We start from the raw sequence: 57,671 nt of genomic DNA, 5'->3' as shown, positions 1-57,671 counted from the left end.
AATGATAATTTCCTAGGACGTGTTGTTAATCCTATAGGTCAGCCTATCGACGGTAAGGGCGATATTGATCTTACTGATTCTTTGGAGATGCCGCTTGATCGTAAGGCTCCTGGAGTAATTTATCGTCAACCAGTAAAGGAACCTCTTCAGACGGGTCTTAAGGCGGTAGACTCTATGATTCCTATTGGCCGTGGCCAGCGTGAGTTGATAATTGGTGACCGACAGACTGGCAAAACGGCTGTCGCTGTTGATACGATTATCAATCAGAAAAGTAACTATGATGCAGGTAAACCAGTATATTGTATTTATGTAGCTATTGGACAGAAGGCTTCTACTGTAGCTAGTCTTGTTCAAACTTTACAGGATCATGGCGCAATGCCTTATACTATTGTTGTGAGTGCTACAGCTGCTGATCCTGCTGCTATGCAATATTATGCACCTTTTGCCGGTGCTGCTATCGGTGAATACTTCCGCGATCGTGGCTATCATGCGCTAGTTGTTTATGATGATTTGTCAAAACAAGCTGTGGCCTATCGTGAAGTTTCGTTGATTCTTCGCCGACCTTCTGGTCGTGAAGCATATCCGGGTGATGTGTTCTATCTGCATAGTCGTTTACTTGAGCGTGCTGCTCGTATCAACGATCAACAGGAAATTGCAGAGCAGATGAATGATCTTCCTGAGAGTTTGAAAGGACATGTTCGTGGTGGTGGTTCACTTACAGCTCTTCCTATCATTGAAACTCAGGCTGGTGATGTTTCTGCATACATTCCAACAAACGTAATCTCTATCACGGATGGACAAATTTATCTGGAGACTAACCTCTTTAACCAAGGATTCCGTCCTGCTATTAATGTAGGTATATCAGTTTCTCGTGTAGGTGGTTCTGCTCAGGTGAAGAGTATGAAGAAAGTTGCTGGTACCCTTAAAATTGATATGGCACAGTATCGTGAGCTTGAGAGTTTCTCTAAGTTTGCTAGCGATATGGATGCTGTTACGGCTATGACATTGGATCGTGGACGTAAGAATAATCAGTTGCTTATCCAGCCTCAATATAGTCCTATGCCTGTAGGTGAACAGATCGCAATTATATATTGCGGTGTTCATGGTTTGATGCACGATGTTCCTGTAGATGAGGTACGTAAGTGTCAGGATCAATTCCTTGATGCTATGCGGTCACAACATCAGGATGCTATAGATATATTAGCTAGTGGAAAACTGACTGAGGAAGTGGAAAATACCATCAAGGAAGTTATGGCTAATGTAGCCGGACAATTTAAAGCGTAATAGCCTATGCCGTCGTTGAAAGAGATAAAAACTCGTATTGCTTCTGTCAATAGTACTCGTAAGATAACGAGTGCCATGAAGATGGTGGCTTCATCGAAACTGCATCATGCACAGGTGGCTATACAAAATATGCTTCCTTACGAAAACCAATTGGAACATATCTTGAAGAGTTTCCTGCTTTCTACTCCGGATACTGACACACCTTTTGAGGGAAGTCATGCTGAGCTGAAGCGTGTGGCATTAGTTGTTTTCAGCTCCAATAGTTCGCTATGTGGTGGCTTTAATAATAATGTTATCAAGATGATGCTGGAAACGATTGACGAGTACAAGAGTCAAGGTGTCGACGATATTATTATTTATCCTATCGGGCGTAAGATTGAAGAAAAGGTTAAGAAATTAGGTCTCCCATGTGCAGGTAGTTTCATGGATTTAGTTGATAAACCAAAGTCTGCACCTTGTGCTGATATTGTACGCGAATTGGGTAATTTGTTCTTGAAAGGTGAGATAGATAAAGTAGAACTTATTTATCATCATTTCAAGAGTGCAGGTAGTCAGATCTTGACTCGTAAGACTTTATTGCCAATAGACCTTTCTACTGAGACTATTGGAGAGAATAATGATCGTGATCTTTCAAGTAATGTAGCTACTGCTAAAGCTCAGGAATATCTTAGAAAAAAACATGCTAAGGAGAGAAATGAGGAAAAGCAGGATGTTGCAATCAATGATGATTTTATTGTAGAACCTGATTTGCATACTGTTCTTAGTAGTTTGATTCCTAAGCAATTACATCTTATGATGTATACAGCCTTGTTGGATAGTATAGCCAGTGAGCATGCTGCTCGAATGGTTGCTATGCAGACTGCTACGGATAATGCAGATGAGTTGCTTCGTGACTTGAATTTACAATTTAATAAGAGTCGTCAGGCCGCTATTACGAATGAATTGTTAGACATTGTGGGGGGAAGTTCAAATAATTAAATACAACTTCTCTATAAGAATAAGCAAAGGGTGAGTCAAAAAATAAACTTTGACTCACCCTTTTTCTTTTGGTATATAAATATGAATAATAAACCTTTTTGTTGTTATCTCATGATGTGTACTTGTGCTTGCTATTACTTTCTTTCCGATTCTTTGATGTATCCGTGTCGGAAAGCATAAAGTAGTTCTTCGAGATCAGCAATTTGTTGACGGAGTTCTCTACCTTTGTCAGTATCAGCAACAAGCATCCTGCGATTACTCATCTCTACAATCTGAGTAGTTGATTTGATGTCTGTTCCTGTTCTGATAGCATCTTCAGTACTTGTAAAAGGCTCATGTTGTACCAATTGGAATCCTCTGGAATGATATACTAGGGTATAACCAGCAATACCCGTTTCATTATGGTAGGCTTTGCTGAATCCTCCATCGATAACCATCAGTTTTCCATTTGCTTTGACAGGATTTTCACCACTCGTTGCCCTTACTGGTACATGCCCATTGATGATATGTCGGTTCAGTCCTTCTACACCAAAGGAATCAAGGATTCTATCTATGACTTCCTCATTATCTCTTAGTTTGAAGTAATTGCCCTTTTCTTCATGCCATGTTTCCTTATCTTTGATGAAGTATCTTTCAAATGTAGCCATTTTGCTTTTATCAAACAGGGGACTATCTTTTCCGCACCATAAATAAAGAAAATAGTCGATGGCATATTGTCTTTCATCTGGGTCAGAATCATTTTGGAAAGCTGTTCTGATCAGCATATCGATGTTATGCAGTAATTTCCGACCTGCATATTTCCTTCCAGGAAATATCTCGACAGTTTTCAGGGAGCCGTCCTCATTCAATGGGATAGAAGCGTGGAACAATAAATTATTATTATAGATAGCATACATGCAACCATGTTGCAACATAGCACGCATGTGTTTATGCAATTTTTCGCTAACCATAAACGAGTGATGTAATTTACGCATGAGCAGTTTCTCTTCGTCAGTTAATGCGTTTGGATCTTTCTCATTAATGGTTGGAAAGTTACATGATGTCATTTCGTATTCCTTTCCATCTATATTAATAGTTCCATTCTTGTAGTCAATATGATTAAATAGACATCTTGATGTCATATCCCAATCAGGATGACTTTCGAAGATCTGGTTTTCCAGTTTAAACTGCAGAATAGATATTGCCTTGTGCATTTGGGCAGTCAGTCGACAAGTGCGTTCATCAAGATGGGAACCTTCTCCTGTTATTTTCGGGATGAATTCCTCGCAAGGATCATTCTTGTATGTTTCCATTGCAAAGGTAGCTAATGGTACAAGGTTGATACCATATCCCTCTTCAAGGGTTGCCAGATTGGCATACCTCAGCGATAAACGTATCACATTGCAGATACAAGCATTGTTTCCAGCAGCTGCTCCCATCCATAGAATGTCATGGTTTCCCCATTGAATATCCCAATTCTGACGATGGCGAAGATAATCCATGATGATGTGTGCTCCAGGTCCTCTATCATAGATGTCACCAAGGATATGTAGTTGATCGATAACGAGATGCTGGATGACATTTGCTATTGCAATGATAAAATCATCAGCCCTTCCCGTAGAAATTATAGTGTCGACGATGACATTTACATATGCAGTTTTATCCCTATCTTCTGTACGCTCATGAAGTAATTCCTGGATAATGTATGAAAAATCAGAAGGTAAGTTCTTTCTTACCTTTGAACGCGTATATTTGCTAGATACATCACGACAGACAGCTACGAGTTGATGTAGTGTAATGTGATACCAATCATCTATATCTTCCTCATTTTGTTTTACAAGTTCTAGCTTCTGTTCAGGATAATAAATTAGTGTGCATAGTTCCCGTTTCTCAGTTTCTCTTAGAGTATTACCGAAGAGATCGTTTACTTTGCGTTTGATATTACCCGATGCATTTTTCAGCACATGAATAAAAGCCTCATATTCTCCATGAATATCAGCAAGAAAATGTTCAGTACCTTTCGGAAGATTCAGAATAGCCTGAAGATTGATAATCTCGGTACTAGCATCTGCAATTGTTGGGAAAGATTGAGCTAATAGCTCAAGGTATCTCATATCTTTTTCTATCTCGTAATGCTTCATACGAATTAGTATTATATAATTACTATTCAGTAATTATCTTTTGTATTTGTTTTGATGTTTTGTCCTCGATAGCTTCTATAGGCATATATCCTTCAGTGAGTCCTGTAGTTTCTGCCATCACTTGAAAGACTCGTTGTGAGAACTTCCTGATCTTGAGTTGTTCGATTCTTTCTTCGAGGATATCATCGTTATATTCTGTGTCGTGAAGTAAAATTTGTAGTTTTTGGAGGTAGGAGAGAGGTATATTCTGATGTGGAATTCTACTCTCTATCTGTAGAAGCTGTTCTAGAATTGCGTCTTCGTTATCTTGTTCTTTATGTTCACCTAAAGATAAAGCTACTCTTTCTTTTATTTTTTCAGTTTTTCTTTGTTCATATTTTGCAATGACCTTATCATATAAGGATTTAAATTCTGCTTGCATCTCGGCTTCACTGATTTGGTGAGTCAATATGCAGTTACTTATTCTATAGATCTGAGAATTCCACTTCCGTTTTCTCAGATAGTCAAATTCTGCAACTGTTGTTGCCACAATAGCCTGAGCATCTTTAATTTCTTTCTTTTGGTATAGCATCCTCTGTATAGGCCGACGTGTCGTAGGTTTTTTCATATTCCAGAAAGAAATACCTCCTAATGGGCTAACGATATACGGGATTCCCATCTTTTTTGCCTTACGAGTAATCTTGTTCGCTTTAGAACTCCAAACACCAAGAATGTGGACGATATCAGCATCTTCCAGTCTATCAGTACGATTACAGTCCTGTAATATCCTCATGTAGTTTTGCCATACATAAGTTTTATTTGCTTTTGAAGTAATGTACAGATATATCTTCATATTTTAAAGTTTATGTGATGTGAAATCATTCTTGTCAGCTCGCAGATATTGCCATTTATGATATAAAATTCTCCATATAAAAGTTAGCTCATAAAATGGCATCTTAAATGTTGATATATTGCTATCAAATTGATGTACAGCTTTGTTGGCTGTTATCCAACGTATAGAAAACAAGAGAGCAATGCAGAAAATAGCTATTCCTAGTAATATAAAGTTCTCTTTTAATATACTGTAAATAACGGCGAAAATATTCAAACATAATGATGTATGTAACAAGACATTACATGTGTTTTTCCACAGTTTTGGTCGGATTGTACGGTCTAATACTGCTTTGCTTGCCAAATCATATAAATGAAGATATTTCCAAGTCTTTTTCGTAGGCTTATCTTCTAAGAGAATACATTCTGGTTCGCAGGCAATTAAAGTACCATTCCTTTTGGCATATTTATTGATGAGGAAGTTATATTCTCCTCGAATCAACTGAAGATTGCCACGAAATCCCTCTTGTGCCAAGAACTCGTCTTTCTTGAATCCTATTAAATGCATATTAGTACTAAAAGCAAGTTTGGTAGCTCTTTTCATGAAATCGCATGAACGCAAGATGTGCTCAAATCTTTTGTATTCAGATGTTGCCTCATCATACATAGTGACACCCATAACTAAATTGTTCTTATGTGTACAATATTGGCTAATTGCGTTCAGCCAACCTTCAGATTGTGGTCGGTTTGTTGGGTCGACAAGTAAAATCCAATTATAATGAGCAGCTTTTACACCAAGAGTAATTTGTAACTTCTTGCGGCTCATATATCTGCTGGATTCAGGAATAAGAGTATAGTATAATTTGTCACCCCATTCACCTTTCAAGCGTTTTAACACATCTATGGTATCATTATCGCCTCGTTCGGCAACAACAATAATTTGGAACTTTTTGTCAAAATTCTGATTAAGAAATAAAGGAAGATGATTTTCTAATTTTCTTGCCTGATCATGAGGGGTAAATATAATGCTAATTCCCTCATCTTCAAAAATTTCCCCCTTTGTTAAATTAGTCCTTACTCTTTTGAAGAATGGGTTAAATACGCATGCTGCTATTGTACAAAAAAGTACAATACAGCATGCTATAATTGTCAATGTATCTATTTCTAACATACTTGCAAAGATAAGTATTTTAATTAGAAAAAGATGATGGAATCCTAATTATTTTAGAAAACCGTAGATTTTACTTGAAGTCTTCTGTTATGTATCCAGTTGGAAGTTTCCTACAATTGTATTGACTTGCCATGATTTCGCCATATGCTCCAGCACTTCTTATCGCGATGAAATCACCTCTATGGCATTTGTTGATATCGATGGCTTTAGCAAAGACATCACTAGACTCGCAGATAGGTCCTACGACATCGTATGTCTCACAAGGCTCTTCGCTAGAGATATTCTCTATTTTGTGATAAGCCTGATATAAAGCAGGCCTGATAAGATCTGTCATACCAGCATCAACGATTGCAAATTGTTTTGCTGTACCTTGTTTAACATATAGAGTTTTGGTAATCAATGAACCCATCTGACCAACAACGGCCCTTCCAAGTTCAAAGTGTAGTTTTTGGCCAGGTCGCAAGTTTAGATGCTGGGCATAGGTATCGAAATAATCCTTAAAGTCAGGAATTGGCTTTCTGTTAGGATGATTATAATCAATTCCAAGTCCACCACCAACATTAATGTTTTCTACTTTAATATGGTGAAGTTCCAATTGGTTCTGTAAGTCATTGATACGATTGCAGAGTGCTATAAAGTCAGTCATATCAAGTATTTGACTTCCAATATGGAAATGAAGACCAACGAATTTGATATTTTTCATCTTACTGGCCTTTTCTATTACCTCTTCCATATCCTGCATAGCGATGCCGAATTTGTTTTCAGCTAATCCTGTTGTGATGTTTGCATGTGTATGTGCGCCTACATTCGGATTAATTCGAAAAGCAACTTGGGCAATTTTACCTTTCTTCTCTGCAAGTTCATTTATTACCTCAAGCTCAGGAATGCTTTCTACGTTGAAGCAAAAAATGTTGCAGTCGAGTCCAAGATTGATTTCCCAATCACTTTTGCCTACGCCTGCATATACAATTTTCTGACTTGGGAATCCAGCTTCGATACTTCTTTCTATTTCACCACCACTTACACAATCAGCTCCTAATCCTGCCTGACAGATGACATTAAGAACCTTTCTGTTAGCATTAGCTTTGATTGCATAGTGCACAACAAATCCTTCGTGTTTACTGGCTTCATTGTTGATGGCACGTAATGTTTCGCGGAGCAAATCTGTATCGTAGTAATAAAAAGGTGTACGAATTTGCTGGAATTTGTCTATAGGAAAATTTCCCTTCATGATTGTGTTGTGTTTGTCCTATTTTTAGTTTTTATTAAAGAGAACGTCGCTCAAACTTTGTAGTGCACGCTTCTTATCAGATTCCTTGATGAGGAAAGAGATGTTGTAATTGCTACCTCCATAACTAATCATTCTTACAGGAATATTCTTCATAGCTTCAGCAGCAATAGTTTCGAAGCCCAAATTACTCCAGTCAAGGTCGCCTACAACGCATACGATGCACATATCATTGTCGACAGTAACAGTTCCATATTTTTTCAATTCATCTACGATCTCATTGAGATGAGTATTATTGTCAATGCTCATGCTTACACCAACTTCCGATGTAGCAATCATATCAATAGGAGTCTGATAGCTTTCAAAGATCTCGAACACTTTACGAAGGAACCCCGTAGCTAAGAGCATACGAGAAGATTTTATTTTGATAGCTGTGATATTGTCTTTTGCTGCTACAGCCTTAATCTTACCACGTACAATGACATTGTCGATAATCGTTCCATCAGCTTTTGGATCCATGGTGTTCTTAAGTCTGACAGGTATACCGGCATACTTTGCAGGTTGAACACATGTAGGATGTAATATTTTGGCACCGAAATAAGCTAATTCGGCAGCTTCTTCAAAGTTGAGTTGTCGTACAGCTTCCGTTTTGTCTACAATACGAGGATCGTTATTGTGCATACCATCAATATCAGTCCATATTTGTATTTCTTCTGCAGGTAAGGCTGCACCGATGAGAGAAGCTGTATAGTCAGAACCACCACGTTGCAGATTATCTACCTCACCATAGGCATTTCGACAGATAAAGCCCTGTGTGATATAAATTTGATATCCCTCATTTTTCTTCATGATGTCATCAAGTTTCTCTTTAATGTATTGAGGGTCTGGTTCTGCGTTTTTGTCTGTGCGCATAAAGTCCAGAGCGTTGAGTAAGGTAGCCTTTACGCCAATTTCCTTTAGGTAGTTGACAACCATATTTGTACTCATGATCTCGCCCTGAGCAACGATACTTTTCTCTTCGAAACTAGTAAAAAGGTCTTTGGTGAAAGAACGCAGATAGTCAAATTCACCACATAGAAATTCTTGAGTAGCCTTTTTCATTTCATCAGTAGAGTAGAGATCTTCTACATGTTGCATGTATTTCTCCTCCAACTTATTGATAACTTCATTGGCACCTTCAGGATTTTTCTTATAGAGATAGTCGCTGATTTCAACGAGAGAATTAGTTGTTCCACTCATCGCAGAGAGTACAACGAATGTTGGTTCACCTGATTCAGTGATTAAGGAGGAAACTTCCTTCATGCGCTCTGGCGAGCCTACTGAAGTACCTCCGAATTTCATTACCTTCATAATCTATGTTTTTTAGTTGTTATCTTCTTCACCATCCTCAGTGAGGTCGAGATGATTATATTCTTTTGTCACATCGCTGATCATTCCATCCTTACAGCGGTATACGATACCTTGGAATTTGTCGAGCATTGGAATATTATGTGTAGTCATAACTACAGAAGTTCCAGTTGTTGTGACATCTTTTAGTAGCTTAATGATATTGGTTGCTGTCTCAGGATCAAGATTTCCTGTAGGTTCATCAGCGATAATAACCTTTGGCTTATTGAGAATAGCTCTAGCGATAGCAATTCGTTGCTGTTCACCTCCAGAAAGTTCGTGTGGCATTCTGTCTATCTTGTCAAGCATACCAACTTCATCCAAAACATCTTGGATGCGCTGTTGAATTTCCTTTTTATCTTTCCATCCTGTTGCCTGTAACACAAATTGCAGATTCTTCTTTACAGTTCTATCGTGTAATAATTGGAAATCCTGGAAGATAATACCCATTTCCTTTCTTAGAGCAGGGATATCTTTACGTTTGATTTCTAACAGGTCTCGCCCAAGTACCTCTGCCTTTTCATTTTCTTTTGAGTAGAGGTCAAGTTCGCAGTACATTGTTTTAAGGAGTGAACTCTTTCCAGAACCCACCTTTCCAATGATATAAATAAATTCTCCTTCATCTACATGAAAGTTCACATCCTTCAGTACGCAATTATCTTCTTGATATACGTCTACATTCTCGTAATCTATTAGCATAATGTCAATATTTTTATTTATCTATGATAAGTTCCATTAAATTTAGCAAGGCGGCGGTCTTTATCCCAATCAGGATTATGTCGCTTAAGAAGTTCTGCAGCAACATCCTCAATTCTTAATTCTTTATCAGATAGCAATACAATTAAATGATAAAGAATGTCGGAAACTTCGTATACGAGCTTCTCGTTGGTTCCAGAAACAGCTTCAATTACAGTCTCAAGTACTTCTTCTCCAACTTTTTGTGCTATTCTGTTAGTTCCTTTCTTAAATAGAGCCGTAGTATAGCTGCCTTCAGGCATATCTTCTTTCCTTTTGTTGATGAAATCTTGCAATTCACTTAAGAAGAGAATAGGATTGTATGTGTTATCTTCAGCCCAACATGTGTCAGTCCCCTTATGGCAAGTAGGTCCCATAGGGTGAACCTTTACAAGTAAAGTATCTTTATCGCAATCATTTTTAATGCTTACGAGGTTCAAGAAATTTCCTGAAGTTTCCCCCTTAGTCCAAAGACATTTGCGTGTTCTACTCCAGAATGTTACCTTTTTTGTTTCTATAGTTTTTTTGTAGGCTTCTTCATTCATATATCCCAGCATCAGAACGTTTTTTGTTACTGCGTCTTGTATAATTGCTGGCACGAGTCCACCCATCTTTTCAAAGTCTATTTCCATATTATAGTCTTACGTTTATATCATTATTTTTTAGATATGCTTTCAACTCTGATATTTTTATTTCTCCGAAATGAAAGACACTTGCGGCCAATGCTGCATCAGCTTTTCCTATGTTGAAAGCATCTTTGAAATGTTCCATCGTACCAGCACCACCACTGGCAATGATAGGTATGCTTACTTCTTCTGCAAGTCGAGCTAAAGCCTCGTTAGCAAATCCTTTCTTTATACCATCATGGTTCATCGAGGTAAAGAGAATTTCTCCGGCACCTTTATCTTCAACCTCTTTAGCCCAGTCGAATAATCCCAGTTCAATTCTTTCTCTTCCACCTTTGATGTAGCAATGCCAACCATCATCATCCATTCTTGCATCAATGGCGCAGACACAAACCTGTGAACCATAATGATTAGTTATTTCATTAATTAATTCAGGATGAAGAATAGCAGCACTGTTGACGCTCACCTTATCTGCTCCGGCATTTAGTAGTCTATCAACATCTTCAAGAGTATTGATACCACCGCCGACAGTGAATGGAATATTGATTTCCGCAGCCACGCGAGTCACCATGTCCGTGAAAGTCTTTCTGCCTTCATAGCTCGCTGTGATGTCTAGGAATACAAGTTCGTCGGCACCAGCGTCACTATATGCTTTGCCTAATTCCACAGGATCTCCGGCACTTCGCAAATTCACGAAGTTTGTTCCTTTTACAGTCTCTCCGTTCTTGACGTCGAGGCAAGGTACTATTCTTTTGGCTAATCCTTTGTTCATAGTAACTCTTTTATATTTATTTTTCCTTCATAAAAGGCTTTACCAAAAACAACAGCAGGAATTCCCAATCTATCGAGTTCGATAATATCCTTGTTGCTGGAAACACCACCGCTTGCAATGAGATGTAGGGTAGGGTATTCCTTCATGATTTCCTGATATAATTTGATAGCAGGCCCCTGCAAGGTTCCGTCTTTACTTATTTCTGTACACAATACTTTTTTGATACCTTTTTCTACGTATTGTTTGAGGAATGGTAGCAAGTCTTCTTCAGAGTCCTCTTTCCAACCATTTATACTAATCTTTCCATTCCTTACGTCAGCACCTAGAATAAGTCGATCTGCCCCATATTTCTCTACCCATTTCATAAATTGCTCGGGATGTGTGACAGCGACACTTCCAATGGTTACCATAGCTGCACCTGCATGGAAAGCCTTTTCGATATCCTCTTCGCTTTTGATACCTCCTCCAAAATCAACTATAAGTTTTGTGTTCTCAGTTATTTCCTTCAAAACCTTATCGTTGACAACATGCTTAGATTTTGCTCCGTCAAGGTCAACGACATGCAGACGCTTGAATCCTAGATGCTCAAAATGTTTTGCAACGCTAACAGGGTCATCATTGTAGACTTTTTTTTGAGCATAGTCACCTTTGGTCAATCTAACGCATTGCCCGTTGATAATATCTATTGCTGGAATCAGTTCTATATTCATAATTCGAGGAAATTCTTTAATATTTGCTCTCCGATTTTTCCACTTTTCTCAGGATGAAACTGACAAGTGTAGAAATTATCCTTGTGCATAGCAGCACTATAGGGGAGGATATAGTTTGCGGTAGCTATGGTTTCATTAGATAATGGAACATAATAGCTGTGGACAAAATAGGTATATGGGTGCTCTCTCAAACCTTCCAGAAGGGGAGTACTTAGATTATATATTTCATTCCATCCCATTGCTGGCACCTTATCTTCATGACGCTGAGGAGAAAATCTTTTTACTTCAGCATCAAAGATGCCAATACAATCCACGTCACCTTCTTCAGAATGTTTACATAGCAATTGTTGGCCAACACATATACCCAGAACAGGCTGTTTCAAATCAGCAATGACTTGGTCGAGATGATGTGCTCTGAGATAAGTCATGGCTTCTTTTGCATTACCTTGTCCCGGAAATAAGACTTTGTCAGCCTTGCAGAGTAACTCAGGATTGTCCGTTAATATAGGTTCAATTCCGAGTCGTTTCATGGCATTTACTACAGAATAGATATTTCCTGCATTGTATTTTACAATTGCTATTTGCATTATGAGAAGATAATAGTTTTGTTATGGTACGTTAGAATCTTTCTTTCTATATGTTTTGATACAGCTCTGCTTAAAACGATTTTCTCCAAATCTTTTCCCTTAAGTACAAGGCTTTCTGGGGTATCTTTATGTGTGATACGTGTTACGTCTTGTTCTATTATTGGTCCTGCATCGAGTTCAGCTGTTACATAATGACTTGTAGCACCAATGATTTTAACACCACGTTCCCATGCCTGATGATAAGGCTTTGCTCCAACAAAAGCAGGTAAGAAAGAATGGTGAATGTTGATAATATGATTTGGATACGACTTAATCATTTCATCGCTTATGATCTGCATATATCGAGCTAATACAATGAAAGTTACCTTTTCTTTCTTCAACAATTCCATTTCTGCTTTTTCTACTTCAGCCTTGTTGCTATGATCCTTTTTTATGCTCCAAACATAATATGGGATATTAAACTGTTCAGCAACATATCTCAAGTCTTCGTGGTTGCTGACGATACATGGAATCTCGACATTGAATTCACCAGCTTTGTATCTTGCCAGAAGATCATAAAGGCAATGGCTCATTTTGCTGACGAAGATAGCCATGCGAGGTTTTTCGTCATTAAAATAGAGGTTGAATTCCATGTCATACCTTTTGGCATAGAGAGTCGTGATTAAGTCTTTAATTTTTTCGCGTGGAATTAGGAATTTTTCGAGTTCCCATTCTATGCGCATAAAGAACATTCCATCTTCGTGGTCCACATATTGATCCAGATAAACAATATTTCCCTGATTATCTGTAATGAATTTGGTGACTTCTGTAATGATTCCCTGTTTATCAGGGCAATGTAGAAGTAATATTGCTGTTGGTTTCATTCTCAAATCTTTTACGTATCTCTTAGGTGCAAAGATACGAAAAAGTTTCAAATTAAAAGCAAAAATGAATGATTTTTTTGCAATTCGGCGCGAAAGCACGTATAATTATGCCTCTTTGCTATCAGCGGAGCGCAATATTACGGATGTTGCTCCTATTGTAAACAAAGTTCCGTCTTCGATAACTCGACGTTCTCTGTCACCAAGAATTTCATTGTCCACGAAAGTTCCTGTATAGCTTGGCCCATCTCTAAGAACATATTTAAGTTTCTTATTCTTGTCGTAACTTACGTTGATGACACAATGGTTCATGTCGATACTAGGATCAACTGTTTCGATAGGGCAGTTGATACCACTTCCTTTCATATATCTACCAATAACGTTGTCACCCAACTGTAGAGGAATTACCTGTTTGTAGTGGAAGACATTTTCAATGACAACAATACTTCCAAATCCCTTTTCGTTGGCATTTTCGTCTGGGTTCTCATCTTTTTGTGCATTTCTTAATTTAGAAACACCAAGTCGGATGCCAAACTCCTTACCACAGTCCGGACATTGGAATATTAATTTTTGGCCTGTTGTATATTTTGTTTCGTCAAATGGGATATAATGATCACATTTTGGACAGCGAACTCTTTTCATACAAAAACGATTTTAGTTTCTTACTTTTGTTATCCACCCATCACTGAATTCCTTCTGATTGTGAAGCTGATTCAAATACTTATAAGCTTCATTTTCAGTCTTGTATGTACCATAGATTACTTTGGTACTAGGGGTTGTGACAACACGAGCAGAACCCAAGCCCTTCTTTTTAAGTTGTTCTACATATTCCTGTGCGTTTGCTTTTGCAACACGGCTAGCGAGAACAATTGTATAATACTCCGAAGGTTCAACGTCTTTGTTGTCTGTCAACGATTTCGTTTCGTTAGTATTATTCTTATATACTATTGTCTTTTTGTTATTCTTCTTAACAGAATTCGCATTAACAGAAGTTCTCATTGTACATTCCTCCTTAGGCATGATTCTGTTCAATAATCCAGTATCGATTTTACTACGTGTAATCGCATTTGAATCATTGTTTCCTAAAGGAGTAGCAACTGCGAAGAAGACGATTATAGCAATACATGCTGCTGCCAAGTTGCGCAGAACGCTCATCTTGAACTGCAAACTTACAACCTTGTCATCTTCCTCCTGTTCAATATCGTTGAAGATACTTTGTGTTGTAGTCAGAGTAACAGTAGGCGTTGGTTGGAGAGAATTTGCAGTGACCTTTTCCTCTTCGGCAATAGTTTGAAGACTTTTCATCTCGAAACTACTTAAACCATATAAATTAGGGGTTAATATGCCAGCCTCACATGGTTCGAATATATAGCTGCCGACTTCATTAAGGCGTAGGGTTCCTACGTCTGTAAGTTCATAGCTACCATAATTTTCCAAATGCTGTTTAAGTTCGTTTACTTCATCGCTGATACGATTCACAGCTTCTGGATAACTAATATCGTATGCTTCAACATAACTCTGCGCAAGGAGAGAATCATTCATCTTGAGCTGAGGGTTGAAACCTATCGTACGGAGAGGAGGCAAAAACAAATTCTCGTTTTTGTCGTAACGTGCGTCAACATGATGTGCCATAAATCCTCCAAAATCAGGGACTATGACACAGTCATTGCTGAGTAACAGTATTTCTATATGTCTATCAAGTTCAATCACGTTTGCAAATTTAACCAAAAAGTTCGAATGTTCCAAATATTTTTAATGATTAAATATAAAAAGTTTGAAATACTTTTCTAGCTCAATATATTTTGTTACCTTTGCCGTATATTTTATAATGTAATCTAATTAAAAGAATTTGATTCTATCACAATAATGCGTAAGTCGATTACTTTTTTGTTTTTATTAATTGTGGTTCTTTCAGGCTGTAAACGTCAGGAACCTAAGACCATCTCGATAGGAGAGGATCGTCAGGCTAAAAAGTTACTCCAAGGTATCTGGGTTAATGATGATGACGACGATGTAGCTTTCCGAGCTAAAGGAGATACCATTTATTATCCTGATTCTACGAGTCAACCTGTGTATTTCCGTATCTATGGAGACACGTTAGAGTTGAGGGGTGCAAATTCTGTGAAATATCAGATTGTGAAGCAGTCTGCTCATCTCTTTCAGTTTAAGAATCAGAACGGAGAAACGGTGAAACTGGTCAAGAGTGATGATCCTATCGATAAGATTGAGTTTATTGGTAAACGTCCTGTAGCTCTGAATCAGAACCAGTTGATCAAGCGAGATTCGATATTAATGTATAATGGAGAGCGTTATCATACCTATATTCAGGTAAACCCAACGACATATAAGGTTGTGAAGCCAGTTTATAATGATGAAGGTGTTGAGGTTGATAATGTTTATTACGATAATATCATCCATATTAGCGTGTTCCAAGGTGCCCGTCAACTATTCTCACGTGATTTTAAAAAGAAAGACTTCTCAGGAAAGATTCCTTCTGCATATTTACGTCAAAGCATTCTTAGTGATATTCTGTTTGATAGAATAGATGCTGCTGGTTTGCATTTTATATCTGAAATAGCCATCCCAGATAGTCCAAGTAGCTATCAGGTTGATATTCTGATCTCTTTTGATGGTAAGATGACCAAGAAGGTAGAGTAGAGGAATACATCTTATATATGTAAAAAGGCACAAGTTTTAAACTTGTGCCTTTTTATTGTCTTTTGTTTAGCTTTATACTCCGCAGAAGAAGAGTACAATGATTTGTGCTGTAAGAATTCTAAGGAACATACTTAGAGGATATACTGTAGAATAACCTACCGCAGAAGCCTCACCAATACATTCGCTGTTAGCGTAAGCTAAAGCAGGAGGGTCCGTATATGCACCCGAGATCATACCCATAATAGTAAAGTAATTGAATTTATACTTCAAACGGGCGATAGTTGCCACTATTAATATAGGTATTACAGTAATGATAAAACCGGTATATACATATTTTAGTCCATCTCCAGCCACAACAGTTTCCCAGAACCCATTACCAGCTTTGATACCAACGGAAGCTAGGAATAATACCAGTCCAAATTCTCGTAGCATCATATTTGCCGAAGTTGTGGTATAGGTAACCAAACCCATACGATAACCGAAACGGCCGATGAGGATAGCTATGATCAATGGACCACCAGCAAGACCGAGTTTCATAGGAACAGGCATACCAGGAATAGCGATTGGTAGGCTACCAAAGATCAAACCAACGATTATACCCACGAAGATCGTTGCGATATTTGGTGCGTTCAAGCGTTTTTCAGAGTTTCCCATTAGTTCTGCAACACGATTGACATTCTCCTCCGGACCAACAACCATTACGCGGTCTCCAACATGGAAATGGTGGTTACGGCTAGCGAAGAGATCCATTCCCTGTCGGGTAATTCTGGTAATGTTGACGCCATAAAGAGAAGAAAAATGCATTTTGCCCAAACTCTTTCCGTTCATAGAAGAGTTGGTTACCACAATTCGACGGCTGATCATTGGCTGTGGTTGATTTTCTTCGTCCCAGTTAACTTCAATCTCAGGACCAATGAAAGCTTTGATAGCTTCAGCATCAGATTCGGCGCATACGATGAGAACTTCATCATTTAGTTCTATCTTGGTGTCACGCATAGGTGTGCTCAAGGCACCTTCATGCATGATACGAGTGCATACAATGTCGCGATTCAAGAATTTAGAGATCTCTTCCAAAGTTCTTCCTGCGATGTATGAGTTAGCCACCTTTAGATGCATAGGGTGTGGTTTAGCATGTGGATCCTCTGCTTCAGCCTCTTTGATAGCCTCGTTCTCTTTATTAAAGTTGACCTTGCAGATATATTTTACCACAATCGTAGAGAGGATGATACCGAGAACACCAAGAGGGTAGGCGCAAGCATAACCCGAAGCGATAATAGGAATCTGTCCGTTAGGGAAAACAGAACGCAAAGCCTCATTGGCAGCACCAAGACCAGGAGTGTTTGTTACGGCACCATAGAGAGTACCTACCATCATAGGGAGGTTGTTTTTGTCTGATGTATCAAAGAAGATATAATAACAAGCGAACATGACCAGCACATTGAGTACGATAGCCAGAGCGCTAAGCATATTTAGTTTTATACCATCTTTTCCGAAACTCTCGAAGAAACCAGGACCAACCTGAAGTCCGACCATGAAGACGAACAGAATCAGACCGAAATCCTGTAGAAAGTTGAGTACAGGCAAAGTACCGGTAAAACCGATATGTCCTGCAACGATACCAGCAAAAAGTACGAATGTTACGCCAAGAGAGATACCTTTGAATTTAATTTTTCCGAGGTAAACACCTATAGCTATAACAAGAGAATAGAGTAACGCAATATGCGCTACTCCATCCTGTTCTGTAAATAGATTAATTATCCAATCCATTAAATAATCTATTTATTATGTTTATTTTTCGATTGCTGCTACACCTGGGAGTTCCTTACCCTCGATAGCCTCAAGAAGAGCACCACCACCGGTAGAGATGTAAGAAACCTGATCAGCAAGACCGAACTTGTTGATACAAGCTACAGAGTCACCACCACCGATCAGAGAGAATGCACCCTCCTTTGTAGCTTCAGCGATAGCCTCAGCGATAGCCTTAGAGCCACCAGCGAAGTTGTCAAACTCGAATACACCAGCAGGACCGTTCCAAAGAATTGTCTTGCTACCCTTGATAGCGTTAGCGAAAGCCTTACGAGTGTCAGGACCTGCATCCATACCTTCCCAACCTTCAGGGATGTTCATAGAAGGAGCTACCTGAGTGTTAGCGTCGTTCTTGAAGTCATCACCACAGATAGAGTCTGTACCGAGTACGAGGTTTACGTTGTTCTCTTTAGCCTTCTTCATTACGTCAAGAGCAACATCCAACTTGTCATCCTCGCAGATAGACTTACCGATCTTACCACCCTGAGCCTTAGCGAAAGTATATGTCATACCACCACAAAGAATCAAGTTATCTACCTTTGTAAGAAGGTTCTCGATGATACCGATCTTTGTAGAAACCTTAGAACCACCCATGATAGCGGTGAAAGGACGCTTAATGTTATTCAATACGTTATCAACAGCCTTAACCTCTTTCTCCATCAAGTAGCCAAGCATCTTGTGATCCTTGTCGAAGTTGTCAGCGATAACAGCTGTAGAAGCGTGCTTACGGTGAGCTGTACCGAATGCATCCATTACGTAAACGTCAGCATAAGAAGCCAATTTCTTAGCGAACTCCTTCTGACGGTTTTTCATTTCTGCCTTAGCAGCATCATACTCAGGAGTACCCTTTTCTACACCTACTGGTTTACCTTCCTCTTCAGGATAGTAACGAAGGTTCTCAAGGAGGAGAGCCTCACCTGGCTTAAGAGCTGCAGCCTCTGCATCAGCTTTACCACAATCAGCAGCGAACTTAACCTCAACGCCGAGGTTGTTGCTTACATTCTTAACGATCTGCTTAAGAGAAAGTTCTGGCTTAACTTTGCCTTTTGGCTTACCCATGTGGCTCATCATGATCAGAGCACCACCATCAGCAAGTACCTTCTTCAAGGTTGGAAGAGCACCCTTGATACGAGTCTCGTCAGTTACATTACCATTTTCGTCCAATGGAACATTGAAGTCTACACGAACGATTGCCTTGTGACCGGCAAAGTTGAAATCTTCGATTTTCATTTTAATATTGAATTAAATAAGTTAAAATTATCACTTTTACGCAGCGCAAAATTACAAATTTTCTTTTAATTAAAGAAAGCTGTTTTTGTTTTTCTTCGAAAAAAGTGTGCAATCTACAAGAATTGTAAACTCTGCTTAGCATTTTTAATTCGGCTCATTCAATAAGTGTATAAATCTTATCGGATGAATCTTAGATATTTATAATATTTTAAACTTTTGTCGGGAATTGTTAAATGAAAAATGGTTCCACTTATTGTTCTATCTAGAAAATTCCGGGCCCCTCTAAGTGTCTCAATAGTATGAAAAATGCTTCTCAAGGAGATGATTTCTGAACGAAGTTAACTTCATTAGCTTACGTAGTTAACTTTGTAAGTTTACGTGAATAGGTATATAGCCTTATGCAGTTAACAGAAAAAGCCTATAAATCCAGTATTTTGAAGTTTGAAATTAAATGCGGAATACGCAACTTGTTGATTATCAGTCGGTTGTGTTTTGCCTATAATTTTGATATTTGTAATTGTCCAGTTTAAAATTCAGAATTTGCGAATTATGATCGCCTTTCTTCGGTTGAAAATTAAACAAATGAAAGGTTCGTTAAACTTTGGTGAATTCAACTGGTCAATTGCAGCATAATCCTTCGGGATTCCTTCGGGATCGTCTCGGGTTGTTATAAAGAGAAAAACTCCTGCCGGATATTCCCGAAAGACTATCCGGCAAGACCTATATAACTTAGAGGAAATACTTATTCTTCGTATTCGGTATGATCTTCAATACCGGCATATTCCAAAGCCTCAATGCGCTCTCTGCAAGTTCCGCATTTGCCGCAATGTTTTTCTCCGCCTTTGTAGCAACTCCATGTCTCTGTATAGTCTATTCCAAGTTTCTTGCCGATTACAGCAATCTCACCTTTGGTAATGTTAGTATAAGGAGCTGAAACTTCTACGTTTACGTAAGTTCCTGCAATAGAAGCTTTATTGATGGCAGTGATGAATTCAGGTCGACAATCAGGATAGATTGTATGGTCACCGGCATGGTTAGCGATAAGTACTTTCTTGAGATTATGGCTCTCAGCAATACCGATAGCGATGCTAAGCATGATACCATTTCGGAATGGAACCACAGTAGATTTCATGTTTTCTTCATTGTAGTTACCTTCAGGTATAGCCTCAGCACCCTCGAGCAAAGAACTTTTGAAGTATTCGTGTATGAAATCAAGATTGATAGTAATATGCTTGATACCCAGTCGCTCACAATGTTTCTTAGCATAAGGAATTTCCTTTGCGTTGTGGTTGCTACCATAGTCGAAACTGATACCTAAGGCAATTTCGTCTTTTTTGTCGTACAATAGAGTGATGGAGTCCATGCCTCCGCTCACGATAATAACAGAATCTTTCATAATTATGTTTGTTTTGTTGTTCAAATTATCCGAAGAGGCATCTCAACGCTTCTTCCACTTTTCTTACAGGATGGATTTCTATGTTATATTTCTTTTTAGGGAATCCATTCATGTTATATTTTGGAATGATGATGTGCCCGAAGCCAAGTTTTTCGGCCTCGGCGATACGTTGCTCAATTCTGCTTATAGGTCTTACCTCACCGCTGAGACCAACTTCTCCGGCCATACACCATCCCGTTTCTATCGCTGTATCTACATTGCTGCTCAGTACAGCTGCTATGACACTTAGATCCATGGCCAAATCAGTTACCCTTAGGCCTCCGGCTATATTCAGGAAGACATCCTTCTGCATGAGTTTGAAGCCAACTCTTTTCTCCAGTACCGCCAATAGCATATTCAGTCGTCTCTGGTCGAATCCCGTGGCTTGTCGTTGAGGCATACCGTATGCCGCACTACTTACTAAAGCCTGCGTCTCTACAAGGAAAGGTCTTACGCCTTCTATGGCAGATGATATGGCTATACCTGACAAACCATCATGGTCATCGGTAAGTAATAGTTCTGATGGGTTGCTAACCTGTCGAAGTCCACTTTGTAGCATTTCATAAATACCTAACTCTGAGGTACTTCCAAATCGATTCTTCATGCTTCGCAAGATGCGATACATATAGTGTTGGTCGCCCTCGAATTGAATAACGGTATCGACGATATGTTCAAGGATTTTCGGTCCAGCAATAGTGCCCTCTTTGTTGATATGTCCGATAAGGATAACAGGTATTCCGCTAGTTTTGGCAAATCGGAGGAGGGAAGAGGCACATTCGCGAACCTGTGATATCGTACCAGGGCCACTATCCACACTTTGTGTAGCAATTGTCTGTATAGAGTCGATAATAATCAGTTGAGGCTTGATGTTTTGAATATTCTCAAAGATCTTTTCAAGCGAAGTTTCGCAAAGCACTTCTATATTGTCTCCCGGTTGTGTGCTGAGTCTTTCAGCTCTTAGCTTGATTTGGTGTGCGCTTTCCTCGCCACTAACATATAATACCCTCAAGTCGGTGAGATTCAGAATAGTCTGTAAGGTAAGCGTACTCTTGCCGATGCCCGGTTCGCCACCCAATAGTGTGATACTTCCTGGTACCAGACCGCCACCCAAGACGCGATTCAGCTCCTCGTCACGCATATTAATTCTTGGTTCATCCTGTGCCGATATATCCTTGAGCTTCTGTGGCTTATGCCCATTTGTGGAAATACCGCCAAACATAGAAGCAGCCCCACCATGATGCATACTCATGGCGGCATTTCGTGCAGCATTCAATCCAGTATCGTTAGCGATACGAATCTCCTTGAAAGTATTCCATTGTCCACAATTCGGACACTTTCCAATCCATTTACTTGATTCCTGTCCACAATTGCTGCAGACATATGCTATTTTGTCTTTAGCCATAAATCGTTATATTTACGAGCAAAAGTACAATTTTATTTTTAAGTGGCAAAATAAAATAACGATTTAAAATTTGCATATTCGCTCAACTTACAGTAACTTTGCAGTCATATATGAGAAAGTTGATACCATTCCTATTCGTTATGTTGGTTTTCGCATCTTGTGGTAACTCATACAAAGAGAACCAACGTATTTCCAGAGCCGAGCGTGCGCGTATCGATTCTATTGACCGCGCGTCTTTTAAAGTAGGTGTTCTTCCTACTCTCGACTGTTTACCTATATATGTTGCGTATAGCGAAAATTTGTTTGATACCTTAGGGGTTGAGGTTCATATCAAGCCCTTTACGGCACAGATGGACTGTGATACGGCTTTGATAGGTGGAAGCGTAGAGGGAAGTATCACCGACTTGATTCGCGCCCGTCATCTGCAAGAACAAGGAGTAGGACTTGATTGTTCGATCTCCACCAATACCTATTGGCAATTGATTACGAATCGTCTTTCTCGTATCAAATCGCTTGATCAGTTGAGTGATAAGATGATAGCCATTACTCGCAATTCTGCTACCGACTATCTTGCAGATATCGCGATAAAAAGAGGAAAACCTAAATATGACTGTTATCGCATACAGATAAATGATATATATATTAGGTTGGCGATGCTTCGCAATAACGAAATGGATGCCATGCTGCTTACCGAGCCACAGGCCACAACAGCACGTTTGCTGAATAATCCTGTGTTGCTTGACAGTCGTGACCTAAAAGAAAATCTGGGGGCTTTTGCTTTTAGAACGAAGATCTATCGCGATAAGCGTCGTCGTGAACAATATAGAAAATTTGTCAAGGCCTACAACATGGCTTGTGATAGTATTAATAAGAACGGTCTGCAACATTATGCAGCTCTTATTAGTAAGTATATGGGCGCTGATGAGCGTACGATAAAGGCCTTGCCTAAGTTACGTTTTCAACATGCGTCACGTCCCATTCGAAATTAAGTAAATATTTATGGATAATATTAATGATATTATTGAAGATATCGATGTATGCCGAGATCTAGGAAAGACGATACAGGCATTGGTAGAGTTCTTCAGCAAACATCCGTATATTCATGTGAGTTCCCAGTTTGATTCGATTCAGGGAAATTACAATCTTATGATGGATTATCTGGCTAAGGGATATGAAGATCCCAAACGTCCATCATTATATACCGACCTGTTGAAGTCGGTATGGCGTTTGGCCTCTAATGTCAAACTGCAACAAATGATTCGGGAGAATACTACTTATCACACCATCTCAGAGAAGATAAGTCGGGATAAGTTTCCGGAAGATGGTATCCGCCAAGTTCTGGAAGACTATGTTACCAGTTTAGCGATGCTGGATTTAGAACCGGAGGAATCGCGCGAAAGCAAAACCCAGGAAATATATTCCAAGCATCAGAGTCAGATCAATAGCATCTTTAATCGTGTTCTGTTGAGCCAGCAATGGAGTGATTCTGATGAGAAATTTTATGAAGAAATACTAACTTCTCCTACAACAGAGTCATCGGATGCACAAGTAATATTGAGTGCTGTAATGCTTGCTGCACTCAATATTTTTGATGTCAACAAGTTTAAACTTCTTGTTCATATATATATGGCAGCAACCGATGAGCGCTTACGCCAGCGCGCTTTGGTAGGATGGTTTCTTGTATATCCATATGCCCCAAAACTATTTGAACAGGTTGATGAACTTCTGGCAGAGGTGACAGAGGATGATAAACGATGCGAGGAAATCTTGCAAACCCAGAAGCAGTTCTTCTATTGTCTGAACGCAGAGAAAGTTTCCAAAGATATTCAGGAGGGTATTATACCTAATTTGGTTAAGGACAATAATATCCGTTTTACGCCTCTAAATGTCGAGGAAACAGATTCTGAGAATCTTGATGACATCCTACATCCTGATCGTGAAGAGAAAGCGATGGAAAGGATCGAAGAAAGTATTCGCCGTATGGCAGATATGGAACAGCAAGGTAATGATATCTATTATGGAGAATTCTCCAAGATGAAACGTTTCGCTTTCTTCTACACACTAAGCAATTGGTTCGTTCCCTTCGATGTTAATCATCCCGATTTGGCTAAGGTGAGAGAGAAATTCAAGGATGTAGATGTCTTGAAGAAAGTATTGACTTCAGGAACATTCTGTGATAGTGACAGATACAGCTTTGCCTTCGCTATGGTGACGATTATAGAACAGGTACCACAGGAGATTCGTGAGATGTTGTTTTCTGATGGTGTGAAGATAGGAGCAATCGTTTGCGATATCGATTACGAATCACCAACGTTCATACGTCGTAATTATCTACAAGATTTGTATCGATTCTTCCTGTTGTATACCGATAAAAACGATTTTGTTAACCCTTATCAGTTGAACCTGAAGGAAGAGTCTCCTTTCTTATTTGCCTCGAAGCGTATCGGTACCACACAACTTAAGAACCATGTAACCTCATTGTGCAAGTTCTTCCATCTGAACGGCTATTCTAAAGAAGAGAAGCTCATACTTTCACTCTGGGAAAATGATATCAAAGACTTCGATTTCTATATGTTGCAAGGCTCACATAGGTTGAAGAGCGAGAAGGGCAATCCGATAGAATGGTATCTTAAGGCTTATACACTTTGTCCGGATAGTAAGGGAGCCATTCGTGGATTGGCAGAAAGCTATTTGCGAGCCGAAAAGTTTGACGAGTCAGAGAAATATTATAATCAACTCATACTTCTAGACCCTAAACATTGGCAATATGAATTGGGACTAGCCGTAGCCAAGATGAGCCAAGACCAATGTGATGAAGCACTCGGGTTGTTGTACAAATTAGATTTAGAACACCCTAATCGCGTAAGTATCAGGAGGGTTTTAGCATGGACGCTGATGAAGGCAGGAAAACTCGAGCAGTCTCATAGACAGTATGAGCAATTGTTGGAGATGGATAAGCCACAGGGAGCAGATTATCTGAATGCCGGATATTGCGCATGGTTTCAGAATCGCATCACAGATAGCATATCACTATTTCGTAAATATATCGCTTTCTTGTCTGATGACGAGAAGAAAGATTTCTTCTTCCAGATTCAACGAGAAATCAAGACACTTGGCGTATCAAAATCAGCTGCCGAAATTCATCTGATGATAGATTTATGTAGGCGAGACACTAATAACTAATTAAATAAATTAACACAATGGGAGGTTTCTTCGGAACTATTTCTGTAAGAAGTTGCGTAAATGATTTGTATTACGGTACTGATTACAATTCACATTTAGGCACCAAGCGTGCTGGTTTGGTAACATTTGATAAAGAGCGCGGTTTTAGTCGAGCTATCCACAGTCTGGAGCGGAATTATTTTCGTTCAAGATTTGAAGATGAGATAGATGGCTTTACGGGCAATATCGGATTAGGCGTGATAAGCGATACCGATCCTCAACCTATCATCATCAATTCCCACCTCGGTAGATATGCTGTTGTGACAGTTGCTCATATTACCAATTTGAAGAGTATTTCCGAGGAACTGATGAAGAAGAAAATCCATCTGAGTGAGATGTCGGCCAACAACATCAACCAGACGGAGTTGGTAGCCTTGCTTATTAATATGGGTAAGGACTTTGTGGACGGCATAAGAAATGTATTCCGCCACATAGAAGGTTCATGCTCTATGCTTGTGCTTACAGAAGACGGCATCATCGCTGCCCGCGACTTGCTGGGTCGTACGCCGATTGTCATTGGCCATAAAGATGGCGCTTATGCTGTTAGTAGCGAGAGTTCTTGTTTCCCTAATCTTGATTATAAGGTTTTACGAGATGTTGGTCCTGGAGAAATCGTGAAACTTCGTGCTGATGGTATCGAAGTATTACAGAAACCATACGATAAAGAGCAGATTTGCTCATTCCTCTGGGTATATTACGGGTTCCCTTCGAGCGACTATGAAGGCATAAACGTTGAGGCTGTTCGTGAGGCTAATGGTAAGGCGATGGGCGAGGAAGACGACACACCAGCAGACTTGGTCTGTGGCATACCAGACTCCGGAGTCGGTACAGCCTTAGGTTATTCCGAAGGACATGGCATTCCATATAAGCGAGCCGTGTTGAAGTATACTCCAACATGGCCACGTAGTTTTACTCCGGGAAACCAAAGCCGTCGCAGTCTGGTAGCTAAGATGAAGCTGATTCCAAATGGGTCTATATTGAAAGGAAACCGTGTTGTGTTCTGCGATGATAGTATTGTGCGTGGTACCCAACTTCGCGACAACGTTCGTACATTCTTCGATTATGGAGCCAAAGAGGTACATGCGCGAATCTCATGCCCTCCATTGGTTTATGGTTGCCCATTTATTGGCTTTACCACGAGCAAGAGCGATATGGAACTGATAACCCGTCGTATCATCAACGACTTTGAAGGTGATCCGAATAAGAATTTGGAGAAGTATGCCACAACAGGCAGCGACGAGTATAATCGCATGGTCGAGGAGATTGGTCGTCGACTTGGACTTACCTCTGTGAAATTCAATAAGATAGAAACTTTGATAAAAAGTATAGGATTACCTAAATGCAAGGTTTGTACCCATTGTTTTGATGGTAGCAGCTATTGTGAAAAGCTCAAGGAAGAATAATTCCTAAAGAAATATAAATCCAACTTAAAGATGCGAGCGTATCGTACTTTTGAGTTGGATTTATTTTAATAGATTACACGTGTCATTCCTTCTATATCTTGTCGACATCGATAGAAAGACCAATTGAAAGAGATGTTCCCTTTGTTGCCGGCGAATTCCAGTAGTAAGTTTTCGGAATATAGTTAAACAAATTATCCACGATGGTGGTAATCCTATATGCCTTCTTCATTTGTAGCGCCAGAGAAAATCTCCAAATAGAATAAGCATTACTAGTTTCTCCTTTTGAGTGAGGACGAGAAAGATAACGTCCCGAAATCGATGATGATAATCTGTAATCTTTTGCGAACAGTTTTTCATAATCAAGATGCCATGTCATGCTATGTGGTCTTGGCTGGGAGAATTGTGATGTGATACTGTTGGCACTTGCATGTAAATAGTTGTAAGCAATGCCAGTACCAAGTCCTGATTTTGTATGATATTTAGCGTTAAAGTCAACCCCATAGATTGTCACGCCATCATCGTTACAATATTTTTCTCCCGCATTATCCTTATCATCGCCAGGAAAGTCGGTAGTTGTTATTCGATTGTTATATTTAAATAACCCAATAACGTCATACTATAGCTACCATCAAGCCATCCTTTGGTTTGTCCATAATGCTCAAAAGAAATATTATAGTTGTTACTCCTCTCAGGTTTAAGATTCTCATTACCGTAGATCATCATGATACCAGCCATATCAAAGTTCATGTACATCTCTTTTAATGATGGAGCTCGAAACCCTCCAGCATAAGAACTACGGATGGAGAATCCCGGCAACTTCAGCATAGCAGCCAATCGAGCTGTAGTGGCATCGGAATGTGATGCAGAAAAATAATCATTTCGCACACTTGCCACCATGTTGAACCATTGAGTGGGATTGTAGTCGAACTGTACGAATGCATCATATGACTGTTGCCTCTTCGCCTCATTATTTTTAAACTGATATGTTGTAAGATAATCATTAAGATAGTCAGCTCCGACAGTAAGAATATTCCTATTGAATGGTAAGTTCAGTAAAGTATGAACCACATGCTGTCGATTGCTATAGTCATGATCATTTGTGCGGATACGGTTTACATACCTAGCCTTATCATATTGATCATAAGCATACGATAATTCAAAGCTTCCCCCTTTGGAGAAATTGTAAAGCAAACGTAATCCTGTACTATAATCCTTATAGATATCCATGTAATTGCTCCGTTTGCTATGGCGATTAAAATAACTGCCACGTGCAATAAATCTCAACCTGTCAGATAGTCGGTAAGTCAATCTCTCTTTTAAGTTTATGGTACAACCTCCCCATATATTTTGTAGATTAGATTTGGTATCAAAAGCATCGGTAAGGCGGACTGTGTTCACACGAGTTTGCTGAAAACAGGTTTGAGAATTCCATTGCCCCTGGTTAAAACTCATCCGTATACCATTTCTCCAATTATTTCCAGTTGAAAAATACCGACTATTTAGATTAACAGTCCACGGTTCTGTATTTTCACGTGATATCAGGTTGACCACGCCTCCAACAGCATTAGCTCCATAAAGGGCAGAGGCAGCACCCTTTACGATTTCTACACGACCAATATTGTTGAGGTCCAGTCGGTTATAGTCGATATTATCCATGGTTTCACCAGCTAAACGTTCACCATCTACGAGAAATAATATCGCGTTTCCGCTCACACCATTCATGTTTAATGCCGTTTCTTGTGACATGGCATAAGAGAACTCTAATCCAGGAAGTTCGTTGGTGAGCAAATCCTGAATGTTTGTCGCATCACTACGCTGGATATCATCCAGTCCTATCACCTGCGTTACCACAGGTACATCCTTTAACGTCTTAGGAGTACGAGTAGCAGTTACTACAACTTGTTCTAGATTCAATACGCTATCCACATTGAATCTAGCCCTCTTAACAGGCACAACGGGTGTACTTGCCATAAGTACATAAGTCGTGGCAAGTCCACCCAAAGTGAGAAGCTTTCTTCTGAACATTATTTAGCGTTTTTGGATGCTTCAAAGGTATTGATCATAGCCATAGGCATGGCACCATATTGTAAATTAAATTTAAGCGTAAGCTTGTTGCTTGTATATCCTCCTGTAAGCACACCTGAATATTTCTTTCCATTCTCCGTGGTACCATTAAATTCTTTGTTGGTAATGGTATAGTTTCCATCTTGTCCAGTAATCGTTACATCCTTGATAGTAATACTTGGAACTTGCATAGGAGGATTACCGAAACTGCCTATCTCAACATCTACGGTTGCATCATCCTTTGCTTTTATAGAGACAGTAATATCTTTAAATTCCGTGTCTTGTCCCATTACGTTACAAGTTAAACTTGAAGTGTATTTTCCTGCGACTACTTTGGCAGCACCAACTGTGGTTTCGTCATCATCACTACTACAAGAAGCCATAGCTACCATTCCCAATAATGCAATCATGCATACAGATAGTTTCTTAAAAATTTTCATTGTCTTTTTTATTACCTTAAAATTTAAACCTTATTATATTATTATTTCGTCTTCATCCAGTTTTGTGTAGTCTCTACGATCCAGTCTATTATTTGTTGAGATGATTCAGGGAGAATTCCGTAGTTGCTAAATACAACATTTTCTCCCGCATTCTTGGAAAGACCAGTATATTTTGCCATTTCCCCAACACTAGACATCAGATAAATACCTTGTACCAAGATACGTTTTTTCGACTTTTTTGCCTTGTCGATAAGAGGTATAACATCATTCGCAAAGTTCTGTCCCATACCAATCAATTCTGTGTCGACATAATCAATCTTTGAATTCTGCTTAATAAAATCGTTTGTACGTTTCAGAAGAGAATTCCAGAAACCGATACGGTCAGGATCGCCATGAGCGAGAATCAAGACACCCTCATTCTTTTCATCTTTCGACATCTCCTTGACACGTTCCATCATAGTCTTCTCGATAATATCAGAACTCATCAAGACAGGTCCTACGACAAAACGAATATTACTTTTTACCAATTCAGCGTTTTCTTCAGCTAACGCCTGTCTTACGGTTGGATCATACTTTAAACCAAGAATATTAGGAATATCATCCTCAGAATGACTAGATGGAGCGATAAATAGCGGTAGGGCAAATACCGTGTCGATACCTTGTTTTTCACAGTCTTTTACTACCGATGAAATATTCGGTTGTGAGAATTCCATCAACGCGACACGCTTATAACAGATACCCGGGATGTCAACAGAATTGAGTTGCTTTTCAAGGTCAAGTACGGGTCTGTTCCATTGAGGCGAAGGCGCTCCATGGGCGATTACTACTAATGCGGTTTTAGCATTCAAATGTATACTCACCATGATCGAGGCGAGTATAAATAATACAGTTTTTGTCTTCATATTTGATATATATAAACTTTTCCCAAAACAGTTTGTCGAAGTGTTCGCGTGTGGGGATAGCGTAAAAGCTTATCTCGAGAGGGAACTCCTGTTTGCGAGTGCAAAGGTAATATCAAATAGAAAACCTCACAATACCTAAAATTTATGATTCTTGTTCTTACCTATAAGTAGGTATTATTAGGTAAGGACTATTCATAGACTGTGGCAACGACCTTACGAGGTCCACCATAGTTACGAAATTCACAGAGATAGATGCCCTGCCACGTGCCCAGATTCAGTCTGCCATTGGTGATAGGAATCGTGATACTTACGCCAAACAACGAACTCTTGGCATGTGCCGGCATATCATCAGCGCCCTCTAGGACATGATCATAATAAGGTTCATTCTCCTTGACGAGATGATTCAAGATCTTCTCCATATCACCCCTCACATCCGGGTCAGCATTTTCGTTGACAGAGAGCGCACAAGAAGTATGTTTGACAAAGAGATTGAGCAATCCCATCTTAGGTAAAGGATGGGGTAGGTTCTCCAAGATCTCTCGTGTGACGAGATGACAACCTCTACGTTTTTCTGTAAGTCGAAATTCAATCTGTCGTATCATATGTTTTTTTGTTTTTCTTTTCGAGGAATCCGTCCTTAGGTTTAAAATCATCAGGAGAAATCACCCTTATATTGTTGTCTATCAGCATCTGAGCAAATACGCCATTGCCCGAGACCAATCTTCCGTAGAAAGAGCCATCATAGATTTTTCCACATCCGCAACTTGGACTTCTTGGCTGAAGGATAGCCAGTTCCACGGCCTCGTCTTTGGCGATTCTGAAGGCTGCCATAGCCCCCTTCCTGAATTCATCATCCACGGACAAACCATCTGCCGTAGATACTGTCCCATTCACGATTTCGGCTGGTTTGCGAGGCGTTGGTAATCCGCCCAAGACCTCCGGACAAACAGGTATCACAGTATGTTTTTCCTGTAATCCGAGCAACCGCTCATCCTTGTTGTTACCCCCGTTGTATTTACAATTTTCGCCGAGGAGGCATGCGCTAACGATTATTTTCATACAAACCCTTCCTTTATTTGAGAACAAAGATAAATCAAATTTTTGAGATAAAAGCATAAAATTGTCATAAGCTATGTTTTCGGGAATCCCTCCGACCCATTCGGACATCTCCTCACGACCCTTTGGGATTCCTTCGGGACAGGGGAGCGCTACATTCCGTCCTTCAGGATTACGATTGCAAAGATACAACATCCTGAAATAGCGATGATGCGTTGTGATACGTTATTGTGCAATATTGTACATGACCTCCTGATAATAAATACGTTAAGGTTTGCCTAAAATGTTCGAGGATGATGCGTACCTGGCGTGAACAGTATCAGTTCCTCTACCGAGTTTTGGCATCATAGGAGAAGATGTAGCTGTGATGTTATATTTATAGAATCTATATAATTTCTTGATAATCAATGCTTTGTTCAACAATAGGGTGATGTTTCGAAGTTTATTTCATTTTGTCGGAGTTGAGGATCGTAATCATTTTCCCATCGATTTTGATAGCTCCGTTAGCTTCGAATTCCGACAGACAACGCAGAAGCGAGAACTTCTGTATACCGAACATGTCAGCCAGTTCTTGTCTGCTCTTGTCTAGTTTGATGATGCGACTTTGCTGCTCTTTGGCGGCCTTGATGAGAAAATAAGCCACCTTCTCGCGTACCGTGAAGAGCGACAGCATACGGAGCTTTTGGGTGAGGAAAACGTCAATGGAGGAGAGTCTACGAATGAAATTCATGCGCAAATGTTCGTTTTCATCGATAAGTCGTTTCAACTCCGATGGCTTCATGCGCAGAATCGTTGTCGGTTTGGCCGTCTCCACGCTTACGGGCATCGCATTATTCTCGGCGAAGATAAAGGCGGGAGCTATCAGCATACAAGCCTTCAGACGGTCTATCTGAACTTGCTTGCCCGACAATCCCGTCATCCTGGATATTAGTTCTCCGCTGAGGATGAAGTCGGCATAGCGACAAGGTAATCCGGCCAACGTATAGATTTCCTTGGCGGGATATTCCACGATCCTGTATTCCGTAGAACTCAGCATCTCTTCGATTTCACGAGCAGAAAAACCTTCGAAGAGAGGACTTGTCTGTAGTATCTGATATATTGAACCTTCCATATTCTTATCCGTTTTTATGATGATAACGGACATCTCCCTCACATATTGTATAACGAAAACAATCCCCCGATAATAGTTATCGAGGGATTCTTGTTGTCTTATAAAATATAGTTTTTGAGGTCCTCTTCTACTGTCGAGTTTCCGGCAATACCGAAGTTCTCGACCAGTATCTTGAGTACACCTTTTGAGATGAACGCCGGGAGGGTAGGACCGAGATGAATGTTCTTGACACCCAAATGCAACAGGGCGAGAAGTACGATGACAGCCTTCTGTTCATACCATGCGATATTGAAGAATATCGGTAGGTCGTTGATGTCATTGGCCCCGAAGATTTCCTTTAACTTGAGAGCCACAACAGCCCATGAATAAGAGTCGTTACATTGTCCTGCGTCGAGCACACGTGGAATACCGTTGATGTCGCCAAGGTTCAGTTTGTTGTACTTATATTTTGCGCATCCACTTGTAAGGATTACCACATCCTGAGGCAAGGCTTTGGCAAACTCCTCATAATAGTTGCGACTCTTCATGCGACCATCGCAACCGCTCATCACCACGAATTTGCGGATGGCGCCACTCTTTACGGCCTCTACGATCTTGTCGGAAAGAGCGAAGACCTGAGCGTGGGCAAAACCTCCTACGATCTTTCCGGTCTCTATCTGCTGAGGAGCATCACAAGTCTTGGCCATGACGATGACCTCAGAGAAGTCTTTGTGCCCATTGGCGTCGGCCTCGATATGTTTCCATCCAGGGAATCCCGTAGAGTTGGTTGTGAAGACACGATGCGCATAACTAGCATTCTTAGAAGGAGGTATGATACAGTTGGTCGTGAACACGATCGGCCCGTTGAAACTTTCGAATTCCTCCTTTTGCTTCCACCACGCATTACCATAGTTGCCCACGAGATGCTTATACTTCTTAAGCTGAGGGTAGTAGTGGGCCGGCAACATCTCACCATGTGTATACACGTCCACTCCCGTACCCTCAGTTTGTTGAAGTAAATCCTCGATATCCTTGAGGTCGTGACCGGATATGAGGATGCCCGGATTCTTTCCGACACCTATATTAACTTGAGTAATTTCCGGATTTCCGTAGGTCTCGGTATTGGCTGCATCGAGCAACGCCATCACGTCGACACCATATTTGCCCGTCTCCAAGGTGATGTCGAGGAGCGATTGCATATCACTCTCGGGGTTAGCGATAACGCTTAGCGCCTTGCAGATGAAGTCTATGATATGCTCATCACGCTTGTTGAGTCGTGCCGCATGCTCATAGTAAGCCGCGATACCCTTCAGTCCCAAAGTGGTAAGTTCCTTGAGCGAACGCAAGTCAGCATCCTCGTTGCGCAAGATACCCTCACGTTCACCCTCTGCCTCATAGTCAGCCTTCTCGCCGCCCCATCTTACCTCTTGGTAATCCGGTAAGGCCACAGCATGATCGCGGGCAATCGACAAGAGTTGCTTCTTGATACTGATACCCTTATCCACCTTGTTCAATATCGCCTGATCGTCGAAGTTAGCATTCGTGATCGTAGAGAATAGCGCATCCGACAAGAACTTGCCCACACAAGTCTTCTCATAGTCGAGCTGCTGTTTGTTGAGTTCGTGAGCGATGGCTCCAACACCACGTACCACGCTCAACAGCAAATCCTGCCATTTAGCGGTAGAAGCCTCTTTGCCACATACACCCTTGATGGTACAACCGGTTCCCTTTGCCGTCTCCTGACATTGGAAACAAAACATTTTATGGTCTGTCATTTTCTTTATTACCTTTTGATTCTCGGTGGCAAAGGTACGTATATCACAAACAAAGCCTCGGTAACAATTGTTACCAAGGCATGTTAATGTTATGTTAAAAAAACTTTAAGATTTCTGATTCTTAGGCGTAGGAATGCAATCCTCCGAGAACATAGTTTACGCCGAAATAGGTCATGATGATGCAGAGAAACGCCAACACCATATAGAGATGATAGATCTTCGGTCGACGGAATATCGGGAGCGTGTGAGTATGCAAAACTACGGCATATATCATGAATGTGATGAGCGCCCACGTCTCTTTAGGGTCCCAACTCCAATACGTTCCCCAACTAATGTTTGCCCATATAGCTCCAACGAAGATGCCTATACCCATGGTGGTGATGGCAGGATAGAGCAATAGACGACTCAGCAATTGTAGCATCTCCGTTTGCGACTTCATCAATAATCCGAGAACGCCACACACAAAGGTGAGGGCGAGTAGGGCATAGCTTATCATGATGATGCTCACGTGGATGCTCAATAAGGGCGAATTCAATACGGGCATGATATGACCGATGGCTGGATCCATCTGGTTGATATGGCTCACGAGTAATAGAAATCCGGAGAGTAGAAACCCAAAGAGGGTGAGATAGTAGGATGGCGATGTAGGGAGCAGAAAAGAGAACAGAATGCAGAACAACATGACAAACCAAGCTACGCTCAGCATCGACTCATATCCGTTGCTTAGTGGGATGTTGTTGCTGATGATCCATCGTAGGACAAGAGAGAACGTGAGGGCGAGGAAGGATATGGCCAGCATGAGTTTGAAACCACGGATGCGTACCAAGAAGGCGAGGAAACCTAATGTGAGATTCACGATGAACAGAATCGTGGCGAAAGGAACCTGATTGTTGATGCGCTCAGCCTCTACTTGTATCGTGGAAGGTATACCCGCAACCGACGTCCTCTGTTTGCTGATATTCTCGTCAACGATTTGCATCAATCGCGTATTGTTGCCACTATTGGCCGAACGATAGAGCTCGTTGATACTCTTCGTCTGAATCAAGTTCAACGCCTTACCCATACGCAATTCAGCTATCAGGTTTACCTTGTCGTCGAGACGGGCCGCCTGCTCGTGTAAGGCATCATGACAACCTTGGCGATAATATTCCTCTACAAGTTGTTTAAGTATGTAACCATTCGAACTAAACAATTCATTTACAGATACATAGTCGTCAAGATGCAAGTAATCCTTTAGTTCGCTACCTTTCACCTTGATAATCTTCTCCTGAGCCCATTGGTCGCCCCAAAAGATAAATCCCGTAAGGATTTGTTCCGGAGAACATCCCTTGTAAGAACGCCCTCCCGAAATCTTGTGTGTAAACTCGTAAGCATAGGTTTGTATCTGACAGATGCGTGTGTTATATTGCATGAACATCTCGCACATATGACTGGCCACAGGTCGTGGAAGAACTGTAGTCTGGGCTTTCAGAGCAGATGTAGAACAGCAGAGAAAGAAAACGAAAGCGGTCTTGCGGAGCAACGGATTTTTCAGCAACTTGCGGAAAGTCCCCTTAGGATTGAAAAGCATCCAGAAGAGCGAAAAGAAGAGAAGAACATATCCGGTATAGGTTACGGGTATTCCCCATGGGTCACTATTGATGCATAAAGTACTACCATTGGCATCCTCATCATACGAGTTTTGATAGATGCGGATATGATCATGACAAAAGATATGATTCATCGATACGACGCCTCGTGTACTTTTGCCTTGTTCCTTGACCGTAATCGTAGAGGCATAATCGGCCGCAGCATCCGATCCTTCGTATTTTTGAATATCGAAACTCTCCAGTTTGATGCTGAAAGGCAGCGGTTCGCGTCTCATCCCACCATCTTTCTCTTCAAGATACTCATTGGAAGTTTCGCCTACTCGCAAATGTACAACTCCTCTGAAAGAATAGAGATGAGTGAGAAGTGCTCCTATAAGAATGATGACAAAGGAAAGATGGAGTAGGAGGATATTCTTCGATGCAATCTTGTTTCTCAGAATATAGATGAACCCTGTAACGGTAAGCACAATCCAAAGCGAACAAAACCACCACGAACCGTATAAGTGTGCCGAAGCATAAGGCGTTCCTACAAATTTCTCGCTCAAAGAGATTATCATCATGGCGAGGATGACACAAATGTAGGAGATGATAACAAGTTTTTTAAGTATCTTCATGTTTTTGTATAATAAGAGACCTGACAAGACAAAGCCTGTCAGGTCGGTATAGAGATCAATTAGATAGAGCGAAGGAACTTCACGATAGCATCTCGATCGCTCTTAGGGAGATTATAAAACTTCAAAGCAGAACTATAGGCATGACTGTTCTTGCTGTAAGCATGCCACATGATAGCCTCTATCTCGTTGCGTGCCCGACAGTCGTGCAAACGATCCTCGGCTCCCGTGTTGATAAGCGATAGACCACGGCCCCAAAGAGGAGTAGTACGACACCAACTACCATGAATGTCATTCTTCATATACAGTTTATGTTGCATCATGTCGCTATAAGGATAGATGGTCTGATGAGGATAGCGAGGTAATGGTTTACCCGCACATATCTCTGGTTCCCAGTAGTCGTCATTACCAGTCTTCCACGAAGGACGGTGACAACTGGCACATCCAATCTCCATGAACAACTTCTTACCGCGTTGTACCTCCTTGTCGTTCAAGTTACGTGCACGAGGAATAGCCAATCCACGATGCCATACCATGAAGTTATAAAATTGCTCAGTGGTCTGGTCGGGCGTAAAGTTATGCCATTTATTATCAAACTGGTTCGTCTTCGGGTCGAGTAAGTTGCGTACGGCATCAGCAATTCCCGCATCCGTACCATCAGCATAATAAGGAGAAGACGGGTTCGCCTTGATTTGTGTGATAACATCAGGATTCTCGCTCATAGCCTGTGCCCACGCAGAAGTGGTATAGAGATAAGGACGATCCGGACGACTCACGTTTGTGATATTCCAGATAGCGTTAGCACCAGGTCCATCCTGTAACGTACCACGTGTAAGGGCATAAGTGAATCGTTTCACGAACTTTCTATCACCAGCCTTATACCATGCGTTAGCCGTAAAGTCGTTGGCAGAAGCATCCCAGAAACTACTATTCACATATTCAGCCACGTTCATTCCCGCACGCTTAAAATAGCCAGCCGTCTTGGCATATTGTGCACGAATAGAATCATTAGGGATAGCATCCAACAATCCTGTACCGATAACACCTATCGTAGATTCCAGACGGACATCATAATTTGTTGGCTGAGGTTTGGTGTTGAAAGCCGACTGTGCGATGGTCACCTCCGGATAAATCAAGTCGAATGACTCGCCATCAGGAAAATGCATAGGAAGTCCGCTTTCCATTTTCGTGACGTGCTCCCATTTGATGTTGATGCCGTTCTCGTTGACAGGAGGAAGGAAAGGTGCAGAAGCCTGAGTTTGCGGCATGGCCGTCACCTCGGAAACATACGGCCCATCGTTGGAACCCTCATGGTTTGGATGATAGATTACCAACAAGTAACCGTTACCATTGGCATACTCCGTGCGATATTGAGCCTGCCACTTGCCATGACCATATTGAGGATGACAGTCGAAACAGCTGCTGCGTACAGAGGCAGGACCGAGTCCCTTGAAAGGAGCCTTATTTTCTGTATAGTTACGCTCAAACATCTGCTCACCAGCAAAGAAGGCGTTGAATAATGACGGATTTTCATCTACCACAGGAGTTTGGTCAGAGTATGCACTCGAACCGATATTCTCGGTAGTTCCTAATTTACCTCCAGGATACCATTCTTCGGCAGAAAAGTTACCTGTAGTTTCCCCTATATAATTGGCCTCGGGCATCTCGTTGGTCTGTATGCCCGTGGCATCATCGCTACAGCCCGTCAGCAAAGTAGCCAATGCGACTGTAGCGGATGAAAGAAAATATATACTTTGTTTCATATCTAATTATTTCTGACGGATAATCCATGCGCCGGCAGCATTTAAAGCCTCGTCTAAAGCCTGAACCTTCTCGATACAGTTCTTTACTTGTGCGTCACCAGGGGCGTCGATGAAGGCCTTGCCACTATTCTTGGCTGACTCTAAGGCTGCGATAGCTTCGTTAAGCGCGTTGTTCAAGGCTGTATATCCTTCATATTTATGCTGTTGCATATAGTTCATCAAAGAATTCTTGGCAGGAACGGTTGCGTTGATGTCGCGTAAACCATAGAGTGAATTCTTGATAGAGTAGATGTTGTCCTGGTAATCCTGGAAAGAACGCTTGCTGTAAGGTGACTCGATATAATCGGCTGCATCCTGGTCGTCGCCTTGACCGGTAGCTACACGATAAGCCTGACCCAACTTCTGGGTGTATACTTCCTGACAAATATCAGAGCAACCACCAACGAAGATATTCTGGAGAGTTTCCTGCCATGTAGGGAACATACCATTGGCAGAACCGGCACTTATTACCTCAAGACCATAGCCGATACCTTTGCTTGACAAACCAGCATAGTGTGTACCGTCGAGAGTCCATTTGGCAGCGTTCACAGTATTTTTTACGCTTTCGCTGGCCTTGTCTCCCATCCAACCATAGGCGAGTAGGGATGTCATATTGCGAAGGTCTCCGGCAACGGCAACGGCGAAGGCACATTCGTCAAGAGTCTTGATAGAAGTAAGTTGCTTCTCGGTCTCGTTTTCTGCTGTAAGAGCAGCCAAGGTACGGTTAGCACCATTACGGAAGAGGATGAACTCTAATCCATGGAAGCCCAATACAGAGTCGAAATCATGGTTCTTCTTATATACGAACTTATCGGCCTGTGCTCCGTTGATACCAGCGATCACATCCTTATCGTTCAAAGCCTTTACCAACTGGTCGTGGTCGAGAGGCCAAGAGTCGATATGTGGGTCGATATTATTGTCGGTAGCGGCACCATAGAGGAAAGACTCACTCTCTTCCCAATATTTACGGGCAGTCTTGAAAGCGTTACAGGCAGCGTCGATATCAGTCTGTGTCAAGGTTCCAGCCTTGCGCTTAGCATATAGGTTCTGACAAGCCTCATAAAGGGTCTGTGTATTTGTTGCCAAATCCGTGTAAGTAGGTTCTACCACATTCTTGACATAATTTTCTGCGATAGCTTGCATCTCGGAGGAAGTTGTTGCTTCTGTGTTCTCGTTGTTGTCATCACTACTACAAGAAGTGGTGGTTAATGTCATCGTGCTTATTGCTGCGAAGAGCAAAGCATACTTGAAATACTTTTTCATCGTTTTTTTTATATTTGATTAATTAAATTCTCTGATTTATTTAGAGGAAGAATCCCTCGTATACCACACCGATATTGATAGAAGGTTCGTTATTATAGGAATTCTTGAATTTGCGCAAGTTATATTCAGCCTTGATACCGATTTGTGGAACAGGATGATAGTTGATGCCTGCGGCCAAAATCTGTTTGTTGGTCCATTGCTTTGTCGTGGCGTGAATATAAGAATCATAATATTCGTAATGACCGAAGACATAAAGTTTCTTATTGTCGGCACGAAGAGACTCAATCTGCGAGAAAATATCATAACCAGCCTCGATCATGGTAGCAATAGCATGACTACCGAAATATTTTCCGTTACCCGACTCGTAAGGTTTTACCAACGAGGTGGTAGGGTAAACATAAGAAGTAATCTTGTTGGCATCGCTCACATATCCATAGTCTGCATTTCCGCGAACAATCCAGTTGTGTGCGTTATAAGTGAAGTCGATGGTTCCGATATATACGTTTCCCTTGATGTTCTTAGCATCACTGGTCTCCATATCATGAGGTACGGCGTTGTGCATAGCTTGTCCGTAATAGCCACTCATACCGATGCGTAAACCTGGGATGGAATAGTTATCGAGACGACCAGCTATAGCATATTTGTTGGCAACATCAAACTCGAAAGGAGATTGTGTGCCACCTTTTATCCAGTTTGTACGACTGAAGTTGAAAGCGTTCAAACCAGCAAGCACTTGGGCCTCATAACGAAATCTCCCTAAGCGTCCCCAAAGAGAAATACCGGTCTGATGCCAGGTACAAGGGAGTATTGTGTTTTCTCCTTCCGGACGATATACTGTGAAGAAGTTTAATGGTTCATGATTGGCGTTGGTCAATCCGATAGGTACTACAATATGTCCCATCTTTAGATTTAAAGCACGTGAGAAGGACTTCTGCAACCAAAATTGCTCCAATTCCACTTCGCCGCCTCGTTCGTTTTCCTGTTCAAACTCGATAGCTTCATCGGCTTCGTATTCAGTAGAAGAACCACTACCGCCATGTTCAAACTCAATCTCACTACCCAAGGTCCAACCTTTACCGAAATCGTAACCTAGATAGATCACAGCATGAGGGATGTCGAAACGTCCATGACTCGGATCGTTCTTGTATTTCTGAGGAACCGTATATCGATTGCCGTTGTCACTATAGAAGTTTTTGCTGTAGGCAACTTCTCCATATCCTCCGATGCTGAGACGTTTCCCTCCGGCATGATTCATCACAGAATCGGCCGCATGGGTCTGGGCATCTGCATATATACCACTTGTAAATGTCATGATTCCAGCAAGAATGCTGATTTTGAATGAATTATTCATATCTGAAATATATTATGTATTTTCGCATTATTTCCGGATGCAAAAGTACGGATCTTTACATTTCTATACAATACTTAAAAATTGGTAAAAGTATGGATACCTACTTTTGGGGATGGGGGATAGACGTAAAAAATAAAAGGCACGTTTCTCAACGTACCTAATATCTATTATACAAAAACATTATGAACTTTATTATTTCGTGAACTCTTCTGTCCCACTTATTGTATGTTGGCTAAAGAAGAATGGACTGCTTTATTCTTTCTTTTACAAAAACGTTCACATTGGGCACAAATGTCATATCCTAGCATCGCGCCAAGAATGAAGTCTTCTTCTGGTGAAAGTTTGCATAATGGTTTTGTCACAATAAGTCTGATCGCATCCAGACATTCTCGTTTGCCGAAATAAAGGTTCAGACGGTCGTTACCCACGGGTTGGAGTATATATTCTATACCTTGATGCTGTAGGCGCTCAAGGGCCTCCTCCTCGTATTTCTTGTTGAAGGTGTAGAGTATCATGTTGCGTACACCTTTTCTATACTCGTATATGTGGTTGGCGAGAACTTTTAACTCTATTGGCATAATTGTTTATATGTACGGGATAATAGGAAAAACTAAAGAGATTTCTTGATGCTGTCGAGCCATGCGTCGATGCGACCTTCTGTCTTGTCATCTTCGTTGACGTCATCAAGGGCAAGACCTACAAACTTACCATCAACAACAGCTTCGCTGTCATCATAGTTGTAATCGTCTGCTGATACTCCAGGAAGTACATTCGCTCCGGCTTCTACAACGGCATCATAGAGTTCCTTCATGCCTCCACAGAAGGTATCGCAATAACTTTCGCTGTCGCCACAACCGAATAAGGCAACGGTCTTGCCGGATAATCCTGTGGCTTTCAGAGTCTTGATACCATCATACCAGTCATCTTGTAATTCTCCGGCTCCCCAGGTAGAAGTCCCTAGAATCAAGTTATTATTACCGTTAATATCATCGGCTTTAAGGTTCTGGACATCAATTGCGTTCACGCCCAATTTCTTGGCGATAGTTTCTGCGATTGTCTGACATGTTCCTGTAGAGGAGCCGTAGATTACTATTGTTTTCTCCATCGTTTTATTAATTTTAGGGTTTATTTTTCGGGTCATCCTTATAAGTAGGATACAACCCATGAACAATTTCTTGGCTGCAAAGATACAGGCAATCGTAGAAATCTGCAATACTTAAAAATGGGTAAAGATATTTCTACCTACTTTAGGGGATAGATAAAAATAGGCACGCTCCATAACGTACCTATTTATGATGATGAATATGATATATGTATGTCATTTCAAAGGCACACCATACGTATTTTTAACTTCTTTCATTACAAAGACACTATGGAAATAACCTACGCTCTCTATGTTTCCCAGTTTGGTACGCATGAACTCTTGGTAAGAATCCATATCGCGCGTTTGAATCTTTAGGGTGAAGTCATACTCTCCACTCGTGTTATAACATTCCGTTATCTCCTCAATACCTTGTATTGTTTCCATGAAATCATCCATCAATTGTTGGGAATGATGTCTCAGGCGCATATTGCAGAGTACGGTAATCCCATTCCCCGTCTTTTTAGAGTCCAGAATTGCATGGTATCCCTTGATAAATCCCTCACGCTCCAGTCGCTTCTGTCGGTCGAAAGTTGGCGATGTTGAGAGGTTTATCCGAGCTGCAAGTTCTTTGATCGTGAGCGTGGAATCCTTTTGGAGAATGCGCAATATCTTGCGATCTGTATCGTCTAAATCTTCGTATTTCATGCTTTTTGATAGAATAATATTCTGTTATTCGATGTGATAATAGCACAAAAATAGTATATTTTTCTGAAGTTGCCAAATAATATTTGATAAATGATATTGTTCTATTATCTTTGCACATCGAAAATCATTATAAAAACGAATATCAAATGACAAAATTTATCAAAGGTGTAGAGGTTCCTCAGAGAGCCGATTTCGTGGGAAGTTTTCTTCGTCCATCTGATCTTAGTATAAGTAATTGTGACAGATATGTAGCGGAGGTGATAGAGAAACAGAAACAATTAGGTTATCATATTATTACGGATGGTGAGTTCAATAGAACCTATTGGCATCTAGATTTCTTCTGGGGATTTGGAGGTGTTGCCCATGAGCGTGGAGGAGACGTTATTTTTAACGGGGAGAAAGCCCAACTCGAACGGGTCTATCTTACCGGTAAACTTACCGCCCAGCCTCATCCTTTCATAGAGGCCTTCAGACGTACCCAACAATATGAGGATGCTCAGAGTATCGCCAAACTTACGATTCCTGCTCCGGCACAATTTTTCCAACAACTCATCATTCCTCAGAATTATTCCTCCACACGTGCGATTTATCCTGATTTCGAAGATTTGATACACGACATCGCTTTCGTATATCGTGATTTCATTCGCCAATTCTATGAGATAGGAGGTCGTTATCTGCAATTCGATGATTGTACTTGGGGTGCTATTGTTGGCGAGGCAGCAGCCCAACGATACGCCAGTCTAAGTACTAATCTCGATGAAGTCAAGGACCTTTTACTTACTGTCAACAATTTATCTTTAGAGGGTCGTCCCGAAGGCTTAGTTGTAGCATCCCATATCTGCCGTGGCAATTACCATTCTACCTGGTTTAATAGTGGAGCATACGATTCAGTAGCCGACTGGGTGTTTGCGCGAGAGAAAGTAGACGTCCTCTATCTAGAGTATGATGATGAACGTTCAGGAGGTTTTGAACCCTTGAGTAAGGTAAGTGACGATAAACATGTCGTCCTCGGACTTATCACCACCAAGCGTCCGGAATTGGAGGATAAATCCTATATCATCCATCGCATCCATGAGGCTGCTCAATATATTCCGCTCAATCGACTTTCACTTTCTCCTCAATGTGGTTTTGCTTCTTGTGCCATAGGTAACAAACTCACCCAAGAGGAACAATGGAATAAACTTCGTCTGGTTCGCGAGATTGCAGATGAAGTATGGCCCGCCCGATAAACGAAAAACATAAAAATAAGTAGAAAAACGTGGAGATATAAGAAATAATATTTATATTTGATGCAGAAAAGAACATAATTCGGTGATACTCAAAAACATAAGCTTATGAGAAAGTGGATAGCGCTGATGATATTCTGCATCTGTAGTTTGATGATAGGAGCACAGAATGTGAAGACTATCAGAGGGCATATAAGCGATGAGAAAGGGCACGATATCAAGGCTGCCTCGGTTATCGCAGATGATGGGCATACAGCTACGGTTTCCAATGAGAACGGGGATTTTATCTTGAACGTGCCGGAGAAGACACGTACCGTTACTGTATCACATCTAGGTTATCTTTCGGAGGTACTTAAGATTGAAGAAAAGACAGAACTCAGCATCCACCTACACTCTAAGGCTGTGATGCTACAAGATGTGTTGGTGGCTGATGCTGAGGATGTCTTGAAGATTGCCATTCAGAATATTCCGAAGAATTATGTGATGCAACCACAATTGTATGATTGCTTTTATCGCGAGACGACGTGCAAGGGTAGGCGGTTTATCTATGTTGCTGAGGCTGTGATGCAGATGTATAAGATGGCGACAGACTGCGGTATTGACTTTGATAAAGTGGCTATTGGCAAGGCGCGTCGATTGATTTCCACGCAGGCTAATGATACCTTGGGAGCTAAGATAGCAGGTGGTCCTACGACTCCATTGATCCTCGATATCGTGAAGAACCGAGATTATTTGTTGAATGATGTCGTTCTTTCGCAATATAAGTTTTCGATGAGGCCTGCTCCTATGACAACAGATGGCAGAAGTGAGGTTATCGTGACGATAAAACCTTATCGCGTGACCGATGAGGCTCTACTTTGGGGAGATTTCTATATCGATACGGAGTCGATGGCTATCCGACAAGTCAACTTGCAATTGGATATGAAGGATCGTAATAAGGCAGAGCGCTTTATGTTGCAACGAAAGCCTGTAGGTGTGAGGTTTAAACCCCAGTATTTGAATATTCAGTTGAACTATCGCCCGGACAGTTATGGAAAACTCTTTTTGGGCTATATCCGTTCGGATATTGCCTTTAAATGCGATTGGAAACGACGATTGTTCTCGGCAGGCTATCGGGTAACCTCAGAAATGGTAGTAACAGACGTGAAAGTTGATGGTATAAAGCCGATTAAGGGAAAAGACAGTTTTCGTAAACAAGAATCTCTTTATGACCATCCCGAATATTTTGGTGATGCAGATTTCTGGCAGAAATATAATATCATAGCCCCAACAGAAAACTTGCTCAATGGCATCAAGAAATTTATGAAGCGCGGAAAATAAACAAATTTGGGCAACGAAACGGAATAGAATTGACGAGAAATCCGTACCTTTGCAGTCGATAAGATTGTAAGGAAAAAGGTTATGGATAAGAATCGGATAGATATGCTTCACGGTCCTCTGTTGGGCAAGATCATGAGTTTTGCGCTCCCTTTTGCGGTAAGTAGCATCTTGCAACAGTTGTTCAATTCCGTGGATGTTGCTGTCGTAGGTCGCTTTGCATCGAGCGAAGCCCTTGCTGCGGTAGGGGCCAACACGTTTCTCATCAACCTGATGCTTAATCTTTTTCTAGGAATTTCGATAGGAGCTAATGTGGTCATCGCCAATCTGATAGGCCAACGTGATGGTAAGCGCATCCGAAAAGCTGTGGGCAGCACGATGGTAATCGCTTTGGTGTGTGGATGCATCATGCTCATGGTGGGATTGGCCATAGCGCGTCCTGTTTTGGAGTGGATGGGGACTCCGCAGAATATCTTGGATGATGCCGTACTCTATCTGAGAATCTATTTCCTAGGAGTTCCTTGCTTTATGGTCTACAACTTTGGAGCTTCGATATTGAGAAGTAAAGGCGATACCAAGCGACCGCTATATATCCTTGTCATAGCGGGAGTTATCAACGCCATGCTCAACCTATTGTTTGTTATCGTATTTCGGATGAGTGTGGCCGGAGTTGCTATTGCCACAGGTATAGCCAACCTATTTAGTGCCGTCGTAATCATATATTTGTTGAAGCACGAAAAGATGCCTTTCCGACTTCGATGGCGATATCTGAGTTTAGACCGACAAGAGGTAAAGCGCATTCTTCAGATAGGTATACCGGCAGGTTTGCAAACCATGGTATTCTCACTTAGTAATGTGTTTGTACAGACGAGCATCAATACCTATGGTTCTTCGGCTATCGCCGGGGCAAGCATCAGTCAGATGTTCGACTACTATTGCTATTTCTTGATGGTAGGTTTTAATAGTGCGGCCGTAACCTTCGTGGGACAAAACTATGGAGCCGGTCGCATAGACCGTTGCAAACGTATCTTTTGGATCTGTTTGGGAGGTGGAGCGTTAGCCTGTCTAGCAGGAAATCTACTCTTCATATTAGGCTCCGATAGTTTCGTTTCCATCTTCTCCGAAGACCGCGAGGTGGCGCGATATGCCATGCTTCGTATGTCTACGGTTTTGTGGTTTCAATGGATGGCAGCAGGTTACGAGATACCGGCATCTGCCATGCGAGGCTTGGGTCATTCCATGGAGCCAGCCTTGATCACGATATTTGGTACGTGCGTGTTCCGTCTGGTATGGATATTCACCATCGTTCCTGTATGGACAGGTTTCCAACATCTGATGATGATATATCCTATCTCGTGGATCTTTACCGTTCTGTTGATGGTTCCCGTATATATTTGGCAGAGTAGAAAGGCATTTGCGCGATTCTAATCTTATCCGATATATGATTGCCACCTTTTACAAGGGATACTTGATATATTGTGTGATATTTCTTGTTTCAAGAATAAAAATAGTATTTCATATCGCAAGCAATTTCTCTAAATCTTTAAATAAATTTAATGATAAATAGCGCACAAAAATTCCCGATGAAGCAAAAGACTCAAATAGTCTATTTCGGCTGTAGGCTTTTGCGGTACTCGCTGGGTGATAGGCCAAGGTGCTTGGTACAGTAGCGACTGAAGTACGAGAGCGAGGCGAAATTCATACGCTCGGCTATCTGGGTGAGCGACAGGCGTTCGTCGTCGAGATAGTCTTTCAGTATGGGCACGGTGTGGCGGTCGATGTAGGAGGTAACGGTGTGACCAGTCACCCGTTTGATGGTGGCAGATAGGTATTTGGGTGACACATTCAAGCGCTCTGCATAATAGCTAACGTCTCGTTCTGTGCGACTGATGCCAGTAGCAAGCAGAGCCATGAGCTGTTTCACGATATAGGCCGTGCGGTCGGTTTGGGTGTCTGTGGTGTCGCGTTGAGCATGGGCCTCAAATATGTCGTACATCATAGTTAGACAGAGACTGCCCATCAGTTCGCGGTAGAACTGCAGATGGCGGTCGCCCATACGCTCACGAATCCTATGGAAGTCGCATAGTAGATGGCAGACATGCTCATCGGTAAGTTTGATGACTGGGTTTTGGTTCAACGAGATGCTACCTCCGATGCTGTAGTTGTTCGATGGCAGCAGGTTCTGTAGAAACTTATAGTCAGCCGCAAACCATTCCACCTGCAGGTCGCTGTGTGCCGCAAGGTTACTTACGTTGTCGGGGTAGGGTATCACTACCAAGTCGTTCTTCTTGATGTGATAGCAATGCTCATTGAACACAAAACTGCCCTCGCCAGCCGTGCACAACAGGTGTATGCAGGTATGGCTCAATTCCTTCTCGTTCATCGCGTAGAAGTCATTGGAATATTGAAAATCTACCTCCATGGTTGCGAAATTACACATTATTTTTAATATAAACAAACGAATTATGCAAAAAGTGAAAATCGTGACGCTTTTTGTGAAACAATTGTATGAAAGAATCATCGTATCTTTGCACCGTGAAAGCTGCGATTAAGCGAGCAAAGAGCCGAATACTATTCGAACTTTTCCGAGCGAAAGCAGGTTCGAACGAAGTTCAAACTTTAAAACGATTAGAACAATGGATTTCAGAATGCAAGATCGCATGGAGTTGAAGGCATTAGTAGACTTCTACGCAACAGAGAGTGACAAGAATAATCAGGACTGCTACGTTGATATTTTCCGTCCCGACATCAAGCTGAATGTTTATTTCGGCGGTAAGCTGGGCATGTCGGCAACCGATGTACAGGATATGATTCGCCAGTACAAGGCATTCGGCGCAGCCAAAGTATCGTTCCACATGAATGGCCAGCAGAACGTTGACTTTGTGGACGAGACCCACGCTACTGGAACCTGCTACGCACTTGCTACGTTGGTAACAGAGCAGGAGGGTAAAGACGTACTGACAACTCATGCAGTTCGCTACTACGATAAGTATGTGAAGATAGACGGTCGCTGGTGGATTGCAGAGCGCGAGCAGTATTTTGAGTGGTCAACCAATCAGACTTTAGGATAAAAAGAATATGGCAAAAGTATTGATAGCATATTTCTCTCGTCGTGGAGAGAACTACGTGAACGGAAGCATAAAGAATTTGAAACAGGGAAACACTGAGGTTGTGGCAGGAAAGATAAAGGATCTGCTGCCTGATGCCGATGTATTCCAAATTGACACGACTTACGAATATTCAAAGGACTATATGACCTGCATCGAGGAAGCCAAGCAGGAGTTACGTGAACAGGCTCGCCCAGAAGTAAAGAATCCTCTGGAGAGCATCGATGAATACGACACCATCATCCTCGGCTATCCCAACTGGTGGGGTACGATGCCGATGGTATGTTACACGTTCTTGGAGTCGTATGACTTCACTGGCAAGACCATTATTCCATACTGCACCAATGAGGGCAGTGGTATGGGCAGTAGTGTCCGCTTCATCAAGAAACTTTGTCCCACGGCTTACGTCATCGATGGCACACCCATTCATGGGGCAGAGGCTGCTAACGCAGACCGCGAGGCAAGAGAAATAGCTGAATTAGCAAAATAAAACAGATTACTAATAAGATAAACAATACGACTATGCAGAACTTTGATTACATGACCCCGACGCGACTTATCTTTGGTAAGGAGTCTATTGTGAAGCTGCCCAGCGTCATGGCGCAGTTTGGTAAGAAAATTCTCCTCACTTATGGTGGTGGAAGCATTAAAAAAATAGGTCTTTATGACCGCGTGAAGGAACTGCTGGAAGGCTATGACATCGTGGAACTCTCTGGCATTCAACCCAATCCTAAATATGACCCAAGCGTGCTTGATGGCGTGCGCCTCTGCAAGGAACACAATATCGACGTTATCCTTGCTGTGGGTGGTGGCAGCGTACTCGACTGCTCGAAAGCCATCGCTGCTGGTGCCAAATACGACGGCGACCCATGGAATTTGATTTCTTATAAGGTAAAGGCGCAGGCAGCCCTGCCTATTGTCGATATCATCACTCTAGCCGCTACGGGGTCAGAATACGATTGTGGAGGCGTTATCTCACGCACAGAGACCAACGACAAAATCGGTTATCTCGACCCACATCTGTTTCCTGCCGTTTCTATTCTCGACCCCGTCTATACATTCACCGTATCGAAGAAGCAGACAGCTGCAGGTATTGCCGATGCAATGAACCACACAATCGAACAGTACTTCGTGGCCGACTCTACGCTGCTCAATGACGGTTTCTGCGAATCGATGCTGCGCAGTCTGATGGAGAACGGTCGCAAATGTTTGGAGAATCCAGAGGACTATACCGCTCGTGCTGAGATGATGCTCTGTTGTACCTATGGCTGCAACGGTATTTTGGCCCTTGGCAATAGCCAGTCAGGTTGGCCATGTCACGGCATTGAACATGCCCTAAGTGCCTATTACGACATTACCCACGGCGAAGGTCTTGCCATTATCACGCCTCGTTGGATGCGTCATATTCTCAATGAGCGCACACTGCCACGCTTCGTGAAGTACGGCATCAACGTGTTTGGTATCGATGCCTCACTGCCTAAGCAGGAGATTGCCGAGAAGGCCATCGACGCTACTTATAAGTTCTTTGAGAGCATCAATATCCCAATGCACCTGCGTGAGGTCGGCATCGATGACAGCCGTATTGACGAGATGGCCCACCACATTGCTGTGAACGAAGGTCTTGAGAATGCTTATGTTTCCTTGACCGAGCAGGACATCAAGGAGATTCTGATGGCAAGTCTGTAAACAAACAACTGAACGATATGGAGACATTCAGATTATCAAACGGTGTGGAGATACCCCTGTTGGGCTATGGCGTTTTTCAGGTGTCGCCTGAAGAGTGTGAACGCTGTGTGACGGATGCGCTTAGCGTTGGTTACCGTCTTATTGATACGGCACAGGCCTACTTTAATGAAGAAGGGGTGGGTAATGCCTGGCGCAAGAGTGGACAGAAGCGTGAGGATTTGTTCCTAGTAACAAAAGTCTGGATTTCGAATGCAGGCGAGGAAAAAGCGGCTAAGAGCATCGATGAGAGCCTGCGCAAGTTGCAGACAGAATATATTGACCTGCTGCTTATCCATCAAGCCTACGGCGATGTGTTTGGCACGTGGCGGGCTATGGAGAAGGCCTATCGCGACGGGAAGGTTCGCGCCATTGGTGTGAGCAACTTCCAGGCAGGCCGTTTCTTCGACTTCGCACACTATGTGGAGGTGAAGCCGATGGTGAACCAACTACAGTGTAATACGCTCATACAGCAGACAGGCATCGAGCCTATACATGCTGCGTTTGGCACGAAGATGATGGCATGGGGGCCGCTTGGTGGACAGGGTGTCGATAGTATCGTGAAGAGTGAACAACTGGCTGGCATCGGAGCTAAGTATGGCAAGAGTGCAGCACAGGTTGCCCTTCGTTGGCTCACCCAGCGTGGTATCGTGGCTATTCCCAAGAGTACACACAAGGAGCGCATGGCTCAGAATTTCGATATCTTTAATTTTTCATTGACAGATGAAGAGATGGCACAGATTGCCACCATGAACCAGCATGACACGGGTACCATCAACTTTAGCGATCCCCAGTTTGTGAAGTATTTGATTGAAACATACGGATAAAATGAAAGTAATGAAATATATCTTGGCATCAGCCCTATGTATGCTGGTGTCAACAGCATGCAGCGGAACAAAAAAGAATGAAGCAAGCGTCAATGAACCTGCTTCGGAAGAGACTCAGACCGAAACTGTGAAAAAGGATGGCAAGACACTCATCGTATTCTTCTCGCATGCCGGTGACAACTACAGCGTGGGCAATATCAAGGTGGGTAACACGAAGATTGTGGCTGACTACATCAGCGAGATTATTGGTGCTGACCAGTTTGAAATTGTCACCCACAAGTACGATGGTATGGCCTACGCACCGCTCACGGAGTTAGCCAAGGAAGAGCAGAAGAATGGTGAACTGCCTCCATTCGAGGGAACTGTGGAAAATATCGGCCAGTATGATACCATCTTTATCGGTGGCCCTGTGTGGTGGGGGACCTATCCGCAGGTGATGTTTACCTTTTTCTCGAAGTATGATTTGAACGGTAAGACTATCATTCCCTTCACTACGCATGAGGGCTCTGGTCTTGGCAGTTGTGTGAAGGACGTGAAGAAGGCTTATCCTAATGCGAACGTTACAGGTGAGTTCTCCATGTACGGACACGATGTGCGCAATGGTAAGGAACGAGTAGAAAAGTGGCTTAAAAAAATAGGATTCTAAGATGAGAAAGATATCAGTATTAGTTGGTGCTGGCAGCATTGGCCAGGCCATTATTCGCAGAGCGGTCACCGTCTGCCCGCATTACCGCAGGAACAGAACGAGGCATTGGCCACGCCACCAGTAGAAGAACTATTGGAACTGCCGTTCCTGAAGACCATCGATGATACGCTGAAGGCCTACCAGTATTCGAAGCGTTGCAACGTGCTTCGTGTAATGTACGAGGCAACCCGCTGGGGTCGTCGCGGAGCTACCATTAACTCCATCTCTCCAGGTATCATTATCACACCGCTGGCCAATGATGAACTTCATGGCCCTCGCAAGGAGGGTTATCTGAAGATGATTGAAGGAATGCCCGCCCGTCGTGCAGGAACACCAGACGAGGTTGGCGATCTCGCAGAGTTTCTGATGTCCTCGCGTGGTCGTTTTATCAGTGGTGCAGACATGCTCATTGATGGCGGTTGCACAGCCAGCTATTGGTATGGTGATTTGCAATATTTGAAAGCAACACATTAAATGATTGGAAATCATGTAACTTAGCACGCATATTTATTCCATATATGGTAAAGATAATAACATACAAGCCACAATATAAGCAGGATTTCATCCGTCTAAACCGACAGTGGATAGAGGCGTATTTCAAGTTGGAGGAGTCAGACTTGAAGACCTTTGCTCATATCGAAGAATACATCATCGGTCGTGGCGGACAAATCTTTCTGGCTGTCGATGACGAGGAAACGGTTGTCGGCTGTTGTGCACTGATTCCACATCCCGAGAAAGATTCTCATGAACTGGCAAAGATGGCAGTCTCGCCAAATGTACAGGGAAAGGGCATAGGTCTCCAACTTGGCAATGCTCTGTTGGACTACGCCGGCAGTCACGGCGTGAAGCGTATATTCCTTGAAGGCAATACTCATCTTAAAGCATCTATTGCCTTGTATCGCAAACTTGGATTCAAGGAAATACCGCTGATTGACAATTCCTATGAGCGTTGTGATATACTGATGGAACTGCGGACAGACGTGCAATCGCATAAAGAATTATGCCCTTGACGGTTGCTACGTAGATTAGTCTGGGGGATGTTTTCATTCATGACAGCATAAAATATGTAAGCAGATGAAAGCAATTCTAACAGTTCTCGCTTTGATGCTCTACATTGGGGTTGAAGCACAGGAAACAATAAAATTGAAAGAAAATATGATACAGGAAGTTGATTTTAACGTATGGCCGAAAGGTGAGTTGAACACAGCATTCGCCCAGTATTTCATCGGCAACAGTTATCTGGCTCCGCTCGATGCACAGAACGGTGGCCCAGTGAACGTAACCTTTGAGCCTCGCTGCCGTAACAATTGGCACATTCACCACAAGTCGGTGCAAGTGCTCGTCTGCGTCGCAGGTCGTGGCTGGTATGTCGAGGAAGGCAAGGAGCCTCAGGAGATGCGTCCTGGCACGGTTATCGCCATTCCTGCCGAGGCAAAGCACTGGCATGGAGCTGCCAAGGATTCGTGGTTTCAGCATCTGACCTATATGACGAAAGTTGAGGATGGATCATCCACCACATGGCTCGAGCCCGTTGTGGATAAAGAATATGAAAAACTGCCAGGCAGCAATGCCCCACAGATTACCTCATCAGCAGAGGAATACCATGCACGGATGTTTCCCGGCTACAAGTCGGACTTTAAGCGTACCGACCCTGAGTTTATCGAGCGTTTTGACAACTTCGCATTCGATGAGGTAATCAAGCAGACATCCGACAAACTTGACGACCACACCCGCTTCATCTGCTATTTGGCTACACTGCTCGGCTGTCAGGGTATTGATGAATTCCGTGCTTTGCTACCTGCTGCGCTTAATATGGGCGTAACACCCGTAGAGGTGAAGGAAATCGTTTATCAGGCTACGGCCTATCTCGGCATCGGACGCGTCTTTCCTTTCCTGAAGGCCACCAACGAAATCTTCGACCAGCGCGGCATTGCCCTGCCGTTGCCTCCGCAGGCACAGACCACCCAGGAGAATCGTCGCGAGGCTGGCGCACAGGCACAGGTCGATTGTTTCGGAGAGGGTATGCGCGACTTCTGGAAGTCTGGTCCCGAAGACAGCCGCCACATCAACCATTGGCTAGCCGACAACTGCTTCGGTGACTACTACACCCGCACAGGCTTGGATATGAAGTTCCGCGAACTGATCACATTTTGTTTCCTTGCTGCGCAGGGTGGTTGCGAGCCACAGCTAAAGGGACATATCAACGGTAATTACCATGTTGGCAACGACAAGAACTTCCTTATCGCTGTCATCTCCTCGAACCTCCCCTTCATCGGCTATCCACGCACGTTGAATGCCCTCAACTGCATCCGAGAGGTAGAAGCAGCAAAGAAACAATAGATGTTTCACCTGCGATTTGCAATATTTTAAGGCAACATACTAATTCCTTTGACGCTCAGCGGACATACCCATGCCATGCAGTTGCGCTTCATGGGCTTCACCCCTTCCAAGTGGCTCTATCCTGAGTGCGATGGTCTTTACACGCAGTTCGATGCTGCTACCGACTATCGCACCGTCATGCCGCAGTTCCGCAACTATGATGCCAATGCCCAGTTGTTGGCTCTCATCCGTCGTTTCGCAGAAGAAAAAGATGCATCCCCGGCCCAGATTTCACTGGCATGGATGCTTCGCACGATGCCTCTGAGGTTCAACTCACCGATGCGGAGTTTACTGAGATAGACAACGCCCTCCATCATACTCCAATGTCAGAGGTGTTTGGAGGCTCAAAGATAACAAAATAAACCCAGATAATTGAGAAAACAAAAAGTATATTAGCAGATGAAAGTATTACTGATTAACGGAAGCCCACATGCACATGGTTGTACCCGCACGGCACTCGACATCGTGGCAGTGGAGCTGGAGCGGAACGGGATTGAGACGGAGGTCGTCCACGTAGGACATAAGGATATCCGCGGATGCATCGGATGTTATAAGTGCCGGGAGTAAGGACGTTGTGTTTTCAATAATGATATGGTCAATGAGGTGGCCAAGAAATTGGAGGAAGCCGACGGACTGGTCATCGGATCACCCGTCTATTATGCAGGGCCTAACGGAACGCTTATCTCATTCCTCAACCGATTGTTCTTTTCTGCCTCGTTTGAGAAGCGGTTCAAGGTAGGAGCGGCTGTGGTTTCTGCCCGCAGGATGGGTACGACAGCGACGCTCGACCAGTTGAATAAGTATTTCCTACACGGCGAGATGCCTGTGGTCGCAAGTCGCTACTGGAATGCCGTGCATGGTAATAACCCTGAAGAAGTAATGAAAGATGAAGAAGGACTACAGACTATGCGCGTTCTGGGTCGCAACATGGCTTTCCTTATCCGCGCCATTGCCCGTGAGCGCGAGGCTGTCGGACTGCCAGAGACAGCCCCCACACGTATTGCAACGAACTTTATCCGATAAAAAGATGGATGATAAGCAACAGATAGAAGCACTCTATAAATAGATGTATCTGGCGATGATTGCCAAGGATACGATAACGCTCAATTATGTTCATGCCGATGAATTCGTACTGACCCACATGACAGGGATGCGCCAGCCGAAATAGGTTTATATCCAATCTATAGCCAACGGCACGCTGAACTACTATAGAAAACATGAACGGACTCATTAGGCAATACATATCGAAAGGGACTATTATGGCTAATTATTCACATCAATACATGACAAAAGTAATGCACAAGATTAACATGAGAGCAAAAGAAAATAGAACTTCTTGACACCTGCAGAATGCTTTTACGAAAAAATATCGTAAATTTGCACTTGCTAGTTGAATTCACGAAAGTTTAACGAACCTTTCATTCCTAAATTTTCACTCTTAAAAAGGTGCTCATAATTCGCGAATTTAGAAATTATGACGGGCTGGTTATGAATATTGAAATTATAACGGAATCGCAACTGGCTGATTATTAGATGGTTATAATCTTGATATTTAGTCCTGTCATCAAAATATACAGAAAATAGCGGCTTGCTCAGTTAACTACGTAGCTCGCCATATCTATTCTCGTGAGCTTATTCAGTTAACTTCGTAAGCCGATGAAGTTAACTTCATTCAGAAATTCAGCTTTTAGAAGTTGATTCTCCATATTTTTGAGAGTCTAAAAGTTTCCCATATGTTCTAGAAGGAGCACAAAACTGTGCACGATTTCTTTTAACAGTTGTCATATTAAAGTTTAAAGATTATAAAATTTTTTCTTCGGGATGTCTTCGGAAATCGTTCGGGATCTGAAGAGGCTATAATTTGTTTCTATAAGTTTTGTTTTTATAGAAATGAATGCCATTATATATGGGATATGACTTTTTGCAACCAAGTTGTAGCAAGAAAATCTTTATTTTGCATCAAATAAAAAGGGTATTTATGTTTTGGGATCTAGTATCGAATTATTATGAACTTTTCGAAAACCTATATAATGGTAAGGTTAATCGAAAAATGTGTAGGAAGATTGCAGATAAAATTTCTTCTGACGATAATGTATTGGAATGTGCGTGTGGTACAGGCATGAATCCTGATGAATTATGTTCCTGGCACTTTTGAGTAGCTGAGTCCTACCCAGCAGGTGTTAAGTCCCAATGTCTGGGCTAAAAGAACCAGTTGTTCTCCGTAGTAGCCAGCACGTTCATTCAGGTCCGTCGGATTTTTCACCTGCTATTATCAAATAGTTTGTGACGTTACGAAACTTTCCATATTTAGCCAGCCTTTCCAAGAATGCCTTTGGCTCGTTCTGGATTAGCTGTATGTGCAGGCTACCTTCTTTATTGATTTCTGCAATTTTATCGTTCAGCACTTTAACCACTTTGTCGGTTAATGGTTGACTTTTATATGCCCTTACGCTGTGGCGGGCTTCAATAGCTTCTTGTATTGTCATATTGTTATTTATTTTTTATATTTATAATATAGTTTCTTGCAATAGTTCCAACCACCTGTTGACCATAGGGCAAGGAAAACGAGAACAGGCTGAAAGAACAGTCGTATAAGACGTGCCTGATCGGTATCAAGTCCAAAGGCATCAATGTGGTTTACGTATTGATTTATGTTGCCTGGGAATATGAGCACATAGAAAAGTGCGAGCAATGCTCCAACAAGTGCTTTCTTTTTATAGAGGAATAACATGCTAAGTCCGAGGCAAATTTCCACCACACCTGATGCAAGAACAATAAAGTCGGTGAAGTCTGTACTGAACTGCAGCCACACTGGTACTTGAGCCACAAACTCCTGACGTGCATGAGTAAGATGGCTATAACCTGCATAGGTCATAAAGAGACCCAGCAGTAAACGGAAACAGAATTTTAAATACTTCATAATGTTTATGTTATTTTCTATGTTTTGCTTCTTAATTCAAAGATTTCAATTATTTCTTTAATGTTTCAATAATTGTGTCTAATTTTTCTGCGAGTTGCTGATAATCATCTATTTGAAGCGGACAGGCAGAGAGTTGTTTGCCTATACCTGCAGGAATAAGCTGGTATGCTTGTTCTTCCATCTCGAGACCCTTCTCTGTGAGACTGACAAATTGCTGGCGCTTGTCGTGCTCTCCCTTTCTTCGGCTAATAATTCCTTGTTTCTGCATGCGTTGGAGTAGGGGCGTGACGGTGTTAGTCTCTAACTGCAGACGATGGGCAATGTCGTTTACAGGCTGATTGTCTTTTTCCCAAAGCACCATCAGCACCAGATACTGTGGATAGGTGATGCCCAGTTCAGTCAGCATCGGTGTGTATGCCTGTGTTATTAGTCGACTTGCTGTATATAAACGGAAACAAATCTGATTGTCGAGTTGTAATTCTGCGTGCATAAATCTTAATTTCTATAATTGAGTTTAGAAAAGCATAGCTTCAACGTCCTTCTCAAAGTCCTTTGGAGCTGTAGTAGGAGCGTAGCGCTTGATAGAGGGGTGAAACCACACTTGCTGGCTGTGTTTACTATTAAAAGTACTTTGCCTTCAAACTGCTTAAAATCTAATTCTTTACCTTTGCTCGTTAAAGCTTTGAAATCATAAATTCTTGTCATACCTAATAATTTTGAATTGTTTTCTGCATTATTGCTGTTCTTTATTTGAAACTGTAGATATGTCGCTTGCGATATTTCTGCTGCAAATATAGAAATAGTATTTTATGTCGCAAGCGATTTAATTTAATCTTTAAGCAACTTTAACGATAAATCGTGTGCGATATTTGTTATTAATTAATAATACACTATTTCTTGGTATTGCAATGTATTGATATATTTCATATCTTTGCGACAGAAATATGAAGAAATAACATGCAATGGAAACGATAGTTATTGGACTCTTAGTGCCGATGTTGGGCATTGTTCTTGGTTCGGCAGTGGTGTTTCTGACAGGAAAAGAGATGTCGGGCTTGCTACAAAAGTCACTGCTTGGTTTTGCGGCTGGTGTTATGGTGGCAGCATCATTTTGGTCGTTGTTGTTACCAGCTGTTGAGATGCAGGGCGATTCTAAATGGGCCGTAATGCCTGCTGTTGTAGGATTTCTGTTAGGCATTGGCTTTCTTTTACTTATTGATATGCTAACCCCTCATCTGCATATTGGCACAACACAGCCAGAAGGCCTGCGTTCAAGTTTTTCTCGTACTACAATGTTGATGCTTGCAGTTACAATTCATCATTTTCCAGAAGG

General features: G+C 41.9%; 57 protein-coding genes and 2 pseudogenes (2 of these 59 only partly in view). 20 read left to right on the top strand and 39 right to left on the bottom strand.

What is annotated here, in order from left to right; genetic code table 11:
- Together atpA and K333_RS0103690 are read left to right on the top strand one after the other, a co-directional pair.
- Positions 1-1,284: the 3' portion of a F0F1 ATP synthase subunit alpha gene (atpA, locus tag K333_RS0103695; protein WP_027452346.1), read on the top strand. 303 nt of this gene lie to the left of the window's left edge; only the last 1,284 of its 1,587 coding nucleotides appear in the window; its start codon lies beyond the left edge, outside the window; it ends in the stop codon at positions 1,282-1,284.
- Between the two features lie 6 nt (positions 1,285-1,290).
- Complete coding sequence (locus K333_RS0103690; protein WP_024989329.1) at positions 1,291-2,262, top strand: F0F1 ATP synthase subunit gamma; 972 nt, start codon at positions 1,291-1,293, stop codon at positions 2,260-2,262.
- A 134-nt stretch (positions 2,263-2,396) separates the two neighbouring features.
- Here K333_RS0103690 and K333_RS0103685 read toward each other — a convergent pair whose 3' ends face one another.
- The 13 genes from K333_RS0103685 to K333_RS0103625 form a co-directional block, all read right to left on the bottom strand.
- Positions 2,397-4,382 carry a fructose-bisphosphatase class III gene (locus tag K333_RS0103685; protein ID WP_024989328.1) on the bottom strand — a complete coding sequence of 662 codons (1,986 nt, stop codon included), beginning with the start codon at positions 4,380-4,382 and terminating at the stop codon, positions 2,397-2,399.
- A gap of 22 nt (positions 4,383-4,404) precedes the next feature.
- A complete protein-coding gene (locus tag K333_RS11870) occupies positions 4,405-5,214 on the bottom strand; it encodes a glycosyltransferase family protein (protein WP_024989327.1) in 810 nt (269 codons plus the stop codon).
- A 3-nt stretch (positions 5,215-5,217) separates the two neighbouring features.
- Positions 5,218-6,363: a glycosyltransferase family protein gene (locus K333_RS0103675; RefSeq protein WP_024989326.1), complete on the bottom strand. Its 1,146-nt coding sequence runs from the start codon at positions 6,361-6,363 to the stop codon at positions 5,218-5,220.
- Positions 6,364-6,433: 70 nt separating this feature from the next.
- Complete coding sequence (gene lysA / locus K333_RS0103670) at positions 6,434-7,594, bottom strand: diaminopimelate decarboxylase (RefSeq protein ID WP_024989325.1); 1,161 nt, start codon at positions 7,592-7,594, stop codon at positions 6,434-6,436.
- A 24-nt stretch (positions 7,595-7,618) separates the two neighbouring features.
- Positions 7,619-8,941 (bottom strand): aspartate kinase, encoded by a 1,323-nt coding sequence (locus K333_RS0103665; protein WP_024989324.1) that lies wholly within the window; start codon positions 8,939-8,941, stop codon positions 7,619-7,621.
- A gap of 12 nt (positions 8,942-8,953) precedes the next feature.
- Positions 8,954-9,676 carry a cell division ATP-binding protein FtsE gene (locus K333_RS0103660; RefSeq protein WP_024989323.1) on the bottom strand — a complete coding sequence of 241 codons (723 nt, stop codon included), beginning with the start codon at positions 9,674-9,676 and terminating at the stop codon, positions 8,954-8,956.
- 17 nt (positions 9,677-9,693) lie between these two features.
- Positions 9,694-10,344, bottom strand: coding sequence for a bifunctional phosphoribosyl-AMP cyclohydrolase/phosphoribosyl-ATP diphosphatase HisIE (gene hisIE / locus K333_RS0103655; protein WP_027452345.1), 651 nt, complete (start codon positions 10,342-10,344; stop codon positions 9,694-9,696).
- A 1-nt stretch (position 10,345) separates the two neighbouring features.
- Positions 10,346-11,110: an imidazole glycerol phosphate synthase subunit HisF gene (gene hisF, locus K333_RS0103650; RefSeq protein ID WP_024989322.1), complete on the bottom strand. Its 765-nt coding sequence runs from the start codon at positions 11,108-11,110 to the stop codon at positions 10,346-10,348.
- A complete protein-coding gene (gene hisA / locus K333_RS0103645; protein ID WP_024989321.1) occupies positions 11,107-11,820 on the bottom strand; it encodes a 1-(5-phosphoribosyl)-5-[(5-phosphoribosylamino)methylideneamino]imidazole-4-carboxamide isomerase in 714 nt (237 codons plus the stop codon). Before hisA ends, hisF begins: the two co-directional genes overlap by 4 nt.
- Positions 11,817-12,407: an imidazole glycerol phosphate synthase subunit HisH gene (hisH, locus tag K333_RS0103640; protein WP_024989320.1), complete on the bottom strand. Its 591-nt coding sequence runs from the start codon at positions 12,405-12,407 to the stop codon at positions 11,817-11,819. Before hisH ends, hisA begins: the two co-directional genes overlap by 4 nt.
- Positions 12,407-13,270: a formyltetrahydrofolate deformylase gene (gene purU, locus K333_RS0103635; RefSeq protein WP_024989319.1), complete on the bottom strand. Its 864-nt coding sequence runs from the start codon at positions 13,268-13,270 to the stop codon at positions 12,407-12,409. Before purU ends, hisH begins: the two co-directional genes overlap by 1 nt.
- Positions 13,271-13,375: 105 nt before the next feature.
- Positions 13,376-13,909 (bottom strand): FHA domain-containing protein, encoded by a 534-nt coding sequence (locus tag K333_RS0103630; RefSeq protein ID WP_024989318.1) that lies wholly within the window; start codon positions 13,907-13,909, stop codon positions 13,376-13,378.
- A 12-nt stretch (positions 13,910-13,921) separates the two neighbouring features.
- Entirely contained in the window at positions 13,922-14,977 is a 1,056-nt protein-coding gene (locus tag K333_RS0103625) for an HU domain-containing protein (RefSeq protein ID WP_027452344.1), read from the bottom strand.
- Positions 14,978-15,133: 156 nt separating this feature from the next.
- Here K333_RS0103625 and K333_RS0103620 point away from each other — a divergent pair, with 156 nt between their 5' ends.
- Entirely contained in the window at positions 15,134-15,925 is a 792-nt protein-coding gene (locus K333_RS0103620; RefSeq protein ID WP_024989317.1) for a DUF4738 domain-containing protein, read from the top strand.
- A gap of 72 nt (positions 15,926-15,997) precedes the next feature.
- On the opposite strand, the gene K333_RS0103615 is transcribed toward K333_RS0103620, so the two are convergent.
- The 4 genes from K333_RS0103615 to radA all read right to left on the bottom strand — a co-directional run bounded on the left by K333_RS0103615 (position 15,998) and on the right by radA (position 21,798).
- On the bottom strand, positions 15,998-17,692 hold the full coding sequence (locus tag K333_RS0103615) for a putative transporter (RefSeq protein WP_027452343.1): 1,695 nt from the start codon (positions 17,690-17,692) through the stop codon (positions 15,998-16,000).
- Positions 17,693-17,713: 21 nt separating this feature from the next.
- Entirely contained in the window at positions 17,714-18,961 is a 1,248-nt protein-coding gene (locus tag K333_RS0103610) for a phosphoglycerate kinase (RefSeq protein ID WP_024989316.1), read from the bottom strand.
- A 742-nt stretch (positions 18,962-19,703) separates the two neighbouring features.
- Positions 19,704-20,357 carry a 7-cyano-7-deazaguanine synthase QueC gene (gene queC, locus K333_RS0103605; protein WP_024989315.1) on the bottom strand — a complete coding sequence of 218 codons (654 nt, stop codon included), beginning with the start codon at positions 20,355-20,357 and terminating at the stop codon, positions 19,704-19,706.
- 25 nt (positions 20,358-20,382) lie between these two features.
- The gene (gene radA, locus K333_RS0103600) at positions 20,383-21,798 is read right to left on the bottom strand and encodes a DNA repair protein RadA (RefSeq protein ID WP_024989314.1); all 1,416 of its coding nucleotides are present in this window, start codon (positions 21,796-21,798) and stop codon (positions 20,383-20,385) included.
- Positions 21,799-21,908: 110 nt separating this feature from the next.
- On the opposite strand from radA, the gene K333_RS0103595 reads away from it, so the two are divergent.
- The 3 genes from K333_RS0103595 to K333_RS0103585 are packed head-to-tail and all read left to right on the top strand — an operon-like array spanning position 21,909 to position 26,423.
- Positions 21,909-22,787: an ABC transporter substrate-binding protein gene (locus K333_RS0103595; protein WP_027452342.1), complete on the top strand. Its 879-nt coding sequence runs from the start codon at positions 21,909-21,911 to the stop codon at positions 22,785-22,787.
- A gap of 10 nt (positions 22,788-22,797) precedes the next feature.
- Positions 22,798-24,981 (top strand): tetratricopeptide repeat protein, encoded by a 2,184-nt coding sequence (locus tag K333_RS0103590; protein ID WP_024989313.1) that lies wholly within the window; start codon positions 22,798-22,800, stop codon positions 24,979-24,981.
- A gap of 17 nt (positions 24,982-24,998) precedes the next feature.
- Positions 24,999-26,423 carry an amidophosphoribosyltransferase gene (locus K333_RS0103585; RefSeq protein ID WP_024989312.1) on the top strand — a complete coding sequence of 475 codons (1,425 nt, stop codon included), beginning with the start codon at positions 24,999-25,001 and terminating at the stop codon, positions 26,421-26,423.
- A gap of 91 nt (positions 26,424-26,514) precedes the next feature.
- Here K333_RS0103585 and K333_RS13550 read toward each other — a convergent pair whose 3' ends face one another.
- The 15 genes from K333_RS13550 to K333_RS0103515 all read right to left on the bottom strand — a co-directional run bounded on the left by K333_RS13550 (position 26,515) and on the right by K333_RS0103515 (position 42,155).
- Positions 26,515-27,003, bottom strand: coding sequence for a TonB-dependent receptor (locus K333_RS13550; protein WP_262498681.1), 489 nt, complete (start codon positions 27,001-27,003; stop codon positions 26,515-26,517).
- Positions 27,000-28,448 (bottom strand): TonB-dependent receptor plug domain-containing protein, encoded by a 1,449-nt coding sequence (locus K333_RS11865; protein ID WP_051230857.1) that lies wholly within the window; start codon positions 28,446-28,448, stop codon positions 27,000-27,002. Before K333_RS11865 ends, K333_RS13550 begins: the two co-directional genes overlap by 4 nt.
- A complete protein-coding gene (locus K333_RS0103575; protein ID WP_081657194.1) occupies positions 28,448-28,927 on the bottom strand; it encodes a calycin-like domain-containing protein in 480 nt (159 codons plus the stop codon). The genes K333_RS11865 and K333_RS0103575 overlap by 1 nt, the downstream gene beginning before the upstream one ends.
- 41 nt (positions 28,928-28,968) lie before the next feature.
- The gene (locus K333_RS0103570; RefSeq protein WP_024989310.1) at positions 28,969-29,829 is read right to left on the bottom strand and encodes a sirohydrochlorin chelatase; all 861 of its coding nucleotides are present in this window, start codon (positions 29,827-29,829) and stop codon (positions 28,969-28,971) included.
- 188 nt (positions 29,830-30,017) lie between these two features.
- Positions 30,018-30,431 carry a secondary thiamine-phosphate synthase enzyme YjbQ gene (locus K333_RS0103565; RefSeq protein ID WP_024989309.1) on the bottom strand — a complete coding sequence of 138 codons (414 nt, stop codon included), beginning with the start codon at positions 30,429-30,431 and terminating at the stop codon, positions 30,018-30,020.
- Positions 30,415-30,888: a DUF523 domain-containing protein gene (locus tag K333_RS11860; RefSeq protein WP_081657193.1), complete on the bottom strand. Its 474-nt coding sequence runs from the start codon at positions 30,886-30,888 to the stop codon at positions 30,415-30,417. Before K333_RS11860 ends, K333_RS0103565 begins: the two co-directional genes overlap by 17 nt.
- A 439-nt stretch (positions 30,889-31,327) precedes the next feature.
- Positions 31,328-31,996 carry a Crp/Fnr family transcriptional regulator gene (locus K333_RS0103555; protein WP_024989308.1) on the bottom strand — a complete coding sequence of 223 codons (669 nt, stop codon included), beginning with the start codon at positions 31,994-31,996 and terminating at the stop codon, positions 31,328-31,330.
- 98 nt (positions 31,997-32,094) lie between these two features.
- Positions 32,095-33,750, bottom strand: coding sequence for a hydroxylamine reductase (gene hcp / locus K333_RS0103550; RefSeq protein ID WP_024989307.1), 1,656 nt, complete (start codon positions 33,748-33,750; stop codon positions 32,095-32,097).
- A gap of 121 nt (positions 33,751-33,871) precedes the next feature.
- Positions 33,872-35,953, bottom strand: coding sequence for a cytochrome c biogenesis protein CcsA (gene ccsA, locus K333_RS0103545; protein ID WP_154652978.1), 2,082 nt, complete (start codon positions 35,951-35,953; stop codon positions 33,872-33,874).
- A 59-nt stretch (positions 35,954-36,012) separates the two neighbouring features.
- The gene (locus K333_RS0103540; RefSeq protein WP_024989306.1) at positions 36,013-37,713 is read right to left on the bottom strand and encodes a di-heme oxidoredictase family protein; all 1,701 of its coding nucleotides are present in this window, start codon (positions 37,711-37,713) and stop codon (positions 36,013-36,015) included.
- A 6-nt stretch (positions 37,714-37,719) separates the two neighbouring features.
- On the bottom strand, positions 37,720-39,015 hold the full coding sequence (locus tag K333_RS0103535) for an imelysin family protein (RefSeq protein ID WP_024989305.1): 1,296 nt from the start codon (positions 39,013-39,015) through the stop codon (positions 37,720-37,722).
- A gap of 40 nt (positions 39,016-39,055) precedes the next feature.
- Complete coding sequence (locus K333_RS0103530) at positions 39,056-40,366, bottom strand: hypothetical protein (RefSeq protein WP_024989304.1); 1,311 nt, start codon at positions 40,364-40,366, stop codon at positions 39,056-39,058.
- A gap of 218 nt (positions 40,367-40,584) precedes the next feature.
- On the bottom strand, positions 40,585-40,944 hold the full coding sequence (locus tag K333_RS0103525; RefSeq protein WP_024989303.1) for a DUF2023 family protein: 360 nt from the start codon (positions 40,942-40,944) through the stop codon (positions 40,585-40,587).
- Between the two features lie 32 nt (positions 40,945-40,976).
- A complete protein-coding gene (gene fldA / locus K333_RS0103520; RefSeq protein WP_024989302.1) occupies positions 40,977-41,471 on the bottom strand; it encodes a flavodoxin FldA in 495 nt (164 codons plus the stop codon).
- Positions 41,472-41,684: 213 nt separating this feature from the next.
- Complete coding sequence (locus K333_RS0103515) at positions 41,685-42,155, bottom strand: Lrp/AsnC family transcriptional regulator (RefSeq protein ID WP_024989301.1); 471 nt, start codon at positions 42,153-42,155, stop codon at positions 41,685-41,687.
- Positions 42,156-42,301: 146 nt separating this feature from the next.
- Between K333_RS0103515 and K333_RS0103510 the strand changes: the two genes are divergently transcribed.
- From K333_RS0103510 to K333_RS0103500, 3 genes are all read left to right on the top strand, one after another.
- Positions 42,302-43,384 carry a 5-methyltetrahydropteroyltriglutamate--homocysteine S-methyltransferase gene (locus tag K333_RS0103510; RefSeq protein WP_024989300.1) on the top strand — a complete coding sequence of 361 codons (1,083 nt, stop codon included), beginning with the start codon at positions 42,302-42,304 and terminating at the stop codon, positions 43,382-43,384.
- A 105-nt stretch (positions 43,385-43,489) separates the two neighbouring features.
- On the top strand, positions 43,490-44,701 hold the full coding sequence (locus K333_RS0103505) for a carboxypeptidase-like regulatory domain-containing protein (RefSeq protein ID WP_027452339.1): 1,212 nt from the start codon (positions 43,490-43,492) through the stop codon (positions 44,699-44,701).
- Between the two features lie 81 nt (positions 44,702-44,782).
- A complete protein-coding gene (locus tag K333_RS0103500; protein WP_024989299.1) occupies positions 44,783-46,126 on the top strand; it encodes an MATE family efflux transporter in 1,344 nt (447 codons plus the stop codon).
- Between the two features lie 178 nt (positions 46,127-46,304).
- Here the strand turns inward: K333_RS0103500 and K333_RS0103495 are convergent, their stop codons facing one another.
- Positions 46,305-47,138, bottom strand: a complete 834-nt coding sequence (locus tag K333_RS0103495) for an AraC family transcriptional regulator (RefSeq protein ID WP_024989298.1) — start codon at positions 47,136-47,138, stop codon at positions 46,305-46,307.
- A gap of 196 nt (positions 47,139-47,334) precedes the next feature.
- Here K333_RS0103495 and K333_RS0103490 point away from each other — a divergent pair, with 196 nt between their 5' ends.
- From K333_RS0103490 to K333_RS11845, 10 genes and pseudogenes are all read left to right on the top strand, one after another.
- Positions 47,335-47,769 carry a nuclear transport factor 2 family protein gene (locus K333_RS0103490; RefSeq protein ID WP_027452337.1) on the top strand — a complete coding sequence of 145 codons (435 nt, stop codon included), beginning with the start codon at positions 47,335-47,337 and terminating at the stop codon, positions 47,767-47,769.
- 7 nt (positions 47,770-47,776) lie between these two features.
- On the top strand, positions 47,777-48,295 hold the full coding sequence (locus K333_RS0103485; protein ID WP_024989297.1) for a flavodoxin: 519 nt from the start codon (positions 47,777-47,779) through the stop codon (positions 48,293-48,295).
- 32 nt (positions 48,296-48,327) lie between these two features.
- Positions 48,328-49,491 carry an iron-containing alcohol dehydrogenase gene (locus K333_RS0103480; protein ID WP_024989296.1) on the top strand — a complete coding sequence of 388 codons (1,164 nt, stop codon included), beginning with the start codon at positions 48,328-48,330 and terminating at the stop codon, positions 49,489-49,491.
- 17 nt (positions 49,492-49,508) lie between these two features.
- Entirely contained in the window at positions 49,509-50,354 is an 846-nt protein-coding gene (locus tag K333_RS0103475; protein ID WP_024989295.1) for an aldo/keto reductase, read from the top strand.
- 1 nt (position 50,355) lies between these two features.
- Complete coding sequence (locus tag K333_RS0103470; RefSeq protein ID WP_027452336.1) at positions 50,356-51,000, top strand: flavodoxin; 645 nt, start codon at positions 50,356-50,358, stop codon at positions 50,998-51,000.
- Positions 51,001-51,054: 54 nt separating this feature from the next.
- A pseudogene (locus tag K333_RS11855) lies at positions 51,055-51,513 on the top strand (SDR family oxidoreductase); the annotation flags it as partial.
- 44 nt (positions 51,514-51,557) lie between these two features.
- Positions 51,558-52,049, top strand: a complete 492-nt coding sequence (locus K333_RS11850) for a GNAT family N-acetyltransferase (RefSeq protein WP_024989292.1) — start codon at positions 51,558-51,560, stop codon at positions 52,047-52,049.
- A gap of 94 nt (positions 52,050-52,143) precedes the next feature.
- Positions 52,144-53,379 (top strand): cupin domain-containing carboxymuconolactone decarboxylase family protein, encoded by a 1,236-nt coding sequence (locus tag K333_RS12875; protein ID WP_244870406.1) that lies wholly within the window; start codon positions 52,144-52,146, stop codon positions 53,377-53,379.
- Between the two features lie 48 nt (positions 53,380-53,427).
- Positions 53,428-53,718, top strand: a complete 291-nt coding sequence (locus K333_RS0103450; RefSeq protein ID WP_024989291.1) for a hypothetical protein — start codon at positions 53,428-53,430, stop codon at positions 53,716-53,718.
- Between the two features lie 99 nt (positions 53,719-53,817).
- Positions 53,818-54,441: pseudogene (locus K333_RS11845) on the top strand (flavodoxin family protein).
- On the opposite strand, the gene K333_RS13080 reads toward K333_RS11845, so the two are convergent.
- From K333_RS13080 to K333_RS13540, 6 genes are all read right to left on the bottom strand, one after another.
- Positions 54,431-54,637: a hypothetical protein gene (locus K333_RS13080; protein ID WP_161624550.1), complete on the bottom strand. Its 207-nt coding sequence runs from the start codon at positions 54,635-54,637 to the stop codon at positions 54,431-54,433. The pseudogene K333_RS11845 and the gene K333_RS13080 overlap by 11 nt on opposite strands.
- 915 nt (positions 54,638-55,552) lie before the next feature.
- The gene (locus tag K333_RS13545; protein ID WP_262498678.1) at positions 55,553-55,681 is read right to left on the bottom strand and encodes a nitroreductase family protein; all 129 of its coding nucleotides are present in this window, start codon (positions 55,679-55,681) and stop codon (positions 55,553-55,555) included.
- Positions 55,656-55,904, bottom strand: coding sequence for a nitroreductase family protein (locus K333_RS11835; protein WP_051230854.1), 249 nt, complete (start codon positions 55,902-55,904; stop codon positions 55,656-55,658). The genes K333_RS13545 and K333_RS11835 overlap by 26 nt, the downstream gene beginning before the upstream one ends.
- A gap of 8 nt (positions 55,905-55,912) precedes the next feature.
- Positions 55,913-56,338, bottom strand: coding sequence for a DoxX family protein (locus tag K333_RS0103430; protein ID WP_024989289.1), 426 nt, complete (start codon positions 56,336-56,338; stop codon positions 55,913-55,915).
- A 49-nt stretch (positions 56,339-56,387) separates the two neighbouring features.
- Positions 56,388-56,828, bottom strand: a complete 441-nt coding sequence (locus tag K333_RS0103425) for a MarR family winged helix-turn-helix transcriptional regulator (protein WP_027452334.1) — start codon at positions 56,826-56,828, stop codon at positions 56,388-56,390.
- 5 nt (positions 56,829-56,833) lie between these two features.
- Positions 56,834-57,043 carry a hypothetical protein gene (locus K333_RS13540; RefSeq protein ID WP_262498677.1) on the bottom strand — a complete coding sequence of 70 codons (210 nt, stop codon included), beginning with the start codon at positions 57,041-57,043 and terminating at the stop codon, positions 56,834-56,836.
- Between the two features lie 257 nt (positions 57,044-57,300).
- On the opposite strand from K333_RS13540, the gene K333_RS0103420 reads away from it, so the two are divergent.
- Positions 57,301-57,671, top strand: the 5' end (the start) of a protein-coding gene (locus K333_RS0103420) for a ZIP family metal transporter (RefSeq protein WP_024989288.1). 403 nt of this gene lie beyond the right edge of the window; 371 of the gene's 774 nt are visible here — the first part of the coding sequence; its start codon is at positions 57,301-57,303; its stop codon lies off the right edge, out of view.

Origin of the sequence: Segatella albensis DSM 11370 = JCM 12258 (genome assembly GCF_000426565.1) — a bacterium.
GTDB lineage: Bacteria > Bacteroidota > Bacteroidia > Bacteroidales > Bacteroidaceae > Prevotella > Prevotella albensis.
Note: the sequence above shows the minus strand (reverse complement) of the source record. Positions and strands in the feature narration are given on the sequence as shown.

Excerpts from the sequence above, each read along its gene's own strand:
- K333_RS0103690 (WP_024989329.1), top strand. The coding sequence starts at position 1,291 with ATGCCGTCGTTGAAAGAGATAAAAACTCGTATTGCTTCTGTCAATAGT.
- K333_RS0103685 (WP_024989328.1), bottom strand. The coding sequence starts at position 4,382 with ATGAAGCATTACGAGATAGAAAAAGATATGAGATACCTTGAGCTATTA.
- K333_RS11870 (WP_024989327.1), bottom strand. The coding sequence starts at position 5,214 with ATGAAGATATATCTGTACATTACTTCAAAAGCAAATAAAACTTATGTA.
- K333_RS0103675 (WP_024989326.1), bottom strand. The coding sequence starts at position 6,363 with ATGTTAGAAATAGATACATTGACAATTATAGCATGCTGTATTGTACTT.
- lysA (WP_024989325.1), bottom strand. The coding sequence starts at position 7,594 with ATGAAGGGAAATTTTCCTATAGACAAATTCCAGCAAATTCGTACACCT.
- K333_RS0103665 (WP_024989324.1), bottom strand. The coding sequence starts at position 8,941 with ATGAAGGTAATGAAATTCGGAGGTACTTCAGTAGGCTCGCCAGAGCGC.
- K333_RS0103660 (WP_024989323.1), bottom strand. The coding sequence starts at position 9,676 with ATGCTAATAGATTACGAGAATGTAGACGTATATCAAGAAGATAATTGC.
- hisIE (WP_027452345.1), bottom strand. The coding sequence starts at position 10,344 with ATGGAAATAGACTTTGAAAAGATGGGTGGACTCGTGCCAGCAATTATA.
- hisF (WP_024989322.1), bottom strand. The coding sequence starts at position 11,110 with ATGAACAAAGGATTAGCCAAAAGAATAGTACCTTGCCTCGACGTCAAG.
- hisA (WP_024989321.1), bottom strand. The coding sequence starts at position 11,820 with ATGAATATAGAACTGATTCCAGCAATAGATATTATCAACGGGCAATGC.
- hisH (WP_024989320.1), bottom strand. The coding sequence starts at position 12,407 with ATGCAAATAGCAATTGTAAAATACAATGCAGGAAATATCTATTCTGTA.
- purU (WP_024989319.1), bottom strand. The coding sequence starts at position 13,270 with ATGAAACCAACAGCAATATTACTTCTACATTGCCCTGATAAACAGGGA.
- K333_RS0103630 (WP_024989318.1), bottom strand. The coding sequence starts at position 13,909 with ATGAAAAGAGTTCGCTGTCCAAAATGTGATCATTATATCCCATTTGAC.
- K333_RS0103620 (WP_024989317.1), top strand. The coding sequence starts at position 15,134 with ATGCGTAAGTCGATTACTTTTTTGTTTTTATTAATTGTGGTTCTTTCA.
- K333_RS0103615 (WP_027452343.1), bottom strand. The coding sequence starts at position 17,692 with ATGGATTGGATAATTAATCTATTTACAGAACAGGATGGAGTAGCGCAT.
- K333_RS0103610 (WP_024989316.1), bottom strand. The coding sequence starts at position 18,961 with ATGAAAATCGAAGATTTCAACTTTGCCGGTCACAAGGCAATCGTTCGT.
- queC (WP_024989315.1), bottom strand. The coding sequence starts at position 20,357 with ATGAAAGATTCTGTTATTATCGTGAGCGGAGGCATGGACTCCATCACT.
- radA (WP_024989314.1), bottom strand. The coding sequence starts at position 21,798 with ATGGCTAAAGACAAAATAGCATATGTCTGCAGCAATTGTGGACAGGAA.
- K333_RS0103595 (WP_027452342.1), top strand. The coding sequence starts at position 21,909 with ATGAGAAAGTTGATACCATTCCTATTCGTTATGTTGGTTTTCGCATCT.
- K333_RS0103590 (WP_024989313.1), top strand. The coding sequence starts at position 22,798 with ATGGATAATATTAATGATATTATTGAAGATATCGATGTATGCCGAGAT.
- K333_RS0103585 (WP_024989312.1), top strand. The coding sequence starts at position 24,999 with ATGGGAGGTTTCTTCGGAACTATTTCTGTAAGAAGTTGCGTAAATGAT.
- K333_RS11865 (WP_051230857.1), bottom strand. The coding sequence starts at position 28,448 with ATGTTCAGAAGAAAGCTTCTCACTTTGGGTGGACTTGCCACGACTTAT.
- K333_RS0103575 (WP_081657194.1), bottom strand. The coding sequence starts at position 28,927 with ATGAAAATTTTTAAGAAACTATCTGTATGCATGATTGCATTATTGGGA.
- K333_RS0103570 (WP_024989310.1), bottom strand. The coding sequence starts at position 29,829 with ATGAAGACAAAAACTGTATTATTTATACTCGCCTCGATCATGGTGAGT.
- K333_RS0103565 (WP_024989309.1), bottom strand. The coding sequence starts at position 30,431 with ATGATACGACAGATTGAATTTCGACTTACAGAAAAACGTAGAGGTTGT.
- K333_RS11860 (WP_081657193.1), bottom strand. The coding sequence starts at position 30,888 with ATGAAAATAATCGTTAGCGCATGCCTCCTCGGCGAAAATTGTAAATAC.
- K333_RS0103555 (WP_024989308.1), bottom strand. The coding sequence starts at position 31,996 with ATGGAAGGTTCAATATATCAGATACTACAGACAAGTCCTCTCTTCGAA.
- hcp (WP_024989307.1), bottom strand. The coding sequence starts at position 33,750 with ATGACAGACCATAAAATGTTTTGTTTCCAATGTCAGGAGACGGCAAAG.
- ccsA (WP_154652978.1), bottom strand. The coding sequence starts at position 35,953 with ATGAAGATACTTAAAAAACTTGTTATCATCTCCTACATTTGTGTCATC.
- K333_RS0103540 (WP_024989306.1), bottom strand. The coding sequence starts at position 37,713 with ATGAAACAAAGTATATATTTTCTTTCATCCGCTACAGTCGCATTGGCT.
- K333_RS0103535 (WP_024989305.1), bottom strand. The coding sequence starts at position 39,015 with ATGAAAAAGTATTTCAAGTATGCTTTGCTCTTCGCAGCAATAAGCACG.
- K333_RS0103530 (WP_024989304.1), bottom strand. The coding sequence starts at position 40,366 with ATGAATAATTCATTCAAAATCAGCATTCTTGCTGGAATCATGACATTT.
- K333_RS0103525 (WP_024989303.1), bottom strand. The coding sequence starts at position 40,944 with ATGCCAATAGAGTTAAAAGTTCTCGCCAACCACATATACGAGTATAGA.
- fldA (WP_024989302.1), bottom strand. The coding sequence starts at position 41,471 with ATGGAGAAAACAATAGTAATCTACGGCTCCTCTACAGGAACATGTCAG.
- K333_RS0103515 (WP_024989301.1), bottom strand. The coding sequence starts at position 42,155 with ATGAAATACGAAGATTTAGACGATACAGATCGCAAGATATTGCGCATT.
- K333_RS0103510 (WP_024989300.1), top strand. The coding sequence starts at position 42,302 with ATGACAAAATTTATCAAAGGTGTAGAGGTTCCTCAGAGAGCCGATTTC.
- K333_RS0103505 (WP_027452339.1), top strand. The coding sequence starts at position 43,490 with ATGAGAAAGTGGATAGCGCTGATGATATTCTGCATCTGTAGTTTGATG.
- K333_RS0103500 (WP_024989299.1), top strand. The coding sequence starts at position 44,783 with ATGGATAAGAATCGGATAGATATGCTTCACGGTCCTCTGTTGGGCAAG.
- K333_RS0103495 (WP_024989298.1), bottom strand. The coding sequence starts at position 47,138 with ATGTGTAATTTCGCAACCATGGAGGTAGATTTTCAATATTCCAATGAC.
- K333_RS0103490 (WP_027452337.1), top strand. The coding sequence starts at position 47,335 with ATGGATTTCAGAATGCAAGATCGCATGGAGTTGAAGGCATTAGTAGAC.
- K333_RS0103485 (WP_024989297.1), top strand. The coding sequence starts at position 47,777 with ATGGCAAAAGTATTGATAGCATATTTCTCTCGTCGTGGAGAGAACTAC.
- K333_RS0103480 (WP_024989296.1), top strand. The coding sequence starts at position 48,328 with ATGCAGAACTTTGATTACATGACCCCGACGCGACTTATCTTTGGTAAG.
- K333_RS0103475 (WP_024989295.1), top strand. The coding sequence starts at position 49,509 with ATGGAGACATTCAGATTATCAAACGGTGTGGAGATACCCCTGTTGGGC.
- K333_RS0103470 (WP_027452336.1), top strand. The coding sequence starts at position 50,356 with ATGAAAGTAATGAAATATATCTTGGCATCAGCCCTATGTATGCTGGTG.
- K333_RS11850 (WP_024989292.1), top strand. The coding sequence starts at position 51,558 with ATGGTAAAGATAATAACATACAAGCCACAATATAAGCAGGATTTCATC.
- K333_RS12875 (WP_244870406.1), top strand. The coding sequence starts at position 52,144 with ATGCTCTACATTGGGGTTGAAGCACAGGAAACAATAAAATTGAAAGAA.
- K333_RS13080 (WP_161624550.1), bottom strand. The coding sequence starts at position 54,637 with ATGTTTTCTATAGTAGTTCAGCGTGCCGTTGGCTATAGATTGGATATA.
- K333_RS11835 (WP_051230854.1), bottom strand. The coding sequence starts at position 55,904 with ATGACAATACAAGAAGCTATTGAAGCCCGCCACAGCGTAAGGGCATAT.
- K333_RS0103430 (WP_024989289.1), bottom strand. The coding sequence starts at position 56,338 with ATGAAGTATTTAAAATTCTGTTTCCGTTTACTGCTGGGTCTCTTTATG.
- K333_RS0103425 (WP_027452334.1), bottom strand. The coding sequence starts at position 56,828 with ATGCACGCAGAATTACAACTCGACAATCAGATTTGTTTCCGTTTATAT.
- K333_RS13540 (WP_262498677.1), bottom strand. The coding sequence starts at position 57,043 with ATGACAAGAATTTATGATTTCAAAGCTTTAACGAGCAAAGGTAAAGAA.